The sequence below is a fragment of the Streptomyces sp. NPDC002403 genome (assembly GCF_053593015.1).
In genome coordinates, this window is record NZ_JBSFBQ010000056.1 from 1 (window position 1) to 45,531 (window position 45,531).

Here is a 45,531-nt window from a genome sequence, read left to right on the forward strand (position 1 = left end):
CCGTCGCCGGTCATCGCGACGAGCTTGCCGCCCCCCTGCTCGCGCTTGATGAGGGCCATCTTGTCCTCGGGGGTGGCCTCGGCGAGGAAGTCGTCGACGCCGGCCTCCTCGGCGATGGCCTTCGCCGTCAGCGGGTTGTCGCCGGTGATCATGACCGTCTTGATGCCCATCCGGCGCAGCTCGTCGAACCGCTCCCGCATGCCCTCCTTGACGACGTCCTTGAGGTGGATGACACCGAGGACGCGGGCGCCGTGCTCGTCCTCCAGGGCCACCAGCAGCGGCGTGCCGCCCGCCCCGGAGATCGTGTCGGTGAGCGCCTGCGCGTCCTGCGAGACGGTGCCGCCGCGCTCCTTCACCCAGGTGACGACCGAACCGGTGGCACCCTTGCGGACCTTGCGTCCGTCCACGTCGACGCCGGACATCCGGGTCTGGGCGGTGAACGCGACCCACTCGGCCTGCCTCAGCTCACCCTGGTGGCGCTCGCGCAGCCCGTACTTCTCCTTGGCGAGCACGACGATCGAGCGGCCCTCCGGCGTCTCGTCGGCCAGTGAGGAGAGCTGGGCCGCGTCCGCCAGTTCGGCCTCGGTCGTGCCCTTCACGGGTACGAACTCGGCGGCCTGCCGGTTGCCGAGCGTGATGGTGCCGGTCTTGTCGAGCAGCAGGGTCGACACGTCACCGGCGGCCTCGACGGCGCGCCCGGACATGGCGAGGACATTGCGCTGGACGAGCCGGTCCATGCCGGCGATACCGATCGCGGAGAGCAGTGCGCCGATGGTCGTCGGGATCAGGCAGACCAGCAGCGCGGTCAGCACGATCATCGACTGCCGCTGCCCGGCGTAGATCGCGAAGGGCTGGAGGGTGACGACGGCCAGCAGGAAGACGACGGTGAGGGACGCGAGGAGGATGTTCAGCGCGATCTCGTTGGGCGTCTTCTGCCGGGCGGCGCCCTCGACCAGGGCGATCATCCGGTCGATGAACGTCTCGCCGGGCTTGGTCGTGATCTTGACGACGATGCGGTCGGAGAGCACCTTCGTGCCCCCGGTGACAGCGCTCCGGTCGCCGCCGGACTCCCGGATGACCGGGGCGGACTCGCCCGTGATCGCGGACTCGTCGACGCTCGCGACGCCTTCGACGACATCACCGTCGCCCGGGATGACGTCACCGGCCTCGCAGACCACCAGATCGCCGATGCGCAGCTCGGTGCCGGGCACCTGCTCCTCGCTCCCGCCGGCCAGCCGCCGCGCGACGGTGTCGGTCTTGGCCTTGCGCAGCGTGTCTGCCTGCGCCTTGCCACGCCCCTCGGCGACCGCCTCCGCCAGGTTGGCGAAGACCGTGGTCAGCCACAGCCAGGCCGCGATCGCCCAGCCGAACCACTCGCCCGGGTCCAGGCACGCCAGCACGGTCGTGAACACCGAGCCGATCAGCACCACGAACATCACCGGGGACTTGACCATCACCCGGGGGTCGAGCTTGCGTACGGCGTCGGGGAAGGAGCGGACCAGCTGCGCGGGGTCGAACAGGCCCCCGCCGACGCGTCCTTCGCTCTGGTGACCCGTGGGCGTGTCCTGGTGCGGTGCCCGGGTGGGGGTGACAGTGGACATCGCGTCCTCTTGCTCCGTACGAGTGGTCATGACGCCAGCCCTTCGGCCAGCGGCCCCAGCGCCAGGGCCGGGAAGAAGGTCAGCCCGGTGATGATCAGGATCGTGCCGACCAGCAGTCCGCTGAAGAGCGGCTTGTGCGTGCCCAGGGTGCCCACGGTCGCCGGTACGGGCTTCTGCTCGGCGAGCGAGCCGGCCAGCGCGAGGATGAACACCATCGGCAGGAACCGGCCGAGCAGCATCGCGAGACCGATCGTGGTGTTGAACCACTGTGTGTCCGCGTTGAGCCCGGCGAACGCCGAACCGTTGTTGTTGGCGCCCGAGGTGTAGGCGTAGAGGATCTCGGAGAATCCGTGGGCGCCGGTGTTGGTCATCGAGTGGGGCGGGGTGGGCAGTGCCATCGCCGCGGCGGTGAAGCAGAGCACCAGCGCCGGGGTGATCAGGATGTAGCAGGCCGCGAGCTTGATCTCGCGGGTGCCGATCTTCTTGCCGAGGTACTCCGGCGTCCGGCCGACCATCAGCCCGGCGATGAACACCGCGATGATCGCCATGACGAGCATGCCGTAGAGGCCGGAACCCACACCTCCGGGCGCGATCTCGCCGAGCTGCATGCCCAGCATGGTGATCCCGCCGCCGAAGCCCGTGTACGAGGAGTGGAAGGAGTTCACCGCACCGGTGGAGGTGAGGGTCGTGGCCACGGCGAAGATCGAGGAGCCGGCGATCCCGAACCGGGTCTCCTTGCCCTCCATCGCCCCGCCCGCGATCTCGAACGCGGGCCCGTGGTGGCTGAATTCGGTCCACATCATCAGGGTGGTGAAGCCCAGCCAGATGACACCCATCGTCGCGAGGATCGCGTATCCCTGCTTGAGCGAGCCGACCATCCGGCCGAACGTCCGGGTCATCGCGAACGGAATGACCAGGATCAGGAAGATCTCAAGAAGGTTGGACAGCCCGTTGGGGTTCTCGAACGGGTGGGACGAGTTGGCGTTGAAGTAGCCGCCGCCGTTGGTGCCCAGCTCCTTGATGGCCTCCTGGGAGGCCACGGCGCCGCCGTTCCACTGCTGCGAGCCGCCCATGAACTGCCCGACCTCGTGGATGCCGGCGAAGTTCTGGATCGCGCCGCAGGCCACCAGCAGCAGCGCGCCGACGGCGGCGATCGGCAGCAGGATCCGTACGGTGCCGCGCACCAGGTCGGACCAGAAGTTGCCGAGCTCACCGGTGCGGGAGCGGGCGAAGCCGCGTACGAGGGCCACCGCGACGGCCATCCCGACGGCGGCCGAGACGAAGTTCTGCACCGCGAGGCCGCCGGTCTGCACGACGTGGCCCATGGCCTGTTCGCCGTAGTACGACTGCCAGTTGGTGTTGGCGACGAACGACGCCGCCGTGTTGAACGCCTGGTCCGGGTCGATCGAGGCGAAGCCGAGCGAACCGGGCAGCGCGCCCTGGAGCCGCTGCAGCAGATAGAGGAAGAGGACGCTCACCACGGAGAAGGCGAGCACCCCCCGCAGATACGCGGGCCAGCGCATCTGCGTGTTCGGGTCGGCGCCGACGGCCTTGTACATCCACTTCTCGACGCGCAGGTGCTTGTTCGAGGAGTAGACGCCGGCCATGTAGTCGCCGAGCGGACGGTACGCCAGCCCCAGCGCCACGACGAGCGCGAGAACCTGGAGCACACCAGCGAGGACGGGGCTCATATCGCGCTCAGAACCTCTCCGGGTACAGAAGGGCGAGGACGAGGTAGCCCAGCAGGGCGACGGCCACGATCAGGCCGACGATGTTCTCGGCAGTCACAGCTTCGCCACCCCCTTGGCGACGAGAGCCACCAGCGCGAAGACCGCGATCGTGGTGACGACGAAGGCCACATCGGCCATCGTGTGCTCCTAGATGAGGTACGGATTCTCGGACCTCTTGAGCAAACCTCTCGCCACGGGTGTCCTGGCCTGCGTTGATGTCTTCCTTACGGGGAACGGCGGGCCTTTTACGGCGCACATACGTGCCCGATACGCGCCCCATACGCGCCCCCTTTGCGCGCTGTCCGGAACCCGTCTTGCGCACAGCCTGGTGGCTTCTTCCGGACGCGGAACGGCCGGTGGGCCGCACCCCCTCGAAAGGGGGTACGGCCCACCGGCCGAAGCTGTGCCGGGCGGCTGCCCGTGCCCGCTCAGCGCACCTCGGTGATCTCGGGTCCGCGCTGGAGCTGGCCCATGCCGCCGGAGAACTTCGAACCCTCCTGGCTCTCCTGCTGGACCCCTTCGGGGACCATCTGGGCGTCGTTGGGCAGCTTGAGGACGATCGGGTCGCGCGGAGCCATCGGGCCCTCGCCACGGACGACCACGGTGTCCCGGAAGATCGTCTCCAGCAGTCCGGCGGCCTCCGGCTGCACGGCACCCTGGCCCGAGATCACTCCGCGCAGGAACCAGCGCGGTCCGTCGACGCCGACGAAGCGCACCAGCTGCACGCCGTTCGTCCCGTCCGGGAGCTGTACGGGGACCTGGGCACGCAGCTCCCAGCCCAGCGGGCCCTCGACCTCGTCGATGATCCCGCCCTGCTGGGTGATGCCGGCCGCGATCTCCTCGCGGACCTCGCCCCAGATGCCTTCCTTCTTGGGCGCGGCGAAGGCCTGCAGCTGGATGGCGCTGTCGCGCAGCACCACGGTCGCGGCGACGATCGCGTCACCGGCCACCTCGACGCGCAGCTCCATGCCCTCGACGCCGGGCACGAAGACGCCGCCCAGGTCGACCCGTCCCTCACCGGGCTGGGAGACCTCGGAGATGTCCCACGGCCCGTCCGGCCGAGGTGCCGGCGGGAGGTTCACCCGACGCGGGCCGCTGGCGGCGCCGTCGGTGTCATCGAGCTCGTCGACGACCTGCTCGGCCTCGCGCGCTTCGTCCGCCACGTCCTCGGCGGAACCACTCTTCTTGCGACGTCCGAACACGTCACTGTCCTTCCCGGTCGGGTACGACCGAAGCGTAGCTGTTCCCGCCCTGGGTAATCCCGCCCCTGACGCCATCAACATCACCGGAAGCATGCCCTCCGGTGGATCCGAAGCCTCCCTCGCCGCGGGCCGAGCCGGGCAGCTCCGCCACCTCGTGGAAGCGCACCTTCTCGACCTGCTGGACGACCAGTTGGGCAATCCGGTCGAACCGCTCGAACCGCACGGGCTCACGCGGGTCGAGGTTGATGACGATCACCTTGATCTCTCCACGGTACCCGGCATCAACCGTCCCCGGGGCATTCACGAGGGCGACTCCGCAGCGTGCGGCGAGGCCGGAGCGCGGGTGCACGAACGCGGCGTATCCGTCGGGCAGCGCGATCGACACCCCGGTGGGCAGCACCGCCCGCTCCCCCGGGGCGAGCACGACGGCCTCGGTGGTCACCAGATCGGCTCCGGCGTCGCCCGGGTGCCCATAGGCCGGGATCGGCACGTCCGGGTCGATCCGGCGGATCAGTACGTCCACGGGCCGGCGCATCAGGGGTTCACCTCGAAGGCCCGGGCGCGCCTGACCTGGTCCGGGTCGGCCATCGCCGCCCGGATCTCGGCCGGGCGGCCGTTCTCGATGAAGTGGTCGACCTTCACCTCGATGAAGAGGGCCTCGGCCCGGACCGCGACGGGCCCGTCCGGGCCGCCGATCCGGCCGGTCGCCCGGGAGTAGATCTTCCGGCCGTGCACCGCGGTGATCTCCGCGTCGAGGTGCAGCACGGTGTCCACCGGAACCGGACGCACGAAGTCGGTCTCCAGCCGTCCGGTCACGGCGATCACCCGCAGGAGCCAGTTCAGCGAGCCGAGCGTCTCGTCCAGCGCGGTGGTCAGGATCCCGCCGTGCGCCAGCCCCGGGGCGCCCTGGTGAGCGGCCTTCACGGTGAACTCGGCGGTGACACTGACGCCGTCACCGGCCCGCGCCTGGAGGTGCAGCCCGTGCTGCTGCCCACCGCCGCAGCCGAAACAGTGTTCGTAGTGCGCGCCGAGGAGTTCGCCGGGGGCCGGGGCTTCGGGGTGCCGGACCGGTTTCACCGCGTCGGCCGGGGGCTTCAGAGCCGCAGATGTTCCACTCACAGGCGCAGACCTTACCCGCGCGGCTACCCGCGGGTCGCACCGTGCCAAGCTTGGGTCCATGCAGCCTTCCACCCCGCCTTTCGACGAACGACTGACCGCACCCCGTTCGTGGTGGCTCATCGCCCTCCTGATCGGCATCGCCTGCGCGCTGATGCTGCTGCCGCTCGGCACCCTGCCCCTGCTGGCCGGTCTCGCGGGCGGCACGGCCCTGTCGGCGGTCGCGGTGAGCTCCTACGGCTCGGCCAGGATCCGGGTCGTGGCGGGCGCCCTGGTCGCCGGCGACGCACGGATTCCGGTGACGGCGCTCGGCGAGGCCGAGGTGCTGGACGGGGAGGAGGCGCGCGCGTGGCGCACGTACAAGGCGGACACCCGGGCGTTCATGCTGCTGCGCAGCTACATCCCGACGGCGGTCCGGGTGGAGGTCACCGATCCGCAGGACCCGACCCCGTACGTCTATCTGTCGACGCGCGAGCCGCAGGCCCTGGTGGCGGCGCTCACGGCCGTACGCGCCTGAGGTCGTTCGGATCCGGCCTGATCCGAACGAGAGGCCCTAGTTTCCCTTACCGCCTCTGCGGCGACCCGGGGAGCTCTGCGCGTCCGGCTCGCCCGGCAGGGCCTTGCGGGGGCCCACCTGCCGCTCAAGCGGAGGCAGCTCGGGGAGCCGGTCCCAGGGGATCTGGTGCTTGCGCAGGTCCTTCCTGACCCGTTCGGCGAGTTTTCTGGTGTCGCGCCGGTTCATCACCGCACCGACGGCGGCGCCGACCATGAACGGGACCAGACTCGGCAGATCGCGCGCCATGCGCTTCATGATCTGCTGGCGCAGCTCGCGCTTCATCTGACCGCCCAGCGCGGCGTTGACCGTCGTGGGGTGGGCGACATCGATTCCGCGCTCCTCCGTCCACGACGTGAGGTAGGCGGTGGAACGCTGGCCGAGCCCGCCCGGCGGGCGCTGTCCGTAGACCTCGTGCAGCTCGGCGACGAGTTTCATCTCGATCGCGGCCACACCGGTGATCTCCGCCGCCAGCTCGGCGAGCATGGCGGGCGGTACGGGCATCATCGCCGCCGCGCCGATTCCGGCTCCGACGGTGGCGCTGCCCTTGCTCGCGCCCGCGACCAGCTTGTCGGCGAGCTCCTCCGGGCCGAGGCCCGGGAACTGCTTGCGCAGGGTGGCGAGATCGCGCACAGGGATGCGGGGAGCGTTCTCGATGATCAGGTCGGCGATATGACCGATCGCTGCCTTGGCACTCTCCCCGCTCTTGCGTACGCCCCGTTTCACTGAACCCAGACGGCCTGCCCCGGTCACGGGCTCCGTCCTGTCGACCTGTCCGGCCCCATCGGCCGTGTCGACTCCTTCGGCCGCCGCGACAACCGCTTCGAGCGAGGCCGGCCGGCCCCGCTCGTCGTCCCGCTCGCCCGGGGAGGGTGGCAGGGCGGATGGCTCGGCAGGCGCTGCTACGCCTTCTGCCGGGCCCGTGCCGCCCTGATACGCCTCCGACGACCTCTTGCGCCGCAAGCGTCGCTTCCGGAACGGTGTGTCGCCTGCCACGGTCGGCGCGACCTAGTCGCAGTCGCGGCAGATCGGCTGGCCGTTCTTCTCCCGTGCCAGCTGGCTCCTGTGGTGCACCAGGAAGCAGCTCATGCACGTGAACTCATCGGCCTGCTTGGGCAGGACCCTGACGGCCAGCTCCTCGTTGGACAGGTCTGCGCCGGGCAGCTCCAGTCCTTCGGCCGCGTCGAATTCGTCGACGTCGACGGCGGACGCCGTCTTGTCGCTCCGGCGAGCCTTGAGTTCTTCGAGGCTGTCCTGGTCGACGTCGTCATCGGTCTTGCGTGGGGTGTCGTAATCCGTTGCCATGTCGCTCTCCCCCTCTGGGTGTCTGCGGTGTCTCAGCGCACGTAACGCGTGAGAGGCCGGACTTGTGCCCGACCCGAGGCGGAGATTTTGCCTCACATCAAGGTCTGTTACTCAATCGACACCCAATAGGACCGCTCGTGAGCGGTCGGCTTGGGTGGCGATGGGGACCGTACACGGTCCCGGTGTCGCGCTCCACGGGCGCCACCCCGTGTACTTCCCGTGATATCGGGCCCCGAAAACCCCGACTTTTGCGGGTTTTCGAGTGGAGTCCCTGATCACGGAGCGTTGACGGTCACAGATTCGCTCCTGTGATCGATCACACACGGACGATCCGGGCACAGGTCCCGAAAATTCCGCTCAAAGCGAACAAGTCAATTCGTGCGCGAATCGCTCCGTCCAGCCTCTCAGACCGGCAGTGAGACACGCATCACAAGACCACCGCCTTCACGGGGCTCCGCGATGATACGGCCACCGTGTGCGCGCGCCACGGAGCGCGCGATCGACAGGCCGAGCCCGACCCCCTTGTCGCTGCCCGTTCGCTCCGTACGGAGCCGTCTGAAGGGCTCGAAGAGGTTGTCGATCTCGTACGCCGGCACCACCGGGCCGGTGTTCGAGACCACCAGCACGGCCTGGCCGCCCTGGAGCTCGGTGGTGACCTCCACCCAGCCCCCCTCGGGGACGTTGTAGCGCACGGCGTTCTGTACGAGGTTCAGCGCGATCCGCTCCAGCAGGACGCCGTTGCCCTGCACGACGGCGGGGGCCAGCTCGCCTCGGATCTCCACACCGCGCTCCTCGGCCTCGCCGCGCGTCTGGTCGAGCGCGCGCGAGGCGACCTCCGCGAGGTCGACCGGTTTGCGCTCGACGATCTGGTTGTCGCTGCGGGCCAGCAGCAGCAGGCCCTCGACCAGCTGCTCGCTGCGCTCGTTGGTGGCCAGCAGGGTCTTGCCTAGCTGCTTCAGCTCCGCCGGGGCCTGGGGGTCGGACAGATGGACCTCCAGCAGCGTGCGGTTGATCGCGAGCGGTGTGCGCAGCTCGTGCGAGGCGTTGCCGACGAACCGCTGCTGGGCGGTGAAGGCCCGTTCCAGGCGGTCGAGCATCTCGTCGAAGGTGTCGGCGAGCTCCTTCAGCTCGTCGTCCGGGCCGTCCAGCTCGATCCGGCGGGACAGGTCCGTTCCGGCCACCCGGCGGGCGGTGCGGGTGATCCGGCCCAGCGGCGAGAGCACCCGACCGGCCATCGCATAGCCGAAGGCGAAGGCGATGACGCTCAGCCCCACCAGAGCCAGCAGCGAGCGGTTCAGGAGCGTGTCGAGCGCCTGCTGGCGCTGGTGGTTGACGCAGGAGTTCATCGCCGCGTTGAAGGCTTCCGGCGATGCCTTCTCCGGCAGGTTGCAGACATCGCTGCGGACCTGCCCGTTGACGATCTGGAACGGCAGCTCGCTGCCCACGTGCAGGGCCTGCGCGGCCAGCATGTAGATGATCGACAGCAGCAGGATTCCGGCGATCAGGAACATGCCGCCGTAGAGCAGCGTGAGCCGTATCCGGATGGTCGGACGCAGCCAGTAGGGGGGCTCCTGCTGTTTGGGCTCCCAGGTGGGCTTCGGTGGCGCCGACGGCGGCGCGGGGACGGAAGGCATCGGCCGTCAGATCCGGTAGCCGGAACCGGGCACGGTGACGATGACCGGCGGCTCGCCGAGTTTCCGGCGCAGCGTCATGACGGTCACCCGGACGACATTGGTGAACGGGTCGGTGTTCTCGTCCCAGGCCTTCTCCAGCAGCTGCTCGGCCGAGACGACCGCGCCCTCGCTGCGCATCAGGACCTCCAGTACGGCGAACTCCTTCGGCGCGAGCTGGACCTCCGTCTCGCCCCGGAAGACCTCGCGCCGGTTGGGGTCGAGCTTGATGCCGGCCCGCTCCAGGACGGGCGGCAGGGCCACCGTCGTACGCCGGCCGAGCGCCCGCACCCGTGCGGTGAGCTCGCTGAAGGCGAACGGCTTGGGCAGATAGTCGTCGGCGCCGAGCTCCAGGCCCTCGACCCGGTCGCTGACGTCCCCGGACGCGGTGAGCATGAGCACCCGGGTGGGCATGCCCAGCTCGACGATCCGCCGGCAGACGTCGTCGCCGTGCACCAGGGGGAGGTCCCGGTCCAGCACCACGACGTCGTAGTCGTTGACCTCGATGCGCTCCAGGGCCGCCGCACCGTCGTACACGACATCGACGGCCATGGCCTCCCGGCGCAGCCCTGTGGCCACCGCATCGGCGAGCAGCTGCTCGTCCTCCACGACGAGTACGCGCACGGCGCTGTCCTTCCTTAGAAACTTCAGAACGTGTCGAAGCACCCACGGTCCGTGATCCGGGCATCCGTCGGCACTGGTCTGTGCGGCTCCATCCTGCCCGCAACGCGCATAAACCGGCGGTAAGACGACGCTGCCCCACCTGGGGCTCAACGGAATTCACCGGATTTTCCGGCCAGTTGAGGTTTCTCCCGCCCCAGGCCAGGGGAGGACGAATTCACACCCGCGATCACGCCTTGAATGTGGCGTACCACTGGCCACTCCGTCCCCGGAGAGCGCGTGATCACCCGCCCTACCGCCTCCGTGCGGAGGGAAACCCCGGGCACACCCCCGTGCCACCGACCCACGATGAGGGGGCGCATTATGGACGCTTTCACCGCAGGTCTGCTGCAGCGGATCAAGACCACCGAGCACGACCTCACGAGAGCCCGGGAGACGGGCGACGACTTCCTCGCGGATGTCGAGCAGAGCGAGCTGGAGGACCTTCACCGCCTCGCCGCCGAGCACGGTGTCGAGATCGGCGCCACCAGCGTCTGAGTACGCATATGTGAAGGGCCCCTGACGCCGGGACCGGCGTCAGGGGCCCTTCACATATGCCCGAAGGCCGGCCTCTCGTTCGGATCATGCCGGGCTCGCGGGGCCGGCATGATCCGAACGAAAGACCCTAGTCGTGCCAGGCGCCGAACTCCTCCAGGAGGGTCTGCAGCGGCTCGAAGACGCCCGGCGTCGCAGCGATCGTCAGATCACCGTCGGCGGGCTGCCCGGGGCGCCCGCCGGTGTACGCGCCGGCCTCACGGGCGATGAGGTCGCCGGCCGCAAGGTCCCAGGGGTGGAGCCCGCGCTCGTAGTAGCCGTCGAGACGGCCGGAGGCCACGTCGCAGAGGTCCACGGCGGCGGAACCGCTGCGCCGGATGTCACGAAGCCGCGGAATCAGCTGCTGGGCCACGTCCGCCTGGTGCGTACGGACGTGGCTGACGTAGTTGAAACCGGTCGAGACGAGCGCCTGGTCGAGCGGCGGCGCGGGCCGGCAGCGCAGCGCGGTGCCCTCGCCGTACGCGCCGCCCGTGGCGTACGCCCCGCCGCCGAGCACCGCCCGGTAGGTCTCGCGGCGCATCGGGGCCTCCACCACGCCCACGACGCGCACGCCGTCCCGTTCGGCGGCGATGGAGACGGCCCAGGTGGGCAGGCCGTACAGGTAGTTCACGGTGCCGTCGAGCGGGTCGATGACCCAGCGGACGCCGCTGCTGCCCTCGGTGCTGGTCCCTTCCTCGCCGAGGAAGCCGTCCTGCGGGCGGCGCTCGCTCAGGAAGCCGGTGATGAGCTTCTCGGCGGCGAGGTCCATCTCGGTGACGACGTCGATCGGGCTGGACTTGGTCGCGGCCACGCCCAGATCGGCCGGCCGGCCGTCACGGAGCAGCGCGCCCGCGCGGCCGGCGGCCTCCAGGGCGAGCTCGAGCAGTTCGGACGGATTCGGGTCGGTCACGGCTCTCCAGGGGTCTGTGGACGTATGGCGGGACGCTTACGCGTAGGGGCTGTCGGCACCCGCGGCGGCGGGCTTGGGGGCCCGGGCCGGGCAGCAGCCGACCGGGCAGAGGTCGTGTCCCGGGCCGAGCGCGCCCAGCGCGCACCGCTCCCCGCCCTGCCCCCGCTCGGTGGCGGCGCGCTCCAGCACCAGTTCGCGCACGGCCGCGGCGAACCGCGGGTCGGCGCCCACCGTTGCCGACCGGCGCACCGGCAGCCCGAGCTCGGCGGCCTTCGCGGTGGCCTCGGTGTCGAGGTCGTACAGGACCTCCATGTGGTCCGAGACGAATCCGATGGGGGCCATCACCACGGCGGGCACCCCCTGCGCGTGCAGCGTCTCCAGGTGGTCGCAGATGTCGGGCTCCAGCCAGGGGATGTGCGGGGCGCCGCTGCGCGACTGGTAGACGAGCTGCCAGGGGTACTCGACGCCGGTCTCCTCGCGCACCGCGTCGACGATCAGCCGGGCGACGTCGAGGTGCTCGGCGACGTAGGCGCCGCCGTCGCCGTGCGCCTCGACGGGGCCGGAGGTGTCGGCGGCCGAGGTGGGGATGGAGTGCGTGGTGAAGGCGAGGTGCGCCCCGGCCCGTACGTCCTCGGGGAGGTCGGCCAGGGAGGCGAGGACACCGTCCACCATGGGCGTCACGAAACCGGGATGGTTGAAGTAGTGCCGCAGCTTGTCCACCCGGGGCACCGGCAGCCCCTCCGCCTCCAGCGCGGCCAGTGACTCGGCGAGGTTCTCGCGGTACTGCCGGCAGCCGGAGTACGAGGCGTAGGCACTGGTGGCGAGGACGGCGATGCGGCGGTGCCCGTCGGCGGAGATCTCGCGCAGGGTGTCGGTGAGGTACGGCGCCCAGTTGCGGTTGCCCCAGTACACCGGCAGGTCCGGTCCGTGCTCGGCGAAGTCCTTGCGCAGGGCGTCCAGCAGGGCTCTGTTCTGGGCGTTGATCGGGCTGACGCCGCCGAACAGGAAGTAGTGCTTGCCGACCTCCTTCAGCCGCTCCTCGGGGATGCCTCGGCCACGTGTCACGTTCGCCAGGAACGGGACCACGTCGTCCGGGCCTTCGGGGCCGCCGAAGGAGAGCAGCAGCAGGGCGTCGTAGGGGGCGGGATCGCGCAGATCGGACATGACACCGATCCTGCCACCCGCCTCGGACGGCCCTCCCACCGACATCGGCTCAGGGACCCACCCCACTGTCGGACCGACCGCCCCGACCGTAAGCTGTATCGGTTACCTTCACGTATTACAGGCGCGTGCGATCACGCTGTTCCGGAGCCCTCCTTGCCCAGTCCCTACCGCGCGATTTTCGCCGTCCCCGGCACCAAGGGGTTCTCGGCGGCCGGATTCCTCGGCCGGATGCCGCTGTCCATGATGGGCATCGGTGTGGTGACCATGATTTCCCAGCTCACCGGCCGTTACGGCCTCGCCGGCGCCCTCTCCGCGACGCTCGCGATGTCGGCGGCGGTGCTCGGTCCGCTGATCTCCCGGCTCGTGGACCGGCACGGGCAGCGCCGCGTGCTGCGTCCCGCCACCCTCGTCGCGCTGGCGGCGGTGGCCGGGCTCCTGATCTGCGCACAGCAGCGGCTGGCCGACTGGACGCTCTTCGTCTTCGCGGCCGGCGCCGGCTGTGTGCCCAGCGTGGGTTCGATGATCCGGGCCCGCTGGGCGGAGATCTACCGCGGTTCGCCGCGCGAGCTGCACACCGCGTACTCGTGGGAGTCGATCGTCGACGAGGTGTGCTTCATCTTCGGGCCGATCATCTCGATCGGGCTGTCCACCGCCTGGTTCCCGGAGGCGGGGCCGCTGCTGGCCGCCGGGTTCCTGCTGGTCGGCGTCCTCTGGCTGACCGCGCAGCGGGCCACCGAGCCGGTTCCGCATCCGCGCCGGGAGCACACCGGCGGCTCCGCGCTGCGCTCCCGCGGCCTCCAGGTGCTCGTGGTGACCTTCGTGGCCACCGGTGCGATCTTCGGGTCCGTCGACGTGGTGACGGTGGCCTTCGCCGAGGAGCGGGGCCACAAGGCCGCGGCGAGCCTCGTGCTGGCGGTGTACGCGCTGGGATCCTGCCTGGCAGGCGCGGTCTTCGGCCTGCTGCACCTCAAGGGGAAGGCGTCCACCCGGTGGCTGGTGGGCGTGTGCGCGATGGCCGTGAGTATGATCCCCCTCCAACTGGCCGGGAGCCTGCCGTTCCTGGCCGTGGCGCTCTTTGTCGCGGGTCTCGCCATCGCACCGACGATGGTCAGCACCATGGCCCTCGTCGAACAGCACGTACCGCGCACCGAACTGACCGAGGGCATGACCTGGACCAGCACCGGGCTCGCCGTCGGGGTGGCGCTCGGCTCATCGGCCGCCGGCTGGGTGGTCGACGCGTCGGGGGCCGGGGCGGGGTACGCGGTGCCCGTCGTGTCGGGAGCGCTCGCGGCCGCGGTGGCGTTCCTGGGGTATCGCCGGCTCAGCGGGCCGGTTCTCATGGAAGGGCGCGCGGAAGATGACCGACACCGACGCACGGACGACGACGAACGCGTGGCGTAACTGGGCGGGGAACGTCACCGCCCGGCCGGTACGGGCCGTGTCCCCCGCCTCCGTTCCGGAGCTGGCCGACGTGCTGCGCCGGGCGTCCGAGGACGGTCTGCGGGTGAAGCCGGTCGGCACCGGGCACTCCTTCACCGCGACGGCGGCCACCGACGGCGTGCTGATCCGCCCGGACCTGCTCACCGGCATCCGGAACATCGACCGCGAGGCGATGACGGTGACCGTCGAGGCCGGCACCCCGCTGAAGCGGCTGAACACCGCCCTGGCCCGCGAGGGTCTCTCGCTCACCAACATGGGCGACATCATGGAGCAGACGGTCGCGGGCGCCACCTCGACCGGCACCCACGGCACCGGCCGTGACTCGGCCTCCATATCCGCGCAGATCCGCGCCCTCGAACTGGTCACCGCCGACGGCACGGTGCTGACCTGTTCCGCGGAGGAGAACGCCGACATCTTCGCCGTCGCCCGGATCGGGCTCGGCGCACTGGGTGTCGTCACGGCGATCACCTTCGCCGTGGAGCCCGTCTTCCTGCTGACGGCCCGCGAGGAGCCGATGGCCTTCGACCGGGTCATGACCGACTTCGACGAGCTGGTCGCCGAGAACGAGCACTTCGAGTTCTACTGGTTCCCGCACACCGGGAACTGCAACACCAAGCGCAACAACCGCAGCGCGGGCCCCGCCGCCCCGCCCGGAAAGTTCAGCGGCTGGATCGAGGACGAGCTCCTCTCCAACGGGATCTTCCAGGTGGCCTGTTCGCTCGGCCGGGCGGTCCCCGCCACCATTCCGTCGATCGCCAAGCTCTCCAGCCGCGCCCTGTCGGCCCGCACGTACACCGACATCCCGTACAAGGTCTTCACCAGCCCGCGCCGGGTCCGCTTCGTGGAGATGGAGTACGCGGTGCCGCGCGAGGCCGCCGTGGAGGCGCTGCGCGAGGTGAAGGCGATGGTCGAGCGTTCGCCGCTGCGGGTCAGCTTCCCGGTGGAGGTCCGTACCGCCCCCGCGGACGACATCGCGCTCTCCACGGCCTCGGGCCGCGAGAGCGCGTACATCGCCGTCCATCTCTACAGGGGCACGCCCTACCAGGCGTACTTCACGGCGGTCGAGCGCATCATGACCGCCCACGCCGGGCGTCCGCACTGGGGCAAGGTCAACACCCGCGACGCCGAGTACTTCTCCGGGGTGTACCCGCGGTTCGGCGAGTTCACCGCCGTGCGCGACCGGCTGGACCCGGACCGGCTCTTCGGCAACGACTACCTGCGCCGGGTGCTGGGCGAGTAGCGTCCGCCGGTCCTGGGCCGTGGCTCCGCGCGCCCGGGGCGCGCGGAGCCGTTCACTGTCCGGTGTCCGTGCCGGCCGTGGCACCGTTGCCCTGTGCCGGGGCCTCGCCGCCGCCCGCGGGGGCCGTGCCGGCGGAGGCGCCGTCGCCGGGTGCCGTCGGGGAGGGAGTGGCCGCCGGGGACGGGCTCGTACGGTCACCGGTGCTGCCCGACCGGGTGGGGCCGGGCGTCGGATCGGCCGAGGAGCGGTCTCCCCCGCCGGAGTCCGGGTTCCGGCTCGCGCCGCCCTGCTGGTCCGTACCGGGCGTCGTGCCGCTCTCCCGGCCCGGCGTCCGCCCCTGACCGGGGTCGGTGGTCGTCGACGGCGCCGGATCGTCCGACCCGGAACCCCGCTCCCCGCCGCGCACGACGGAGCCGACGGTCGTGCCCTGACCACCGCTCAGGTCGTTGCCGGAGATCAGCTCGTACGTGGTGATTCCGGCCATCGTGAGGACGAAGACCACGGCCGCCCCGAGCGCCGACCGCTTCCAGCCGCGGATCCGGGTGCCGTGCGTGGTGGCTTCGGAGAACTCCTCGTCCGGCTCCGGGCGCCCGGTGGTGAGCAGCTGGGTCGCGTCGAGGGGCCTCAGCATCCGCGTACGGTCCGGATCACCGGCCGGGTCGCGCGGCGCGGCCGTGACGTCCGCCCCGCGCAGCACGGTCGTGGCGTCCACGGCCGGCAGCACCGTGGTGGCGTCCGTGGCTCCGCCGGGGGTGGCGCGGGAGGGCGGTGTGCCCGTCGGTCCTCGCGTCCCCTTCTTCGTCGCACGCGCGCCGGTGGTCTCGCGCGTATGCACGGTCACCTCGCGGCCCGGGTGCTTCACCTGGACCGTGACCTCGCGGATCTGCTCCCCCGTGCGCCGGAAGAAGTGCTGGAAGACCGAACCGCCGCAGGTGGCGACGACGCTCATCACTCCGGCGCCGAGGATCGTTCCGTACACACCCAGCTGGGAGGCCGCCACCGCTGCCGCGACCGCTGCCACAGCGCTGCCCGCCACCTGCGGCAGGCTCAGATCTATACGCCTTTCTTTGGGTTCTATGTCAGTTTCCGGCTTCTGCACCATTTCCAGCCCTTGATTGACATCTCTCCCACCATGCAACAGGAAGGGACATTTGAGCGAAGTGATTAGTTCCGCTTCGGGGGATTCTGTGAAGCAGGACACGCACGAAGGGTGCGCCGCCTTCGGCCGGGTAGCCCAACTCCCGCACCTCAGGAGAACTTCGACGGCGCGGCGGTCCACCCCGGTGGCCCGAATGGAGTACTGTGGCGAGCCCTGGGGCCGGACTCCCGTACGGGTGTCCGGGATCTTCGGGAGGGGGCCGAAGGAGGCACTCGATCCGGCGGCGCCACGGCATCGCACGGGGACTGGCTACACGAAGTGACCGAAGGTCACTTTATGTTGCAGAATAGGTCACCGTGTCATACCGGCGATCAAGGGCTCACGCCCGACACGCCGGGCAACACGGCAATGTTGTGGCAGGCTGCACCCGGGCAGGCCACACTCGACTAGCGGAAGCAGCGACGCACGTGACGTCGGCAGGCACCACCCGGGAGGTCCCCATGCCCGAACTGCGTGTCGTGGCCGTCTCCAACGACGGCACACGACTGGTGCTCAAGGCTGCTGACAGCACGGAGTACACGCTTCCCATCGACGAGCGGCTGCGAGCCGCCGTGCGCAACGACCGCGCGCGGCTCGGCCAGATCGAGATCGAGGTGGAGAGCCACCTCCGCCCCCGCGACATCCAGGCGCGGATACGAGCCGGTGCCTCCGCGGAGGAGGTCGCCCAGTTCGCCGGGATCCCCGTCGACCGTGTCCGCCGCTTCGAGGGCCCCGTGCTCGCGGAGCGCGCCTTCATGGCCGAGCGGGCCCGGAAGACCCCCGTGCGCCGTCCCGGCGAGAACGCCGGTCCCCAGCTCGGCGAGGCGGTGCAGGAGCGGCTGCTGCTGCGCGGCGCCGACAAGGAGACCGTCCAGTGGGACTCCTGGCGCCGGGACGACGGCACCTGGGAGGTCCTGCTGGTCTACCGGGTCGCGGGCGAGCCGCACTCCGCGAGCTGGACGTACGACCCGCCGCGTCGGCTGGTCCAGGCCGTGGACGACGAGGCGCGCTCGCTGATCGGCGAGACCGACGACGTCGCCGCGCCCGAGCCGAGCTTCCCGTTCGTGCCCCGGATCGCCCGGCTGCCGCGCGACCGGCCGCTGGACCGCGCCCTGGACCGTCAGATGGAGCGGCCCACGGCCCCGCCGCCGCCCGAGCCCGAGGAGCACATCGCGTCCGTCTCGGCCGGTGAGCGCGATTCGCTGACCAGCCTGCTGGAGGCGGTGCCGAGCTTCCGCGGCGACATGGTGGTGCCGGAGCGTCCGGCGCCGCCCGAGCCGCCCGCGATCGAGCCCGCCGCCCAGGAGCCGGAGGTGGACGAGCCGCCGGCCGCGGCGGCCTCCGCGGGCGCCGGTTCCGCCTACGCGGATGTGCTGATGCCACGAGCGGTGGCCGGTCACCGTGACCGGCTGACGGGTACGACGGACCGCCAGGCCGAGGCGGACGGCGTCCGGCCGGGCCGCCGGGCCGCCGTACCGACCTGGGACGAGATCGTCTTCGGTACGCGCCGCAAGAAGCAGGACTGAGCGGAGCGACCACAGGATGAAGAGGGCCCGTACGCCACTGCGTGCGGGCCCTCGTGCCGTGCGCGTCCGCCGCACCCGGCGCCTGCGGGGCCGGGTGCGGCGGGTCCGGCCGGTCCGGTCGGCTCCCGTCCCGTTACTGCGGCTCGGGTCCCGTGGCGACCGGGCGGGACTCGTCACCGGACCACTCGGACCAGGAACCCGCGTACAGCGCCGCGGGGATGCCCGCCACGGCCAGGGCCAGTACTTCATGGGCGCCGGAGACCCCGGAGCCGCAGTAGACGCCGATCTCCCGCGCCCGGTCGGCGCCGAGCTCCTTGAAGCGCGCCGCCAGCGTCCGAGCGGCAAGGAACCGGCCGTCGTCCCCCGTGTTCTCGGAGGTCGGAGCCGAAACGGCGCCCGGAATGTGGCCGCCCACCCGGTCGATCGGCTCCACATCGCCCCGGTAGCGCTCGGCGGCCCTGGCGTCCAGCAGCAGACCCGAGCGGGCCAGCGCCGCCGCCCCGTCCGCGTCCAGCAGCGGCAGCGCACCGGGCACGGGCCGGAAGTCGCCCTCGGCCGGGGCCGGGGTCTCCTGCTGGAGTTCACCCGTCCAGGCGGCGAGCCCGCCGTCCAGGACCCGGACGTCCGGGTGCCCCGTCCAGCGCAGCAGCCACCAGGCGCGTGCCGCCGCCCAGCCCTGGCCGCCGTCGTACACGACCACCGGGGTGTCCCGGGAGACACCGGCCCGGCGCATCACCGCCCCGAATTCCTCCGGATCGGGCAGTGGATGACGGCCGGCGCGGCCTGCCGGTCCGGCGAGTTCCGCGTCCAGATCGACGAAGACCGCACCGGGAATGTGCCCGGCCTCGTAGTCGGGCCGCCCGTGCGGGCCGCCCAGTTGCCAACGTACGTCGAGGAGCACCGGCGGACGTGGCCCCGCCGACTCGCTCGCGTATTCGGATGCGGTGATGATGGGCTTCATGGGTGCCATCCTCGCGCAGGAGTCACCCCACCCGTGACACCACCGAAACGGACGCACCGCACCAAACCGGCCTCGCTCCGTCGAGATCCCGGAAAGTGCGGCGCGGCCGGAGCACTTCGTGCGCCAAGTGGTGCAAGCATCTGCACGGGGCGTACACATCCCGTACCGCGCGACGGCACGCCGGCCCCGATCCCCCGTACGGCCACCCCGATGGTCCGAGGAGAGAGTGACGATGACCGAGGCTGCCGTTCCGCGTACGCCCGGAACACCCTGCTGGGTGAGTCTGATCGTGCACGGCCTGAGCACGACCCAGGACTTCTACGCCGATCTGTTCGGCTGGGAATTCGTGCCGGGTCCGGACCAGCTGGGTCCGTACGTCCGGGCGACGATCGACGGGAAGGTGGTGGCGGGCATCGGCCAGCTGCCGCCCGAACGGCACCTGCCGGTCGCCTGGACGACCTATCTGGCCAGCGACGACGTGGATCTCACGGCGGAGACCATCCGGTCCTGCGGTGGCACGGTCGCCGTGGGACCGCTCGACGCGGGCGAGGCGGGCCGGCTCGCCATCGCCTCCGACCCCAGCGGCGCGGTCTTCGGGGTCTGGCAGGCCGCCGCGCACATCGGCACGGCGCTCGCCGGGGCTGCCGGCACCCCGGTGTGGAACGAGCTGGTGACCCGCGAGACCGCGACGGTCTGCAAGTTCTACCAGACGGTTTTCGGCTACGAGGCGGAGGCGGTCGTCTCGGCCGACTTCGACTACCAGACCCTGCATCTGGAGGGCCGGCCGGTGGCCTCGCTGCACGGCGTCGGCCACGCCCTGCCGCGCGACCGGGGCCCGCACTGGATGACGTACTTCGAGGTCGCCGACACCGACGAGGCGGCCCGGCGCGTGGTGGAGCTCGGCGGCTACATCCTGCAGCCGCCCCGGGAGGGGTCGAGCGGCCGGGTGGCGACCGTGGCGGACCCGGAGGGCGCGGCGTTCACGATCGTCCACTCCGACACCCGCTGAGCCGTCCGGCGGGGGCGTCAGCGTCCCCGGACCCGCTCGACATGCCGATGGGCGGGTCCGGCCAGCCGCGCGTGCATCTCGTCGAAGAGCTCGGAGGCGTGGGTTCCGCTCCATTCCCCTGGCAGTAGTTCACGCGCGACCCCGGGGTCGAGGTAGACCAGCCGGCGCCAGTCGGTGAGGACCCCGATGTACGTCGCGAACGCCTGGCGGTCCGTCACCGGAGCTCCGCTCGCGATCAGTCCGGCCACCGGGCGGTGCGCGGCGAGGAATTCGACGTACAGCCGCTGCAGCCGGTCGGTGTCCCACCAGGAGCGGACCTTCGCGGCGAGTTCCTCGGCGTCGCCGCCACCACCGGCCGACAGGTAGTCGGCCCGGAAGAGGTCGGCGTACGAGCGCAGTCCGTGCCTGGCGAGCATGGACTCCGCTTCGTCGTGCACATGTCCGGGAGCGATCCACACACCGGCGGACACGGACCCGAAACCGAGCCGGGTGAGCTGGGTGCGCAGGGTGTGCCGCCTGGCGCGTTCGGACTCGGGCACCGAGAAGACGACCAGTACCCAGCCCTCGTCCACGGTGGCCCTCCGGGCCGAGAAGATGCGCGGATCGCCGTCGCGCAGTATCCGCTCGGTCTCGGGCGAGATCCGGTATCCGGCCGCTCCGGACACCGACTGGGCCTCCAGCAGTCCGGCCCGCTTCAGCCGTGAGACGCAGGAGCGTACGGTCGGCGCCTCGACGTCGAGGTCGGCGAGGAGCTGGATCAGTGAGGCCACCGACATCCAGCCGTCGGTGTCGCGCGCGTACAGTCCGTAGACGGTCACGATCAGCTGCCTGGGCTGCACCTTGCCCAGCGGGCCCGGTCCGGACCCGGACTCTTCTGCGCTCACCGTGTTCACAGGCGTCATCCTAAGCAGCCGCGCACAGCGCCGACCGGGCGGCTCAGACGGAGGTGACGGGCAGCACGTCCGGCGACAGCGCGCCCGCGCGGGCGCTCGCGCTGGTCGTCCTGCGCTGGTGGTGGCGCCGGCACAGCACCTCGTAACCGACCTCGCCCGCCTGCTGGTTGACGTCGCCCACGACCACCTGGGCGCCTTCGACGACCATCTCGCCGCCGACCGTCCGGGCGTTGTGCGTGGCCCGCGCGCCGCACCAGCAGAGCGCTTCGACCTGGAGCGTCTCGACCCGGTCGGCGAGCTCGATCAGCCGCTGGGACCCTGGGAACAGCTTGGTCCGGAAGTCGGTGGTGATACCGAACGCGAAGACGTCCATGTCGAGGTCGTCGACGATGCGCGCGAGCTGGTCGATCTGGACGGGGGCCAGGAACTGCGCCTCGTCCACGATCACGTAGTCAGCCCGGCCGCCCCGGCTTATCCGGTCGACGAGATGGGCGTACAGATCCATGCCCTCATCGGCCTCGACGGCCTCGGTGACCAGCCCCAGACGCGAGGAGAGCTTGCCCTCCCCCGCCCGGTCGTCACGGGTGAAGATCACACCTTGCAGACCGCGTGCCGAACGGTTGTGGCCGATCTGCAGCGCCAGTGTGCTCTTTCCGCAGTCCATCGTTCCGGAGAAGAACACAAGCTCGGGCATGAGGGGCTGAGCACCTTTCGGGCGGGAGGGGAATCAGTGGCCGGTCGGGAAAACGCGGTTACGAGCGTACTTCGAGGAGCGGGACGAGCTGCTCGACGGGGGTCATCGAGCCGTGCATGCCGACCATCGCGGACTCGTGCGGCTCATTGACGGAGGCGGTGATCACCACGTCGTCGTGGGCCGCCGCGACGACATCGCCGATCCTGCCGTGCACACGCTCGTCGATCTTCGGGCCGAACCAGCCGGCCGCGATCGCCTCGTCCCTGCTCGCCACCCAGAACTGCTCGCCGAGCACCTCCCGCCAGACGGTCAGCACGTCGTTCTCGGCTCCCGGGACGGCGTACACATGACGGGCCCGGCCCTCGCCGCCGAGCAGGGCGACGCCCGCGCGCAGCTCCCAGTCCTCGTCGAAGTCGATCCGGGACTGCTCGTCGAACGGGATGTCGATCATGCCGTGGTCGGCGGTGATGTACAGCGCCGAGCGGGGCGGGAGCTGTTCGGCCAGGCGCCGGGCCAGTCCGTCCACGTACATCAGCTGTCCGCGCCAGGCGTCGGAGTTGACACCGAAGCGATGGCCCTTGCCGTCGACCTCGCTGTAGTACGTGTAGACGAGCGACCGGTCGCCCGCGGCGAGCCGTTGGGCGGCGGTGTCCATCCGCTCCTCGCCGGACAGCCTGCCCAGGAACGAGCCGCCGCTGAGCGCGACCTTGGTGAGCGGGGTCTGCTCGAAGGCGGGGGCGGAGACCTGGGCGGTGCGCACGCCCGCGGCGTCGGCGAGTTCGAAGACGGTGGGGTACGGCTGCCAGACCTTCGGCGGGGTCCAGGGGTTCCAGCGGAGCTGGTTCATCAGCTCGCCGGTCTCCGGATTGCGGGCGGTGTAGCCGGGCAGACCGTGCTCCCCGGGCGGGAGCCCGGTACCCACCGAGGCCAGCGAGGTGGCCGTGGTGGCCGGGAAGCCCGCCGTTATCGGGCGGCCGGTGCCACCGCGCGAGGTGGGGAGCAGCGAGTGCAGAAACGGTGCCTCGTCGGGGTGGGCCTTGATCTGCTCCCAGCCCAGGCCGTCGATCAGGAACACGCAGTTCCGGTCGGCGGGGGTGAGTTCGGGGATCGCCGCGGTGAAGCCGGGCACACCCTGTCCGGCGACGAGCGTGGGCAGCAGGTCCGAGAGCGATCCGCTGCCGTACTCCGGGACCGGGGCACTCTCGACAGCGAGCGGGTCGTACTCCTGCCAGGCCGGCTGTGCCATCAGCGGCCGGTCGCCGCGGTCGCCGCCGTGGCCTCGGAGAGCGCCTGGGCGAAGGCGAGGGTCTGGCGCACCGTGTCCGGGCCGTCGCCGGCCTCGCTGACCCGCAGGCTCAGGTCGTCGGCGGTGGAATTGCCGGTGTAGCCGTGGTCGGCCTCGCAGTTGGGGTCGCCGCAGGCGGCCGGCTCCAGGTCGATCCGGGAGACCGCGCCCCAGCCGATGGTGAGGACGACCTCGCGGGGCAGCGTGCCCGGCACGTACTTCTCCGGGTTGGCCACGACCCGGCTGACCACGACCGAGGAGATCCGGTCGAGCTTGACCGACTCCGTGGACGTGGTGGCGTACGGGGACGGGGAGCTGGTGTCGGCGTTCTGCTCGTCGGTGTGGCTGACGATGAAACGGTTGTCCGTCAGGACCAGGACCGTGACATGGCGGCGCACCTCGTTGGAGTCGAACGTGGTCTCCTGGTGCACCAGGTACGAAGCGACCGGCTCACCGCCCACAGCGGCCTCCACCGCCTCGGCCACGAGGGCCGGGTAGTAGCCGCTGCGCTCGATCGCCGCGCGCAGCCCCTGGGTCGTCGTACCGGTCTTTGCCATGAGGACCATCCTACGGGGGCCGGATGACTGCCGGGGACGTTGTGCGGCAGGGCGGAGGGGGCCCTGGGACGTGACGGCGCCCCGGTCAGTAGTTGGGCAGGCGGCGGGGGCCGAGATCGGTGCGGGGCGGGGGCGGCGAGAGGCGGACGCTCGCGCCGAGCACGGTCAGCCCCTGGGTGGCGACCACCACGGGCTCCAGGGCGACGGACACCACCTCGGGGTGGTCGTCGACCAGCCGGGAGACCCGTAGCAGCAGCTCTTCGAGGGCCGCGGTGTCCACGGGCGCCGCGCCTCGCCAGCCGAACAGCACCGGGGCCGCCCGGATGGACCGGATCAGCTCGGCGGCGTCGCGGTCGGTGGCCGGGACGAGGCGGTGGGCGGTGTCGCCGAGGAGTTCGGAGGGCGCTCCCGCGAGCCCGAAGGACAGGACGGCGCCCGCCGCCGGGTCGATCGTGGCCCGTACGACGGTGTCGACGCCGCGCGGGGCCATGGCCTGGACGACGGGCCTGAGCTCGGCCGGCTTGCCGAGCAGGTCGGTCAGTTCGCCGTACGCCCGGCGCAACGCGGCCTCGTTGGCGAGGTCGAGCCGGACACCGCCGAGATCGGCCCGGTGGCGCAGGTGGGGCGCGGTGGTCTTGAGCGCCACGGGGTAGCCGAGCAGAGCCGCTGCGGCGACTGCGGTGTCCGGGTCGGGCGCCGGGAGCGTCGGCCGTACGGTGATGCCGTAGCGGCCCAGGAGTTCGCGTGCCTCCTCGTGGGCGAGCGGCCGGCCCCGCGGGTCGGGGTCGGGGCCGAGGAGGGTGTCGATGAGCTCGGCGGCGCCCGTTTCGTCGATGGTGTCGTCGAGGAACTCGGGTACCTTGCCGGGCGCGGCGGCCTGGCGTCGCCACTGGGCGTACCGCACCGCTTCGGCCAGGGCACGCACCGCCCGTTCGGCGGCGGGGTAGGCGGGGATCCGGCCGAGGCGGGTGCCGGGGGCACCGGTGAGGGGGGCGGCTGGGCCGGGGTCGGGGTCGGGCGGGGTGGTGGCTCCGGTACGCGCTTCCGGGGCGGGCGGAGCCGCAGGGCGCGGCTGCGCGACCGTGCTGGTGGCCGCGGCGAGGGCCTCCGCCAGCCCGCCGATCTCGACGTGGACGACGGCGACCGGCTTGGCCGGCCCCGCGGCGGCGGCCGTGTGCAGCGCGGCCGCGAGCACCTCTCCGTCACCCGCCTCCGCCTCGCCGTCCTCGCCGACCCACGGGATGGCCGTCACGACCACCGAGTCGCAACTGTCGTCGGCGAGGGCCTCGGCCAGGGCGGTCCGGAAGTCCTGCGGGGTGGCGGCGGTGGTGAGGTCCAGGGGCGGGCGCGGGCGCAGTCCCTCGGCGAGGCAGGCGTCGTACGTGAGGAGGCCGAGCGATTCGGAGTTGCCGAGGATCGCGACCCGGGGGCCTGCCGGCAGCGGCTGGTCGGCGAGTAGGAGGCCCGCGTCGACCATCTCCGTCACCGTGTCGACCCGGATCACGCCGGCCTGGCGCATGAGCGCCGAGACCGTCGCGTCCGGGATACGGCTGATCGGCACCGCGTGGCCGGGCGGGGTGGAGCCGCTGTGCCGGGCGCCCTTCACCACGACGACCGGCTTGACCGCCGCGGTGCGCCGCGCGAGGCGGGTGAACTTGCGGGGGTTGCCGAGCGATTCGAGGTAGAGCAGGGCGACGTCGGTGTCGGGGTCCTCGTACCAGTACTGGAGGAAGTCGTTGCCGGAGATGTCGGCGCGGTTGCCCGCGGAGATGAAGGTGGACAGGCCCGCGCCGCGACGGTAGAGCCCGGAGAGCAGCGCGATGCCGATCGCGCCGGACTGGGTGAAGAGGCCGATGCGGCCCGGGGCGGGCGGCTCGGGGGCGAGCGAGGCGTTCAGCCGAACCGTTTCGGCGTTGTTGATCAGGCCGAAGGCGTTCGGGCCGATGATCCGCATTCCGTACGAGCGGGCCTGCCGGACCAGTTCGCGCTGCCGGTCGCGGCCCTCGGCGCCCCATTCGGCGTATCCGGCGGAGAGGACGACCAGGCCCTGGACGCCGTGTTCGCCGCAGTCCGCGACGGCCTCCGGTACCCGGTCGGCGGGGACGGCGACGACCGCGAGGTCGACCGGTTCGCCGATCTCGCCGATCGAGCGGTGGGCGGGCACGCCGTCGACCGTGGCCAGGCCGGCGTCGAAGGCGCGGTTCACGGCGTACGTACGGCCGGTGAAGCCGGCGCCGAGGAGGTTGCGCAGGACCGTGCGGCCGACGCCGCCGGGGGTCCGGCCGGCCCCGATGACGGCGACGGAGCCGGGCGCCAGCAGGCGTTGCACGGACCGCGCCTCCGCCCGCTGCTCACGACCGCGCTGGACGGCGAGGGACTCGGCGGTCGGTTCGAGGTCCAGGGTGAGATGGACGGAGCCGTCCTCGAAGCTGCGCTGCTGGGTGTATCCGGCGTCCCGGAACACCTTGATCATCTTGGTGTTGGCGGGCAGCACCTCGGCGGCGAAGCGGCGGATCCCGCGCTCGCGGGCGACGGCCGCGATGTGTTCGAGGAGCGCGGAGGCGACGCCGCGGCCCTGGTGCGCGTCCTGGACGAGGAAGGCCACCTCGGCCTCGTCGGCGGGTGCCGAGGCGGGCCTGCCGCGCTCGTCGATCCGGTCGTAGCGGACGGTCGCGATGAACTCGCCGCCGACCGTGACGGCGAGCCCCACCCGGTCGACGTAGTCGTGGTGGGTGAAGCGGTGCACGTCCCGGTCGGACAGCCGGGGGTACGGGGCGAAGAACCGGTAGTACTTCGACTCGTCGGAGACCTGCTCGTAGAAGCTGACCAGCCGCTCGGCGTCGTCCGCGGTGATGGGCCTGATGCGCGCGGTACCTCCGTCGCGGAGCACCACGTCCGCTTCCCAGTGGTCGGGATAAGCATGATGCGGACTCTGCTCCTGCGCGGGCTGCATGGGCAAAGACTACGGCTCGGCCAGCGGTCGCGTAGGGATCGGGGCCGGGGCAGTCTGGGAGGGCCGATCGGCGGTACCCCGGGCATCGCGGGCGTTCCCGGGGTCGGGCGGAGCACTGCGCACCGCGTGAGAGACTGGTCTAGACAACTGTTGATTCGTGAAGGGCAGAACCATGGCTGAGCGCCGCGTCAACGTCGGTTGGGCCGAGGGCCTGCACGCCCGCCCCGCTTCCATATTCGTCCGTGCCGCCACGGCCTCCGGCGTCCCCGTGACGATCTCCAAGGCCGACGGCAACCCGGTGAACGCCGCCTCCATGCTCGCGGTCCTCGGCCTCGGCGCCCAGGGTGGCGAGGAGATCGTGCTCGCCTCCGAGGCCGCCGACTCCGAGGCCGCCCTGGACCGTCTGGCGAAGCTGGTCGCCGAGGGGCTCGAGGAGCTCCCGGAGACCGTCTGAAACATCCTTCCCGAGAGAGCCGCGGCACCCTGAACCGGAGCTGCGGCTCTTTCTTTTTCCGGAACCGACCTCCCGGACGACATGCGGAATTCCGGCACGCAGGCAAGCGAAATCACTGCGCGCCGATGCGGGGCGAGGCGGAATAGCGCCCCACGAAATCACATCTCTTTGTATACGGGGAAATCGTTAATTCCGGATTCCCGCGGTGTTTACGGGGTGTTGCGAGCTCCTCACCCGGCCGGTCCGGGGAACGGCGGGCGGCCGGTCGGTGCGGCGCAGGCGGTGCGCGGCCGCGGCCCGCTCCGCGTGATGGGCGGCCAGCGTCCTGGCCCGCTCCGCGTCGCCGCGTGCCACCGCGTCCACGATGGCCCCGTGCTCGGCCCAGGAATCCACCGGGCGGGCCGGCCGGTCGACCGCGTACATCCACGCGGTCTTGTGCCGCAGCTGGGTGAGCAGCGCGATCAGACCGGGGCTGCCGGAGGCCTGCGCCAGCGTCTCGTGGAACCAGTCGCCCAGTGAGCGCAGGTCCTCGCTCTCGCCCCGCCTGGCCCGGTCCTGGCCGAGCCGCACGAGGCCGCGCAGCACCTTGAGGTGGGCCTCGGTGCGGCGTTGCGCGGCCCGTGCGGCACCCAGCGGCTCCAGCAGCGTCCGGACCTCCAGGAGGTCGGCCACCTCCAGCTCGGTGGGCTCGGCGACGCAGGCGCCCGCGTGCCGGCGGGTGACCACGAAGCCCTCGGACTCCAGGGTGCGCAGCGCCTCCCGCACCGGGACACGGGAGACCCCGTAACGGCGGGCCAGCAGCTCCTCCGTGAGACGACTGCCGCGTTCGAAGACACCGGAGACGATGTCGTCGCGGATTGCCGTGCATACCGAATGCGCTGGAATGCGCATGTCCGAACCTCCGCCTCAATCCCCGCGAATCGCGGCCGGCCGACGCCTGTTCCGTGACTCTATTGCAATGCGGCCGCATTTCCGATGCCGGGCGGAAATTCATGAATATCTTTTGGTCACGGGGCGGTTCGGCGGGTCGTCGCCCATGGCCGTGCGGCGGGCATGCCGAAGGCCCCGGCATGCTGCCGGGGCCTTCGACGGGGTGCTGCGACGGCGCGTCGGTCAGACGTTGACGCCGTGGGCGCGCAGATACGCGACCGGGTCCATGTCGGAGCCGTACGACGGTGTCGTCCGGGCCTCGAAGTGGAGGTGCGGCCCGGTGGAGTTGCCGGTCGAGCCGGAGAGGCCGATCCGCTGGCCCGCGCCGACGCTCTGGCCGACGGAGACGCCGATCGAGGAGAGGTGCCCGTACTGGGTGTACGTGCCGTCCGTCATCCGGAGCACGATGTTGTTGCCGTACGCGCCGCCCCAGCCGGCCTCGACGACCGTACCGGCGCCGACGGCGACCACGGAGCTGCCGGAGGCGGCGTGGAAGTCGATGCCGGAGTGGCTGCCGGAGGACCAGAGCGAGCCGCTGGACTTGTAACCGGTGGTGACGTACGAACCGGCGACCGGGATCTGGAAGGCGCCCAGCCGGGTGCGCTCGGCGGACCGGGCGGCGCGCGCCTTCTCGGCGCGGGCCTCGGCGGCGCGCTCGGCGTCCGCCTTGGCCTTCGCTTCGGCCTTCTTCTTGGCCTCGGCCTTCCGCTGGGCCTCCGCCTTCGCCTTCGCCGCCGCGTCGGCCTGGTGCTGCTGCGCGTCGGCCTGGGCGTCGATCCGGTCGGCAAGGGTCTTGTCGATGGCGATGACCTGGCCGAGGCCGGTGTCGCTCACGGAGGGGGTCCCGGAGTCCGCGGCGAGGGCGGGAGCGGCCAGGCCGCCGATGACGCCGGTGGTGGCCAGAGCCGCGACACCGACCGCCTTCGCGCTCGTGCGCGTCAGTCGGCTCGGGGCACGGTGCTTCCCGGTGGCACGGGTGAACGCCATGGAGTGGCTGATCCTTTCCTTCCTTCTCGCCTACCGGGTTAGCTGACGGGTTCGGAGCAGGAAGGTCTCCTACGGACGCCCCGACCCCATCCGGGCTCAGGCATCCGATTCACCCCAGGGACTGCGTGGGTCCCCGGCTCCCCAGGCTCGCGCCTGACGGGGACTCGGCGATGGCTGCCCGGTACGTCGCGGATGCGGCATACGAGTGACGGACAGCCGAGCCGACGCTAAGCGGGGCCACTTTCATTCACCAAACGGACAGGGCGTTTTGTAGCGCATCCCACAGGGCAGACAGGCAACCTCCGTGTCAGAACGGACAAAAGGGAAGGTCTCGGCGAGATCCTGCTCGCAGAGACCTTCCCTCTGTCCCGATATGCGGCGATGTACCTGCTGTCCCGATGTCGGGCGGTGTGCGGATCGCCCCGATCGGCCGGTGCCGGTGGGACGGCGCCGGTCGTCAGCCGGTGACCACCGACACCTCTCCGATGCCCAGGGCCCGGACGGGCTCCTCGATCCGTGCCGCGTCGCCGACGAGGATCGTCACCAGCCGGTCACCCGGGAAGGCGTTGACGACGGCCGCGGTCGCCTCGACCGTGCCGGTCTCCGCGAGCCGGGCGTACAGCTGCGCCTGGTAGTCGTCGGGGAGGTGCTGCTCGACCTGGTCGGCGAGGGTGCCCGCGACGGAGGCCGCCGTCTCGAACTTCAGCGGCGCGACCCCCACGAGGTTCTGCACCGCCGTCTCGCGCTCCTCGTCGGTCAGCCCCTCGGCCGCCAGCGTCCGCAGGACCGTCCACAGATCCTTGAGCGCGGGCTCGGTGGACTCCGTGTCGACCGAGCCACTGATGGCCAGCATCGCGGCGCCGGTCGCGCCCGAGACGGAGTCCGGGGCCGACGACCGCAGCACCTGGGCGAAGGCCCGTACGCCGTAGGTGTAACCCTTCTCCTCACGCAGCACCCGGTCGAGGCGGGAGGTGAGCGTGCCGCCCAGGCAGTACGTGCCGAGCACCTGGGCCGGCCACACGCTGTCGTGCCGGTCGGCGCCGATCCGGCCGATCAGCAGCTGTGTCTGCACCGCGCCCGGACGGTCGACGATCACCACCCGGCCGGTGTCGTCGGCGGTGATCGGCGGGGCGGGACGGGGCTCGGCGGCCTCTCCCGACCAGTCGCCGAGGGTGTCGGCGAGCAGGGCGTCCAGGTCGATCCCGGTGAGGTCACCGACGACCACGGCGGTCGCCGCGGACGGCCGGACGTGGGCGTCGAAGAAGGCGCGCACGGCCGCAGCGTCGATCCGCTCCACCGTCTCCTCGGTGCCCTGGCGCGGGCGCGACATCCGCGCCGCGGCCGGGAAGAGCTCCTTGGAGAGCTGCTTGGCGGCGCGGCGGGCCGGGTTGGCCTGCTCGTGCGGGATCTCGTCGAGTCGGTTGCGCACCAGCCGCTCGACCTCGCTGTCGGCGAAGGCCGGCGCCCGCAGCGCCTCGGCGACCAGCGCGAGCGCCTTGGCCAGCCGGGAGGCCGGGACCTCCAGGGAGACCCGGACGCCGGGGTGGTCGGCGTGCGCGTCGAGGGTGGCGCCGCAGCGCTCCAGCTCGGCGGCGAACTCCTCGGCGGTGTGCTTGTCGGTGCCCTCGGACAGCGCCCGCGACATGATCGTGGCCACGCCGTCGAGGCCTTCGGGCTCGGCGTCCAGCGGGGCGTCGAGGAAGATCTCGACCGCCACGACCTGCTGGCCGGGACGGTGGCAGCGCAGCACCGTGAGGCCGTTGGGCAGGGCGCCCCGCTCCGGCGCGGGGAAGGCCCAGGGCCGGGCCACACCGGGGGCCGGCTGCGGGTGGTACTGCATCGAAACTCCAGTCGCGGCAGCGTCGGTCACTTGCCCGCTCCTTCGTGCGCGTCGGTCTCGTCGGCGTCGGTCTCGTCGGTGTCCGCGGGCTCGGCCGATTCGACCGGCTCGTAGACCAGCACCGCCCGGTTGTCGGGGCGCAGCTGGGCCTTGGCGGCCGCCTGGACCTCCTCCGCGCTGACGTCGAGCACCCGCTGCACGGCGGTCAGGGCGAGCTGCGGGTCGCCGAACAGCACGGCGAACCGGCACAGTTCGTCGGCGCGGCCGGCGACCGTACCGAGCCGGTCCAGCCATTCGCGCTCCAACTGGGCCTGCGCGCGTTCCATTTCCTCGGGCGTGGGCCCCTCGGCGGCGAACCGGGCGAGCTCCTCGTCGACCGCGGCCTCGATCTGCGGCACCTCGACACCGCCGGACGTCTTGACGTCCAGCCAGCCCAGCGAGGGCGCACCGGCCAGCCGCAGCAGCCCGAACCCGGCCGCCACGGCCGTACGGTCACGGCGGACCAGGCGGTTGTGCAGCCGCGAGGACTCGCCGCCGCCGAGCACGGTCAGCGCGAGGTCCGCCGCGTCGCACTCGCGGGTGCCGTCGTGCGGCAGCCGGTAGGCGGCCATCAGAGCCCGCGCCGGGACCTCCTCGCGCACCTCCTCGCGCAGCTGTTCGCCGATGATCTCGGGGAGCGAGCCGTCGCGCGGCGGCTGCTTGCCGTCGTGGGAGGGGATGGAACCGAAGTACTTCTCGATCCAGGCGAGGGTCTGCTCGGGGTCGATGTCGCCGACGACCGAGAGCACCGCGTTGTTGGGCGCGTAGTACGTACGGAAGAAGGTTCGGGCGTCCTCGAGGGTCGCGGCGTCCAGGTCGGCCATGGAGCCGATCGGGGTGTGGTGGTACGGGTGACCCTCGGGGTAGGCCAGTGCCGTCAGCTTCTCGAACGCCGTGCCGTAGGGGACGTTGTCGTAGCGCTGGCGGCGCTCGTTCTTGACGACGTCGCGCTGGTTCTCCATCGACTCCTCGTCGAGCGCGGCGAGCAGCGAGCCCATGCGGTCGGCCTCGAGCCACAGGGCCAGCTCCAGCTGGTGCGTGGGCATGGTCTCGAAGTAGTTGGTGCGTTCGAAGCTGGTGGTCCCGTTGAGCGAACCGCCGGCCCCCTGCACCAGCTCGAAGTGGCCGTTCCCCTTGACCTGGCCGGACCCCTGGAACATCAGGTGCTCGAAGAGGTGAGCCAGACCTGTGCGCCCCCTGACCTCGTGGCGCGAACCGACGTCGTACCAGAGGCAGACCGCGGCGACCGGGGTCAGATGGTCCTCGGAGAGCACCACGCGCAGGCCGTTGGCCAGGCGGTGCTCGGTCGCTGTCAAGCCGCCGGAGCCGGCCTGAGCGGTGGCCGTGTGACCCATGGGCATGTACGTCCCTTCGATCGCGATACTGGATTTCCTGCGAGACCTGCCACCTTAAGCAAGCGCACGGACACCTGGCGAAGTTCCCATACCGCGGAAGTTCGCGTGAAAGGGGGGCGCATCCCCCGCGCGACGGGGCGGAAAAGCGCCCCGCACGGGGCCGGGAACACCCCTTGGGACGGGTCGAGGTCGGCGATGTCAGTGCGGCGGTCCACAATGGTCCGCGTCAGAACCTGAGGTTGCCCGAACAGAATCCGTGAAGGAGTCGCAGCAGCGATGGCCCGCCGCAGCACGAAGACCCCGCCGCCGGACGACTTCGAGGAGAAGATCCTCGACATCGACGTCGTCGACGAAATGCAGGGCTCCTTCCTCGAGTACGCGTACTCGGTGATCTACTCGCGGGCCCTGCCCGACGCCCGCGACGGCATGAAGCCGGTGCACCGCCGCATCGTCTACCAGATGAACGAGATGGGCCTGCGCCCCGACCGCGGCTTCGTGAAGTGCGCCCGCGTCGTCGGCGAGGTCATGGGTAAGTTGCACCCGCACGGGGACGCATCGATCTACGACGCGCTGGTCCGTCTGGCGCAGCCGTTCTCGATGCGGCTCCCCCTGGTCGACGGCCACGGCAACTTCGGCTCGCTCGGAAACGACGACCCGCCGGCCGCCATGCGGTACACCGAGTGCCGGATGGCCGACGCGACGTCCCTGATGACGGAGTCGATCGACGAGGACACCGTCACCTTCCAGTCGAACTACGACGGCCAGGAGACGGAACCGACCGTTCTCCCCGCCGCGTACCCGAACCTCCTGGTCAACGGTTCGTCCGGGATCGCGGTCGGCATGGCGACCAACATGCCGCCGCACAACCTGGGCGAGGTCATCGCCGCCGCCCGCCATCTGATCAAGCATCCGGGCGCGGACCTGGAGACCCTGATGCGGTTCGTGCCGGGTCCCGATCTGCCCACCGGTGGCCGGATCGTGGGCCTGGGCGGCATCAAGGACGCGTACGCCCGCGGCCGCGGCACGTTCAAGATCCGTGCGACCGTCTCGGTGGAGAACGTGACGGCCCGTCGCAAGGGCCTGGTCGTCACCGAACTGCCCTTCGCCGTAGGACCGGAGAAGGTGATCGCCAAGATCAAGGACCTGGTCTCGGCGAAGAAGCTCCAGGGCATCGCGGACGTGAAGGACCTGACCGACCGCGAGCACGGCCTGCGCCTGGTCATCGAGGTGAAGAACGGCTTCGTGCCGGAAGCCGTGCTGGAGCAGCTCTACAAGCTGACGCCGATGGAGGAGTCCTTCGGCATCAACAACGTGGCGCTGGTCGACGGGCAGCCGCTCACGCTGGGGCTCAAGGAGCTCCTGGAGGTCTATCTCGACCACCGCTTCGACGTGGTGCGCCGGCGCAGCGAGTTCCGCCGGGGCAAGCGGCGCGACCGGCTGCACCTGGTCGAGGGTCTGCTCGTCGCGCTGATCGACATCGACGAGGTCATCCGGATCATCCGGTCCAGTGACAATTCGGCACAGGCGAAGGAGCGGCTCATCGAGCACTTCTCGCTGAGCGAGATCCAGACGCAGTACATCCTGGACACCCCGCTGCGCCGGCTCACCCGGTTCGACCGGATCGAGCTGGAGAGCGAGCGGGACCGGCTCACCGGCGAGATCGACGAGCTGACCAGGATCCTCGAATCGGACACCGAGCTGCGCAAGCTGGTCTCCGCCGAGCTGGCGGCGGTCGCCAAGAAGTTCGGCACGGACCGGCGTACGGTGCTGCTGGAGTCGGCCGGTTCGCAGGTGGCCTCGGTTCCGCTGGAGGTCGCGGACGACCCGTGCCGGGTGCTGCTGTCCTCGACCGGTCTGCTGGCCCGTACCGCCAACGACGAGCCGATCGTTCTCGCCGAGGACGCCAAGCGCTCCAAACACGATGCGATCGTGTCGGCCGTGCCGGCGACGGCCCGCGGCGACGTGGGCGTGGTGACGTCGGGGGGGAGGCTGCTGCGGCTCTCGGTGATCGATCTGCCCCAGCTGCCGGACACCCACGCGGCGCCCAATCTCTCGGGCGGGGCGATGGTCGCCGAGTTCCTCACGCTGGAGAGCGACGAGTCCGTCATCTGCCTCACCACGCTCGACGAGGCCTCCCCCGGCCTGGCGGTCGGCACCCTTCAGGGGGTCGTCAAGCGCGTGGTGCCGGATTACCCGGCCAACAAGGACGAGCTGGAGGTCATCGCCCTCAAGGACGGTGACCGGATCGTCGGCGCCGCCGAGCTGCGGACCGGCGAGGAGGATCTGGTCTTCATCACCTCCGACGCCCAGCTGCTGCGCTACCCGGCGGCCCAGGTGCGGCCGCAGGGCCGGCCCGCCGGTGGCATGGCGGGGGTCAAGCTCGCGGCGGACGCCGAGGTGATCTCGTTCACCGCGGTGGACCCGGCGGTGGACGCGGTGGTGTTCACGGTCGCGGGCTCGCACGGCACGCTCGACGACTCGGTGCTGACGTGCAAGCTCACCCCGTTCGACCAGTACCCGCGCAAGGGCCGGGCGACCGGTGGGGTGCGCTGTCAGCGGTTCCTCAAGGGAGAGGACGTCCTGGTGTTCGGCTGGGCGGGTGCGACGCCCGCCCGCGCCGCGCAGCAGAACGGCACGCCGAGCGAGCTGCCCGAGCCGGACCCGCGGCGCGACGGTTCGGGGACGCCGCTGGCCAAGCCGGTCGCCGTGATCGCCGGCCCGGTGTAGCGGTTCGGCCGGGCGGCGCATGGCGGGAAGGGCCTACGCGTCGTCGCCGGGCCGTTGTACGTACCGCAGGACGCCCCACATGCTTCGCTCATGTGCGGCGTCCTGTGCCGTGTCCGGTCCCGGCGCGGTGTTCTCGCGGCAGTCGGCCAGCTCCTTGTGCAGGGCCTGAGGGGCGATGCCCGAACCGATCAGCACCAGCTGGGTCCGGCGCGGCTCGTCGCGCTTCCAGGGCTGCGGATCGAACCGCAGGAACCTGCCGACCGCGTGCAGGACATACCTGTTGGCCCGGTCGCCCATGCCGAAGTCGACGAATCCCTTGATCCGGTAGAGGCCCTGTGGCCGGGAGTCGAGGAACTCCATCAGACGGCGGGGGTTCATGGGCACGTCCGAGGCGAAGGACACGCTGTCGTAAGCGGCGTGGAGGTGGTGGGCGTGTCCGGCGTCGCCCTCTTCCTCTTCCCGCTCCGCCAGGAGCAGGTCCTCGAAGGTGAGCTGACGGGCCTTCTCCTCGCTGTCCGGCCGCAGTGCCGGGTCGAAGAGCAGCTCGGGGTCGACGCGTCCGTACGTGGCGCTGATGACGGCCGGCGCCCCGCCGCCGAGCGCCCCCGCCGCGGCGACGGCGTCCCGGACGCGGGCCTGTTCCTCGCTCCCGACCCGGTCGGTCTTGTTCAGCACGACGAGGTCGGCGACGGCGAGATGGCGGTCGATCTCCGGATGGCGCTCCCGGGTGGCGTCGAACTCGGCGGCGTCGACGACCTCGACCAGTCCCCCGTACACGATGTGCGGATTGTCGCTGGCCAGGAGCATACGGACGAGTTCCTGCGGTTCGGCCAGTCCGCTGGCCTCGATGACGATCACATCGAGGCGGGCGGCGGGCCCGGTGAGCGTCTCCAGGAAGGTGTCGAGTTCGCTCGCGTCGACCGCGCAGCACAGGCAGCCGTTGCCCAGCGAGACGGTGGAGCCGACCTGTCCCGAGACCGTCATGGCGTCGATCTCGATGGCGCCGAAGTCGTTGACGATCACGCCGATCCGGTTTCCGGCGCGGTTGTGCAGCAGGTGGTTGAGCAGTGTCGTCTTGCCCGATCCCAAAAACCCCGCAAGGACGATGACCGGGATCTGCTGCTTGCGGGGCGGGGACGACGGGTTCAACGGAGACCTCTCTCGGGGACCTCAGGGCATGGGGACCGGCTGCGGCGGGGGTGTACCGACGTAACGGGCCGCCGGGCGGATGATCTTCGAGTCCTCCGCCTGCTCCAGGATATTGGCGCTCCAGCCGACCACCCTCGCCGCGCAGAACGTCGGCGTGAACATCTCGCGCGGCAGCCCGCACAGCTCCATGACGACTCCGGCGTAGAACTCCACGTTGGTGTGCAGTTCCCGCCCGGGCTTGAGCTCGGCGAGGATCGCCTCGACCTGGCGCTCGACCTCGACGGCGAAGTCGACGAGCGGGCCGCCGAAGCCCTGGGCGATGTCCCGCAGCATCCGTGAGCGGGGGTCCTCGGTGCGGTAGACGGGGTGCCCGAAACCCATGATCCGCTCGCCCGCGAGCACTCGTTCGCGGATCCAGCCGTCGATGCGCTCGGGGGTGCCGATGGCGTCCAGGGTGTCGAGTGCCCGGCTGGGCGCTCCGCCGTGCAGCGGTCCGGAGAGCGCGCCCACGGCCGCCACCAGGCAGGCCGCCACGTCGGCGCCGGTGGAGGCGACGACGCGACCGGTGAACGTCGAGGCGTTGAAACCGTGGTCGACGGTGGAGATCAGGTACTGCTCCACGGCCCTGACGCGCGCGGCGTCCGGCACGGAGCCGGTGAGCATGTAGAGGTAGTTGGCCGCGTGGGGCAGGTCGTCGCGCGGCTCGACCGGTTCGAGGCCCCGGCCGAGCCTGTGCAGGGCGGTGAGCACGGTGGGGACGGCGGCGCAGGCGGCCAGTGCGTCGGCGCGGCGCCGGCCGGTGTCGATGTCGTACACCGGCCGGAAGCCGGCCGAGGCGCCGAGGAGCGAGAGGGCGGTACGCAGGCCGGCCAGGGGTCCGGAGACGGATCCCGCCCGCGCTATGGCGGGCAGCGCCTCGCGCACCTCGGCGGGGAGCCGGCGCAGAGCGGCGGTGCGGGTGGCGAATTCGGCGCGGGCCGCGGCGTCGGGCAGCGTGCCTTCGGACATCAGGTACCAGACATCCTCGAAGCTGCGGGTCCGCGCGAGTTCGATCGCCGAGTACTGCCGGTAGTGGTAGAAGCCCTCGCGCCCCCGGACGTCACCGAGGGCCGTGTCGGTGACGACGACGCCCGCGAGGCCTCGGGGTACGTCGAGCGGGGTTCCGCTGGTCATGGTCGGCATCTCTTCCTCCGTGAGCGTCCCGATGGATCTCATCGATATTGATTTCGACCATCTATGATTGACTTCAATCCTGTCAATATTGATTGAATCAACATGGATACGGTGGGCGGCATGAAGGATCAAGCAGCGCCCGACGACGGTCCGGAAGCAACGGCTCCGCAGCGGCTGAACACCCGGGAGGCGGCCGGGCGTCTCGGGGTGAAGCCCGAGACCCTGTACGCGTACGTCAGCCGCGGCCAGCTGAGCAGCAGACGCGCCCCGGGCGGACGCGGCAGCACGTTCGACGCTGCGGAGATCGACGCGCTCGCCCGGCGTACCGGCCGCAGGGCCCCCTCCCCCGCCACCGGTGATCTGGCCGTCCGTACCGGCGTCACGCTGATCGAGGGCGACCGCTACTACTTCCGTGGTGTCGACGCGACCGAGCTGGCCCGGCGGTACGCCTACGAAGAGGTCGCCGAGTGGCTCTGGACCGGCGGGCTGCGGCCCGGCATCCGCTTCACGGCCCCGGTCGAGGCGCTGGCCGCGGCGCGCCGCGCGGTCGACGCGCTGCCCGCGCACAGCGGCTCGACGGACCGGCTGCGCGTGGCGGTGGTCGCCGCGGCGACGGCCGACCCGCTCCGCTTCGACCTCTCGCGCGAGGCGGTGCTCGCCGCCGCACGGAGCCTCGTTCCGACCCTGGTCGGTGCGCTGCCCGTCGCGACGGGTGCCCCGTCGGCGGCCGGCGGGGCCGAGGCTGCGCCGGAGACGAGCGGCGCCCGGCTGGCCCGGCAGCTGTGGCCGAAGCTCACTGCCCGCCCGGCCGACGAGCCGTCGGTCGCCGCGCTGGACGCCGCCCTCGCCCTGCTGATCGACCACGACCTCGCGGCGTCGACACTGGCCGCCCGGGTCGCCGCGTCCGCCCATGCCCATCCGTACGCGGTGGTCTCCGCCGGCCTCGGCGTCCTGGAGGGCCCGCTGCACGGGGCGGCGAGCGGGCTGGCGCACCGGATGCTGGCCGAGGTCCTGGAACGGGGCTCGGCAGCCCCGGTGGTCGCGGACCACCTCCGCACCGGACGCCGGGTGCCCGGTCTCGGCCACCGGCTCTACACCTCCGAGGATCCGCGGGCGCGGGCGCTGTTCGCCCTGCTCGACCGGATGCCGCAGGCGGCCGAGGCGCTCGCCGCGGCACGCGACGTGGTCACCACGACGGCCCGGCACGCTCCGCTGCACGCCAATGTCGACCTGGCGCTGGCCGTGCTCTCGGTCTCCTGCGGCATGTCCGCCGAGGCCGGTGAGACGGTGTTCGCGGTGTCCCGCACGGCCGGCTGGATCGCCCATGCCCTGGAGGAGTACGGGGAACGGCCACTGCGGATGCGCCCCAGCGGCCAGTACAGCGGCCCTCGTCCGCCTCAGCCGCTGCCCACCGCCACGGGGTGAACCGCCTCGACGGACGGCCGGTGCCCGAGCGGGCGCGACCGGGCGCGATCAAGCACCGGCTGAGCGAAGGGAATTTCGGAAAGCACCGGAATGCCCCTTACCGTTCATACGATGAGCGCCCCACCGCCCACCGCCAGGAGAGCACGCCGGCTCGGCTGGCCCCAGCGGGTCTTCTCCCAGGTCCTGCTGATGCAGCTGGCCGTCGCGACCGGCGTCACCGTGCTCGCCACCGGCCTCTTCCTGGCGCCCCTCAGCGCCCAGCTCGACGACCAGGCGATGCGCCGCGCCCTGGCCATCGCGCAGAGCACGGCGGCCCAGCCACAGCTCACCGAGAAGCTGCTCGCCACCGACCCGTCCCCCACCGGCCCCGTGCAGTCCGCGGCCGAGCGGGTCAGGCGTGCCACCGGCGCCGAGTACGTCGTCGTCATGGACCGGCGCGGGGTGCGCTGGTCGCACACCGACACCGACGAGATCGGCAAGGTCGTCTCCACCGACCCGAGCGACGCACTCGCCGGCCGGAACGTCATGGAGATCGACAGCGGGACGCTCGGCCGCTCGGCCCGCGGGAAGGTGCCGCTGCGCGACGAGGCGCAGCACGTCGTGGGCGCCGTCTCCGTCGGAATCGCCTACGACAGCGTCCGCGCCCGGCTCCTCGCCGCGATACCCGGGCTGTTCGCCTACGCGGGCGGCGCGCTCGCCGTCGGGGCGCTGGCCGCCTATCTGATCTCCCGGCGTCTCCAGCGGCAGACCCACGATCTCGCGTTCTCCGACATCTCCGCGCTGCTGACCGAGCGCGAGGCAATGCTCCACGGCATCAGGGAGGGGGTCGTCGCGCTCGACCGGACGGGCAGGATACGGCTGCTGAACGATGAGGCGCAGCGGCTGCTCGGGCTCGGTCCGGACGCCGCGGGGCGTCCGCTGGACACCGTGCTCGGTGCGGGGCGGACCGCCGATGTGCTGGCGGGCCGGGTGCTCGGCGACGATCTGCTGACGGTGCAGGGAACCCGCGTCCTGCTGGCCAACCGGATGCCGACCGACGACGGCGGCGCCGTCGCCACCCTCCGCGACCGCACCGAACTCGAACGCCTCGGCCGCGAGCTCGACTCGACGCGCGGCCTGATCGACGCGCTGCGGGCCCAGGACCACGAGCACGCCAACCGGATGCACACCCTCCTGGGGCTGCTGGAACTGGACATGCACGAGGACGCCATGGAGTACGTCACCGAGATCGTGGGCGTCCAGCGGGCGACCGCCGAACAGGTCACCGAGAAGGTGCACGATCCGCTGCTGGCCGCGCTCCTGGTCGGCAAGGCGACCGTGGCGGCGGAGCGCGGTGTCGCGCTGCGCATGGCCCCGGGGACGCTGCTGCCGGACCGGCTGGTGGACCCGCGCGGGCTGGTCACGGTCGTGGGCAACCTCGTGGACAACGCGCTGGACGCGGCCGCCGGGGCGGACGGCGCGCTCGTGGAGGTGGGCCTGCGCGCCGAGGGCCGTACGGTGGTGCTGCGGGTCCGCGACAACGGCCCCGGGGTTCCGCCCGCGCAACGCGAGTCCGTCTTCACGGAGGGCTGGTCGACGAAGGAGATCCCGGCGCACGGCAAGCGCGGCCTGGGTCTCGCACTGGTGCGGCGGCTGGCGGAACGGCAGGGTGGCAGCGTCGCCGTCGACGGGGCCGCGGACGGCGGCGCCGAGTTCACCGTCGTCCTGCCGGAGGCCCTTGCCGACCCGGGACTGACGGAGCCGGGCACGGAACGACCGGAAGCGACGGAACCCGAAGTGACCGAACCGAACAGCGGCACCGTGGGAGAAGCTCAGTGATCGAGGTCCTGGTCGTGGACGACGACATCCGGGTCGCGAAGGTCAACGCGGCCTATGTCTCCAGGGTGCCGGGATTCCGGGTGACCGCCCAGGCGCACTCCGCCGCCGAGGCCCTCGCCACGATCGAGAGCCGTCGCGTGGACCTGGTGCTGCTGGACCACTACATGCCCGAACGCAACGGCCTGTCCATGGTGCGGGAGCTGCGCGGGCTCGGCCACCACACCGACGTGATCATGGTGACGGCGGCGCGGGACGTCGCCACCGTGCAGGAGGCCATGCGCCACGGCGCACTCCAGTACCTGGTGAAGCCGTTCGCATACGCGGGGCTGCGCACCAAGCTGGAGGCGTACGCGGCACTGCGCCACACCCTGGAACGCGGCGGCGAGGCCGAACAGGGCGAGGTGGACAGGCTCTTCGGCGCCCTGTGGGCGGCGGGCGAACCCGATCTGCCCAAGGGGCACTCACCGACCACGGCGGAACTGGTCAGGCAGGCACTCCGGAGCGCGGACGGGCCGCTCTCCGCGCAGGAGATCGCGGAGAGCGCCGGCATGAGCAGGCAGACCGCCCAGCGCTATCTGAAGCTGCTGGAAAGGACCGGCAGGGTGCGGCTGACGCTGCGGTACGGCGAGACGGGCCGCCCGGAACACCGCTACACCTGGTCCACCGGCGGGCAGGCCTGACCTGCCCCGTCCGTACGGTGCCCCGGCGCCGGGCTACACCGCACCCGCCCCGGTCAGCGCGCGGACCTCGGTCTCCGCGTGCTTGGCCTCGTCCGGCGGATCGGTGGAGGTGACCGTTCCGGCCCAGCCGGCCAGGAAACCCAGAGGGATGGAGACCAGGCCGGGGTTCTCCAGCGGGAAGAGCTGGAAATCGACGCCCGGGAAGAACGAGTCGGGGCTGCCGGAGACGACCGGGGAGAGCAGCACCAACAGCACTGCGGGGATCAGCCCGCCGTAGACGGACCAGACCGCTCCCCTGGTGGTGAAGTTCCGCCAGAACAGGGAGTACAGGAGCACCGGCAGGTTGGCCGAGGCGGCGACGGCGAAGGCGAGTCCCACCAGGAACGCCACATTCAGGTCCTGGGCGACCAGGCCGAGCCCGATGGCGGCCACCCCGATCGCCGCCGCCGCCACCCTGGCCACGGCGACCTCGCTGTACTGCTTGGCGCCGGGGCGCCTGAGCGAGGCGTAGAGGTCGTGGGCCACGGAGGCGGACGAGGCGAGCGTGATGCCCGCGACGACGGCGAGGATGGTGGCGAAGGCGACTGCGGCGACCACGGCGAACAGGATCGTCCCTCCGGTGGACCCCTCACCGCCGCCGAGCACCAGGGCCAGCAGCGGCACCGCGGTGTTCCCCGCGGCGTTCGACGCCCTTACCTCGGCCGAGCCGACCAGGGCTGCTGCCCCGAATCCGAGCGCGACTGTCATCAGGTAGAAGCTGCCGATGAGCCCGATCGACCAGACCACCGAACGGCGGGCCGCACGGGCGGTGGGCACGGTGTAGAACCGCGACAGGATGTGCGGCAGCCCGGCCGTACCGAGCACCAGGGCCAGCCCCAGGCTGATGAAGTCGATGCGGGCGGTCCACGTACCGCCGTACCGGAGCCCAGGCGCGAGGAACCGGCTACCGTGGCCGCTCCGTTCGGCGGCGGAGTCGAGCAGGGCATTGAAGTCGCCGTGGAAGCGGACCAGGACGAGAACGGTGAGCACGAGCGCTCCCGCCATCAGCAGAACGGCCTTGACGATCTGGATCCAGGTGGTGGCTCGCATCCCGCCGAGCGACACATAGATCACCATGAGCGCCCCGACACCGATGACCGTCCAGGAGCGGGCGGCGCCGCTGGTACCGCCGAGAAGCAGAGCGACCAGGCTGCCCGCGCCCACCATCTGTGCCACCAGATAGAGCACGGAGACGGTGACGGACGAAGTGCCCGCCGCGATCCGGACCGGACGCTCGGCCATCCGCGCCGCCACCACATCGGCGAGCGTGAACCGGCCGCAGTTGCGCACCAGTTCGGCGACGAGCAGCAGGACGACGAGCCAGGCGACGAGGAAGCCGACCGAATAGAGCATGCCGTCGTAGCCGAAGAGGGCGATCAGACCGGAGATGCCGAGGAACGACGCGGCGGACATGTAGTCGCCCGCGATGGCGAAACCGTTCTCCATGGGGGAGAACAGACGGCCGCCCGCGTAGAACTCCTCCGCCGAACCATGGCGGTTGCGGCTCACCCAGGTGGTGATGGCGAGCGTGACTGCGATGAAGGCGCTGAACAGCAGAAGCGCCAGCGTCTCGTGGTTCCCGTTCAACGCCCGGCCCCCCGCGTCATCTCCTGTGTCCGCCACCGCAGATCGAGCGCCGCCCGGTCCCTGCGCAGCCGTGCGTGGCGCGCGTACGCCCCGGTGAGAAGGAAGGTTGTGAGGAACTGCCCGAGTCCCGCGACCATCGCGACGTTGACCGCCCCCGCCACCGGACGGGCCATCAGTCCGGGTGCGGTGACCGCGGCGACGACATAGACGAGATACCAGACGAGAAAGGCGACGGTGGCGGGGACGACGAACCGCCGGTACCGGCGTCGCACTTCCTGAAATGCCTCGCTGCGCTGCACCTCCAGATAGATCTCGGCCGCGCTGTGGCCGCGCCGCGGGTCCACGGGCCCGGGTGGTCCGGTGGGAGCGAAGCTCCCCGTACCGTCCAGCTCGCCCCATCCGGAGGCCAGCGCGTCGTACCACGGGTCGTCGAGTCGCATCGCTGCGGCCTCACGCCCTGCTTCCTTCTCCACGGAACAACTCCCCTTGTCCACGGACCACTTCGGCCGTGTACCCAAGAATGGGCAGGTCGGGAAGATCCCGGGCACGTCATTCGCCGGTCTTCACCTCTTCAGGTGACGGTCGGTCCGGGCGGCTGTGCGAGGCCCCGAACGTACGCATAACGAACGGCCTGCGCCCGGTCACGCACTCCGGTCTTGGCGAAGAGGTTGTTGATGTGGCTCTTCACGGTGGCCTGCGAAATGTGCAGTCTGCGGGAGATCTCCGGATTGGACAGGCCCTCCGCGATCAGCACCAGCACTTCCAGCTCACGCGGCGTCAGGCCGTCGGGCAGCTGCGGCCCGGGCGCCGGTGCGGGCGGCGGCGGTCCCGTGGTCACGCGCTCCAGCAGGCGGCGCTGCACACTCGGCGAGAGACCCGCCTCGCCGGACAGCACGGCCTGGATGGCCCGCACGATCTCTTCGCCCCCGGCGTCCTTGGTGAGATAGCCGCGGGCCCCGGCCTGCAGCGCGGGAAAGAGCGAGTCGTCGTCCGCGAATGTCGTGAGCACCACCACCTGGGTCCCCGGATGGTCCCTGCGGATCCGCCGTGTCGCCTCCGCCCCGTCGCACCGGGGCATCCGCAGATCCATCAGAACGACATCGGGGGCCAGTTCGGCCACGAGCGCCACCGCCTCCTCGCCGTCCTTCGCCGATCCGACCACCTCGACCCCGGGCAGCAGCCCCAGCAGCATCACGATCCCTTCACGCACCACCGACTGGTCATCGGCGACCACCACCCGCGCGTTCACGCGGGCACCCGCAGACTCACCACGAAACCCTCCTCGCCGGGGCCGGCCTCCAGCGTCCCGCCCATCAGCTCGGCCCGTTCCCTCATCCCCAGCAGACCGTATCCGGAGCCGCTGCCGGACAGCTCGCCCCCGGGTCCGTGTCCCCCCGAGTCCCTGACCTCCAGGGCGACTTCGTCCGGCAGGTACTCCAGCCGCACCAGAACCCTGGCCCCCGGTGCGTGCTTGCGCACATTCGTCAGCGCCTCCTGAGCCACTCTCCGGACCGTCTGCGACGCCTCGGGGGTCAGCGTCCGCCGCTCCCCCGCCACACTGACCTGCGCCGGCTCCGCGGCCGTCAGCTGCCGCAGGAAGTCCTCCACCGGGGAGACCTCGCCCCGGAGCGCGGAGAGAGCCTGGCGGGTCTCCGCGAGTCCCCCTCGCGCCATGGAACGTGCGGCCACGACCCGCTCCAGCACCTGGTCCCGGAACTCCCCCGCGGGCTCCCGCTCGATCAGGAGCCGCGCCGCCTCCAGATGTACCAGCTGGGCGGAGAGGCTGTGGGCGAGCACATCGTGTATCTCCCGCGCGATCCTGGCCCGCTCATCCAGGGCAGCTGTCTCGGCCTCCGCCGCGCGGGCCGCCCGCTCCTGCGCGAGGAGCCGCTGGGCGTTACCCCTCGCCTCGGCATCCAGCCGGAGCACATAGCCGGCCAGCGAGAGACCCACTGTGGACATGGCCGTGGAGAGCCAGCCGTTGGTGTTGACGACGGCGTACGCGCCGAGTGCGACGGCTGTGGCCGGGAGGCCCGCCGTGAGCGGTAGACGCTCCAGTGCGGCTACCGCGCTGCCGCACCACAGGATCAGCGCGGGCAGATCGGCACCGGCCTGTTGTGCCCCGAACGCCGCCAGCATCAGCAGGGCCAGCAGTCCGAGCGACGGCCACAGCCGGTGCTCCAGGCTGGTCCGGAAGAAAGCCCACGCGGCGAACGCACAGCCCAGTACGCCCACCAGCCCGAGCACGATCTCCCAGGGCCCGAACCGGCCTCCGCTGAATGTGCCCCAGAGCATGGCGGTGAGCAGGGCCGCCCGGATGGACCAGGTGATCACCTTCCGCGGACGCGTACGGCTGGTCCCCGACAGGGCTTCCCGGGACGGCCAGCTGATCCAGGTCGTACGCGTCACACGCGGTCCTTCCACGCCGGCCGCGGCATCATCCCGCCGACGGAGCCACCGTACGCCGGGTCCATCCGCCCGGCCCGCCACATGAGCACACCGCCGCGCGCCGCCAGCGTCACCGCGAGGGCCGACAGCAGCGCAGCGCTGCCCTGGTGCATGCCCATCAGAGCGGCAGCCCCATAGAGGGCGGCTCGCAACACCAGTCCCCCTGCCCAGACGAAGACAGTGGCCCTGGTGCCCTTGCTCCACAGCGAGCCGTCCGCCTCGCGCCACAGCCGGGTGGTCCAGCCCCAGCCTGCGCCCGTCACGAACCCCACCGCCAGCTCCGCGCCCAGCACCGCCATGGACAGCGCCGCGTGCCGCGGATCCACGAGTCCGGGCTCGCGCACGGACAGGACGAGGAGGACCCCTGGCAATATCCACCAGCGTCTGTCGTCCGAGATCTGCCGTGCCGAGCACTGGCGGACGACGACGGCAGTGATCACTGCACCGATCACCAGGACGTTGACGAGTCCTGACATGGCTGCCTCCGATGTGCGGGAAGGTTGAACGCCTTCGACGCTACGGAAACGGCCGGGTCAGGACATCGGCTCAGGGGTTGATCGCGGGTGGAGAAGCCGTCTCCACCCGCGGGTGGAGACAGCTTCGCTCAGACGTCGATGCGGGAGCGGTCCAGGGTGGCGGCGGAACTGGTGATGAACTCCTTGCGCGGCGCCACCTCGTTGCCCATCAGCAGATCGAAGACCTGCTCGGACGCCTCCAGATCGCCGATGTTGATCCGGCG

41 protein-coding genes and 1 riboswitch are annotated in these 45,531 nt (G+C 71.4%); of the genes, 11 read left to right on the top strand and 30 right to left on the bottom strand.

All coding sequences use genetic code 11. From position 1 onward, the window contains the following. From kdpB to ACWCPY_RS36010, 6 genes are all read right to left on the bottom strand, one after another. Window positions 1-1,631: potassium-transporting ATPase subunit KdpB (gene kdpB, locus ACWCPY_RS35985; protein WP_451272254.1), on the bottom strand; the 1,631-nt coding region annotated here is incomplete at its 3' end. Beyond that, window positions 1,628-3,292, bottom strand: coding sequence for a potassium-transporting ATPase subunit KdpA (kdpA, locus tag ACWCPY_RS35990; protein ID WP_451272256.1), 1,665 nt, complete (start codon window positions 3,290-3,292; stop codon window positions 1,628-1,630). The genes kdpA and kdpB, both read right to left, overlap by 4 nt. Window positions 3,293-3,299: 7 nt before the next feature. Beyond that, window positions 3,300-3,389, bottom strand: coding sequence for a K(+)-transporting ATPase subunit F (gene kdpF, locus ACWCPY_RS35995; protein WP_037701211.1), 90 nt, complete (start codon window positions 3,387-3,389; stop codon window positions 3,300-3,302). Window positions 3,390-3,759: 370 nt separating this feature from the next. Next, window positions 3,760-4,533 (bottom strand): DUF3710 domain-containing protein, encoded by a 774-nt coding sequence (locus ACWCPY_RS36000; protein WP_451272258.1) that lies wholly within the window; start codon window positions 4,531-4,533, stop codon window positions 3,760-3,762. A 1-nt stretch (window position 4,534) separates the two neighbouring features. Continuing rightward, window positions 4,535-5,068, bottom strand: a complete 534-nt coding sequence (gene dut / locus ACWCPY_RS36005; protein WP_362452589.1) for a dUTP diphosphatase — start codon at window positions 5,066-5,068, stop codon at window positions 4,535-4,537. Beyond that, a complete protein-coding gene (locus ACWCPY_RS36010) occupies window positions 5,068-5,652 on the bottom strand; it encodes a PaaI family thioesterase (protein ID WP_451272260.1) in 585 nt (194 codons plus the stop codon). The genes dut and ACWCPY_RS36010 overlap by 1 nt, the downstream gene beginning before the upstream one ends. Window positions 5,653-5,710: 58 nt before the next feature. Between ACWCPY_RS36010 and ACWCPY_RS36015 the strand changes: the two genes are divergently transcribed. Next, complete coding sequence (locus tag ACWCPY_RS36015) at window positions 5,711-6,166, top strand: DUF3093 domain-containing protein (RefSeq protein ID WP_451272262.1); 456 nt, start codon at window positions 5,711-5,713, stop codon at window positions 6,164-6,166. Window positions 6,167-6,202: 36 nt separating this feature from the next. Here the strand turns inward: ACWCPY_RS36015 and ACWCPY_RS36020 are convergent, their stop codons facing one another. The 4 genes from ACWCPY_RS36020 to ACWCPY_RS36035 all read right to left on the bottom strand — a co-directional run bounded on the left by ACWCPY_RS36020 (window position 6,203) and on the right by ACWCPY_RS36035 (window position 9,801). After that, window positions 6,203-7,198 (bottom strand): hypothetical protein, encoded by a 996-nt coding sequence (locus ACWCPY_RS36020; protein WP_451272264.1) that lies wholly within the window; start codon window positions 7,196-7,198, stop codon window positions 6,203-6,205. A 12-nt stretch (window positions 7,199-7,210) separates the two neighbouring features. Next, window positions 7,211-7,507 (bottom strand): DUF4193 domain-containing protein, encoded by a 297-nt coding sequence (locus ACWCPY_RS36025; protein WP_003965732.1) that lies wholly within the window; start codon window positions 7,505-7,507, stop codon window positions 7,211-7,213. Window positions 7,508-7,911: 404 nt separating this feature from the next. After that, window positions 7,912-9,141, bottom strand: a complete 1,230-nt coding sequence (locus ACWCPY_RS36030) for a sensor histidine kinase (RefSeq protein WP_451272266.1) — start codon at window positions 9,139-9,141, stop codon at window positions 7,912-7,914. A 6-nt stretch (window positions 9,142-9,147) separates the two neighbouring features. Beyond that, a complete protein-coding gene (locus ACWCPY_RS36035) occupies window positions 9,148-9,801 on the bottom strand; it encodes a response regulator transcription factor (RefSeq protein ID WP_072485872.1) in 654 nt (217 codons plus the stop codon). A 360-nt stretch (window positions 9,802-10,161) separates the two neighbouring features. On the opposite strand from ACWCPY_RS36035, the gene ACWCPY_RS36040 reads away from it, so the two are divergent. Further along, a complete protein-coding gene (locus ACWCPY_RS36040) occupies window positions 10,162-10,335 on the top strand; it encodes a hypothetical protein (protein ID WP_177328142.1) in 174 nt (57 codons plus the stop codon). Window positions 10,336-10,462: 127 nt separating this feature from the next. Here the strand turns inward: ACWCPY_RS36040 and ACWCPY_RS36045 are convergent, their stop codons facing one another. Both ACWCPY_RS36045 and ACWCPY_RS36050 read right to left on the bottom strand, forming a co-directional pair. After that, window positions 10,463-11,281 carry an inositol monophosphatase family protein gene (locus tag ACWCPY_RS36045; protein ID WP_451272269.1) on the bottom strand — a complete coding sequence of 273 codons (819 nt, stop codon included), beginning with the start codon at window positions 11,279-11,281 and terminating at the stop codon, window positions 10,463-10,465. A gap of 36 nt (window positions 11,282-11,317) precedes the next feature. Then, a complete protein-coding gene (locus tag ACWCPY_RS36050; protein ID WP_451272271.1) occupies window positions 11,318-12,445 on the bottom strand; it encodes a ferrochelatase in 1,128 nt (375 codons plus the stop codon). Between the two features lie 153 nt (window positions 12,446-12,598). On the opposite strand from ACWCPY_RS36050, the gene ACWCPY_RS36055 reads away from it, so the two are divergent. Together ACWCPY_RS36055 and ACWCPY_RS36060 are read left to right on the top strand one after the other, a co-directional pair. Beyond that, window positions 12,599-13,846: an MFS transporter gene (locus ACWCPY_RS36055; protein ID WP_451272273.1), complete on the top strand. Its 1,248-nt coding sequence runs from the start codon at window positions 12,599-12,601 to the stop codon at window positions 13,844-13,846. Next, window positions 13,803-15,125 carry a D-arabinono-1,4-lactone oxidase gene (locus ACWCPY_RS36060; protein WP_451272275.1) on the top strand — a complete coding sequence of 441 codons (1,323 nt, stop codon included), beginning with the start codon at window positions 13,803-13,805 and terminating at the stop codon, window positions 15,123-15,125. Before ACWCPY_RS36055 ends, ACWCPY_RS36060 begins: the two co-directional genes overlap by 44 nt. Before the next feature lie 52 nt (window positions 15,126-15,177). Here ACWCPY_RS36060 and ACWCPY_RS36065 read toward each other — a convergent pair whose 3' ends face one another. Then, complete coding sequence (locus ACWCPY_RS36065; RefSeq protein WP_451272277.1) at window positions 15,178-16,227, bottom strand: hypothetical protein; 1,050 nt, start codon at window positions 16,225-16,227, stop codon at window positions 15,178-15,180. A 497-nt stretch (window positions 16,228-16,724) separates the two neighbouring features. On the opposite strand from ACWCPY_RS36065, the gene sepH reads away from it, so the two are divergent. Beyond that, window positions 16,725-17,789: a septation protein SepH gene (gene sepH, locus ACWCPY_RS36070; RefSeq protein WP_451272279.1), complete on the top strand. Its 1,065-nt coding sequence runs from the start codon at window positions 16,725-16,727 to the stop codon at window positions 17,787-17,789. A 133-nt stretch (window positions 17,790-17,922) separates the two neighbouring features. On the opposite strand, the gene ACWCPY_RS36075 is transcribed toward sepH, so the two are convergent. Next, window positions 17,923-18,750, bottom strand: coding sequence for a sulfurtransferase (locus ACWCPY_RS36075; protein WP_451272281.1), 828 nt, complete (start codon window positions 18,748-18,750; stop codon window positions 17,923-17,925). Window positions 18,751-18,982: 232 nt separating this feature from the next. Between ACWCPY_RS36075 and ACWCPY_RS36080 the strand changes: the two genes are divergently transcribed. Beyond that, window positions 18,983-19,759: a VOC family protein gene (locus ACWCPY_RS36080; protein ID WP_451272283.1), complete on the top strand. Its 777-nt coding sequence runs from the start codon at window positions 18,983-18,985 to the stop codon at window positions 19,757-19,759. 17 nt (window positions 19,760-19,776) lie between these two features. Here ACWCPY_RS36080 and ACWCPY_RS36085 read toward each other — a convergent pair whose 3' ends face one another. The 5 genes from ACWCPY_RS36085 to ACWCPY_RS36105 form a co-directional block, all read right to left on the bottom strand. After that, a complete protein-coding gene (locus tag ACWCPY_RS36085; protein WP_451272285.1) occupies window positions 19,777-20,661 on the bottom strand; it encodes a PaaX family transcriptional regulator in 885 nt (294 codons plus the stop codon). Window positions 20,662-20,695: 34 nt separating this feature from the next. Then, window positions 20,696-21,346: a thymidine kinase gene (locus tag ACWCPY_RS36090; RefSeq protein ID WP_266427783.1), complete on the bottom strand. Its 651-nt coding sequence runs from the start codon at window positions 21,344-21,346 to the stop codon at window positions 20,696-20,698. Between the two features lie 58 nt (window positions 21,347-21,404). Beyond that, window positions 21,405-22,592, bottom strand: a complete 1,188-nt coding sequence (locus ACWCPY_RS36095; RefSeq protein WP_451272287.1) for an alkaline phosphatase family protein — start codon at window positions 22,590-22,592, stop codon at window positions 21,405-21,407. Continuing rightward, on the bottom strand, window positions 22,592-23,188 hold the full coding sequence (locus ACWCPY_RS36100; protein WP_329819355.1) for a DUF5998 family protein: 597 nt from the start codon (window positions 23,186-23,188) through the stop codon (window positions 22,592-22,594). The genes ACWCPY_RS36095 and ACWCPY_RS36100 overlap by 1 nt, the downstream gene beginning before the upstream one ends. A gap of 85 nt (window positions 23,189-23,273) precedes the next feature. After that, window positions 23,274-26,141, bottom strand: coding sequence for a bifunctional acetate--CoA ligase family protein/GNAT family N-acetyltransferase (locus tag ACWCPY_RS36105; RefSeq protein WP_451272290.1), 2,868 nt, complete (start codon window positions 26,139-26,141; stop codon window positions 23,274-23,276). A 172-nt stretch (window positions 26,142-26,313) separates the two neighbouring features. On the opposite strand from ACWCPY_RS36105, the gene ACWCPY_RS36110 reads away from it, so the two are divergent. Beyond that, window positions 26,314-26,595, top strand: a complete 282-nt coding sequence (locus ACWCPY_RS36110; protein WP_451272292.1) for an HPr family phosphocarrier protein — start codon at window positions 26,314-26,316, stop codon at window positions 26,593-26,595. Between the two features lie 186 nt (window positions 26,596-26,781). Here the strand turns inward: ACWCPY_RS36110 and ACWCPY_RS36115 are convergent, their stop codons facing one another. The 4 genes from ACWCPY_RS36115 to ACWCPY_RS36130 all read right to left on the bottom strand — a co-directional run bounded on the left by ACWCPY_RS36115 (window position 26,782) and on the right by ACWCPY_RS36130 (window position 31,752). Continuing rightward, window positions 26,782-27,486 (bottom strand): GntR family transcriptional regulator, encoded by a 705-nt coding sequence (locus ACWCPY_RS36115; RefSeq protein ID WP_451272294.1) that lies wholly within the window; start codon window positions 27,484-27,486, stop codon window positions 26,782-26,784. A 222-nt stretch (window positions 27,487-27,708) separates the two neighbouring features. Continuing rightward, entirely contained in the window at window positions 27,709-28,512 is an 804-nt protein-coding gene (locus ACWCPY_RS36120; RefSeq protein ID WP_451272296.1) for a M23 family metallopeptidase, read from the bottom strand. Window positions 28,513-28,525: 13 nt separating this feature from the next. Beyond that, a riboswitch (cyclic di-AMP (ydaO/yuaA leader) is annotated at window positions 28,526-28,692 on the bottom strand. A 277-nt stretch (window positions 28,693-28,969) separates the two neighbouring features. Continuing rightward, on the bottom strand, window positions 28,970-30,352 hold the full coding sequence (locus ACWCPY_RS36125) for a M16 family metallopeptidase (protein WP_451272320.1): 1,383 nt from the start codon (window positions 30,350-30,352) through the stop codon (window positions 28,970-28,972). A 26-nt stretch (window positions 30,353-30,378) separates the two neighbouring features. Beyond that, window positions 30,379-31,752 (bottom strand): M16 family metallopeptidase, encoded by a 1,374-nt coding sequence (locus ACWCPY_RS36130; RefSeq protein ID WP_451272298.1) that lies wholly within the window; start codon window positions 31,750-31,752, stop codon window positions 30,379-30,381. A gap of 270 nt (window positions 31,753-32,022) precedes the next feature. Between ACWCPY_RS36130 and ACWCPY_RS36135 the strand changes: the two genes are divergently transcribed. Beyond that, window positions 32,023-34,473: a DNA gyrase/topoisomerase IV subunit A gene (locus ACWCPY_RS36135; RefSeq protein WP_451272300.1), complete on the top strand. Its 2,451-nt coding sequence runs from the start codon at window positions 32,023-32,025 to the stop codon at window positions 34,471-34,473. A gap of 33 nt (window positions 34,474-34,506) precedes the next feature. Here ACWCPY_RS36135 and ACWCPY_RS36140 read toward each other — a convergent pair whose 3' ends face one another. After that, entirely contained in the window at window positions 34,507-35,622 is a 1,116-nt protein-coding gene (locus tag ACWCPY_RS36140) for a CobW family GTP-binding protein (RefSeq protein WP_451272302.1), read from the bottom strand. Between the two features lie 21 nt (window positions 35,623-35,643). Next, a complete protein-coding gene (locus tag ACWCPY_RS36145) occupies window positions 35,644-36,804 on the bottom strand; it encodes a citrate synthase/methylcitrate synthase (protein ID WP_451272304.1) in 1,161 nt (386 codons plus the stop codon). A gap of 111 nt (window positions 36,805-36,915) precedes the next feature. On the opposite strand from ACWCPY_RS36145, the gene ACWCPY_RS36150 reads away from it, so the two are divergent. The 3 genes from ACWCPY_RS36150 (at window position 36,916) to ACWCPY_RS36160 (ending at window position 40,718) form a co-directional block, all read left to right on the top strand. Beyond that, window positions 36,916-38,220 carry a citrate/2-methylcitrate synthase gene (locus tag ACWCPY_RS36150; RefSeq protein WP_451272306.1) on the top strand — a complete coding sequence of 435 codons (1,305 nt, stop codon included), beginning with the start codon at window positions 36,916-36,918 and terminating at the stop codon, window positions 38,218-38,220. A 111-nt stretch (window positions 38,221-38,331) separates the two neighbouring features. Beyond that, window positions 38,332-40,038 (top strand): sensor histidine kinase, encoded by a 1,707-nt coding sequence (locus ACWCPY_RS36155; RefSeq protein ID WP_451272308.1) that lies wholly within the window; start codon window positions 38,332-38,334, stop codon window positions 40,036-40,038. After that, window positions 40,035-40,718 (top strand): DUF7342 family protein, encoded by a 684-nt coding sequence (locus ACWCPY_RS36160; RefSeq protein ID WP_451272310.1) that lies wholly within the window; start codon window positions 40,035-40,037, stop codon window positions 40,716-40,718. The genes ACWCPY_RS36155 and ACWCPY_RS36160 overlap by 4 nt, the downstream gene beginning before the upstream one ends. A gap of 33 nt (window positions 40,719-40,751) precedes the next feature. Here ACWCPY_RS36160 and ACWCPY_RS36165 read toward each other — a convergent pair whose 3' ends face one another. The 5 genes from ACWCPY_RS36165 to ACWCPY_RS36185 all read right to left on the bottom strand — a co-directional run bounded on the left by ACWCPY_RS36165 (window position 40,752) and on the right by ACWCPY_RS36185 (window position 45,268). Beyond that, entirely contained in the window at window positions 40,752-42,344 is a 1,593-nt protein-coding gene (locus ACWCPY_RS36165; protein ID WP_451272312.1) for a solute symporter family protein, read from the bottom strand. Further along, window positions 42,341-42,784: a DUF485 domain-containing protein gene (locus tag ACWCPY_RS36170; RefSeq protein ID WP_451272322.1), complete on the bottom strand. Its 444-nt coding sequence runs from the start codon at window positions 42,782-42,784 to the stop codon at window positions 42,341-42,343. Before ACWCPY_RS36170 ends, ACWCPY_RS36165 begins: the two co-directional genes overlap by 4 nt. Before the next feature lie 131 nt (window positions 42,785-42,915). After that, complete coding sequence (locus tag ACWCPY_RS36175) at window positions 42,916-43,593, bottom strand: response regulator transcription factor (protein WP_451272314.1); 678 nt, start codon at window positions 43,591-43,593, stop codon at window positions 42,916-42,918. Continuing rightward, on the bottom strand, window positions 43,590-44,753 hold the full coding sequence (locus tag ACWCPY_RS36180) for a sensor histidine kinase (protein WP_451272316.1): 1,164 nt from the start codon (window positions 44,751-44,753) through the stop codon (window positions 43,590-43,592). The genes ACWCPY_RS36175 and ACWCPY_RS36180 overlap by 4 nt, the downstream gene beginning before the upstream one ends. After that, on the bottom strand, window positions 44,750-45,268 hold the full coding sequence (locus tag ACWCPY_RS36185) for a DUF1453 domain-containing protein (protein ID WP_451272318.1): 519 nt from the start codon (window positions 45,266-45,268) through the stop codon (window positions 44,750-44,752). Before ACWCPY_RS36185 ends, ACWCPY_RS36180 begins: the two co-directional genes overlap by 4 nt. Window positions 45,269-45,531 lie beyond the last annotated feature (263 nt).

Excerpts from the sequence above, each read along its gene's own strand:
- ACWCPY_RS36060 (WP_451272275.1), top strand. The coding sequence starts at position 13,803 with ATGACCGACACCGACGCACGGACGACGACGAACGCGTGGCGTAACTGG.
- ACWCPY_RS36095 (WP_451272287.1), bottom strand. The coding sequence starts at position 22,592 with ATGGCACAGCCGGCCTGGCAGGAGTACGACCCGCTCGCTGTCGAGAGT.
- ACWCPY_RS36170 (WP_451272322.1), bottom strand. The coding sequence starts at position 42,784 with ATGCGACTCGACGACCCGTGGTACGACGCGCTGGCCTCCGGATGGGGC.
- ACWCPY_RS36030 (WP_451272266.1), bottom strand. The coding sequence starts at position 9,141 with ATGCCTTCCGTCCCCGCGCCGCCGTCGGCGCCACCGAAGCCCACCTGG.
- ACWCPY_RS36125 (WP_451272320.1), bottom strand. The coding sequence starts at position 30,352 with ATGCAGTACCACCCGCAGCCGGCCCCCGGTGTGGCCCGGCCCTGGGCC.
- ACWCPY_RS36150 (WP_451272306.1), top strand. The coding sequence starts at position 36,916 with ATGAAGGATCAAGCAGCGCCCGACGACGGTCCGGAAGCAACGGCTCCG.
- ACWCPY_RS36145 (WP_451272304.1), bottom strand. The coding sequence starts at position 36,804 with ATGCCGACCATGACCAGCGGAACCCCGCTCGACGTACCCCGAGGCCTC.
- ACWCPY_RS36025 (WP_003965732.1), bottom strand. The coding sequence starts at position 7,507 with ATGGCAACGGATTACGACACCCCACGCAAGACCGATGACGACGTCGAC.
- ACWCPY_RS36040 (WP_177328142.1), top strand. The coding sequence starts at position 10,162 with ATGGACGCTTTCACCGCAGGTCTGCTGCAGCGGATCAAGACCACCGAG.
- ACWCPY_RS36110 (WP_451272292.1), top strand. The coding sequence starts at position 26,314 with ATGGCTGAGCGCCGCGTCAACGTCGGTTGGGCCGAGGGCCTGCACGCC.
- dut (WP_362452589.1), bottom strand. The coding sequence starts at position 5,068 with ATGCGCCGGCCCGTGGACGTACTGATCCGCCGGATCGACCCGGACGTG.
- ACWCPY_RS36155 (WP_451272308.1), top strand. The coding sequence starts at position 38,332 with ATGAGCGCCCCACCGCCCACCGCCAGGAGAGCACGCCGGCTCGGCTGG.
- ACWCPY_RS36090 (WP_266427783.1), bottom strand. The coding sequence starts at position 21,346 with ATGCCCGAGCTTGTGTTCTTCTCCGGAACGATGGACTGCGGAAAGAGC.
- ACWCPY_RS36085 (WP_451272285.1), bottom strand. The coding sequence starts at position 20,661 with ATGACGCCTGTGAACACGGTGAGCGCAGAAGAGTCCGGGTCCGGACCG.
- ACWCPY_RS36050 (WP_451272271.1), bottom strand. The coding sequence starts at position 12,445 with ATGTCCGATCTGCGCGATCCCGCCCCCTACGACGCCCTGCTGCTGCTC.
- ACWCPY_RS36130 (WP_451272298.1), bottom strand. The coding sequence starts at position 31,752 with ATGCCCATGGGTCACACGGCCACCGCTCAGGCCGGCTCCGGCGGCTTG.
- ACWCPY_RS36135 (WP_451272300.1), top strand. The coding sequence starts at position 32,023 with ATGGCCCGCCGCAGCACGAAGACCCCGCCGCCGGACGACTTCGAGGAG.
- ACWCPY_RS36105 (WP_451272290.1), bottom strand. The coding sequence starts at position 26,141 with ATGCAGCCCGCGCAGGAGCAGAGTCCGCATCATGCTTATCCCGACCAC.
- ACWCPY_RS36015 (WP_451272262.1), top strand. The coding sequence starts at position 5,711 with ATGCAGCCTTCCACCCCGCCTTTCGACGAACGACTGACCGCACCCCGT.
- kdpA (WP_451272256.1), bottom strand. The coding sequence starts at position 3,292 with ATGAGCCCCGTCCTCGCTGGTGTGCTCCAGGTTCTCGCGCTCGTCGTG.
- ACWCPY_RS36185 (WP_451272318.1), bottom strand. The coding sequence starts at position 45,268 with ATGTCAGGACTCGTCAACGTCCTGGTGATCGGTGCAGTGATCACTGCC.
- ACWCPY_RS36075 (WP_451272281.1), bottom strand. The coding sequence starts at position 18,750 with ATGAAGCCCATCATCACCGCATCCGAATACGCGAGCGAGTCGGCGGGG.
- ACWCPY_RS36115 (WP_451272294.1), bottom strand. The coding sequence starts at position 27,486 with ATGCGCATTCCAGCGCATTCGGTATGCACGGCAATCCGCGACGACATC.
- ACWCPY_RS36065 (WP_451272277.1), bottom strand. The coding sequence starts at position 16,227 with ATGGTGCAGAAGCCGGAAACTGACATAGAACCCAAAGAAAGGCGTATA.
- sepH (WP_451272279.1), top strand. The coding sequence starts at position 16,725 with ATGCCCGAACTGCGTGTCGTGGCCGTCTCCAACGACGGCACACGACTG.
- ACWCPY_RS36120 (WP_451272296.1), bottom strand. The coding sequence starts at position 28,512 with ATGGCGTTCACCCGTGCCACCGGGAAGCACCGTGCCCCGAGCCGACTG.
- ACWCPY_RS36100 (WP_329819355.1), bottom strand. The coding sequence starts at position 23,188 with ATGGCAAAGACCGGTACGACGACCCAGGGGCTGCGCGCGGCGATCGAG.
- ACWCPY_RS36080 (WP_451272283.1), top strand. The coding sequence starts at position 18,983 with ATGACCGAGGCTGCCGTTCCGCGTACGCCCGGAACACCCTGCTGGGTG.